Here is a 56,504-nt window from a genome sequence, read left to right as displayed (position 1 = left end):
TCCATCGGCGATTATCGCCCCGACAGAGGCAGCCGGGGCGTCTTTTCGGCGCACATCAAGGCAGTGGCATGACAGAGCCCGGCGCGTTGCTGCAGGGCTCATAGCCGCACCGGGTAGCCGATCTCGATGGTGCGCGGCCGCGGCAGGCCGAAACGGTCGACCGAGCGCTCGGCGTTGCGCGCGAGGAAGGCGAAGATATGGGCCAGCACGTCGCGCACCGAGCGGATCTCGTCCGGCGGCACGATGCGCTCATGGCCGATCAGATAGACCGACTCGTCGGGGTCGACGCCCTGCGCGTGCAGCGCCGGATCGAGCACGGCCGGCACGTCGATCTGCTGCATATAGCCGAAGCGCAGGTCGACGCGGACGTGGTTCGGGTCGAGCGCGGTGACGCGCACGCGGTCGTCGACCGACACGCGCGGGCGCGAGGCGATCCACACCGAGACGATCACCACCTTGTCGAAGCTGACATTGAGCAGGCTGGACAGGCGCCCGAGCGCCACCGGCGTCATCGCGCCGGCGCGCGACAGGAAGATCGCGGTGCGCGGGCTGGTGGCGCAGCCGGCCGGCTTGCCGCGGGCGATGAACTCGTCGAGCGGCTCGGTGAAGCGGCGCTGCTGGACGACCAGCGCCTCGAGGCCGCGTCGCCAGCTCACCATCACCACCAGCACGACGCCGGCGATGATGACCGGCAGCCAGCCGCCGTCGTGCAGCTTGGTGAGGTTGGCGGCGGCGAAGGAGAAGTCGATGACGGCGAGGCCGCCGGCGAGGCCGATCAGCGCCGGCAGGGGCCAGTTCCAACTCCGCCGCACATAGGCGACGAACAGGATGGTGGTCGCCACCATCGCCATGGCGACCGCGATGCCATAGGCCGAGGCCAGCCGGTCGGACGAGCCGAAGGAGATGACGACGCCGATACAGGTGAGCGCCAGCAGCCAGTTCAGGCGGCCGATATAGATGTGCTGGTCGTTGTGTTCGCTGGTGTAGCGGATACGCATCGGCGGCAGATAGCCGAGCTCCACCGCCTGCTTGGCCAGCGAGAACACGCCGGTGATGATCGCCTGCGAGGCGATGATCGTCGCCGCCGCCGCGAGGAACAGCAGCGGCACGTCGATGATGTCGGGCGAGAGGTCGTAGAAGGGGTTGCGCACCGCCGTGCGGTCCACCAGCACGATGGCGCCCTGGCCGTAATAGTTCAGCAGCAGGCACGGCATCGCCACGAACAGCCAGGCGCGGGTGATCACCGGCCGGCCGAAATGGCCGAGATCGGCATAGAGCGCCTCGCCGCCGGTGATGGCGAGGAAGGTGGCGCCGAGCACCGCGCCGGCCAGCCAGGGATGGTCGATCAGCAGCATGGCGCCGTGCCGCGGGTCGACTGCCACCAGTACCTCCGGCGCGCGGATGATGCCGTGGATGCCGATCGCGCCGAGCGTGACGAACCAGAGCAGCATGATCGGCCCGTAGAAGGCGCCGATCTTCTCGGTGCCGGCCTGCTGCGACAGGAACACGCCGATGATGACCAGCACTGTCACCGCGACGATCCAGTGGTCGAGCGCCGGCGCCACCACTTCGAGGCCCTCGATGGCGGAGAGCACCGAGATTGCCGGGGTGAGCACGCCGTCGCCGATCAGCATGGCGGCGCCGACGAGGCCGGCGATCAGCAGCAGCAGCCGCTTGCCGACGGCGCTGCGCTGCAGGTCGAGCAGCGTGACCAGAGCAAGGATGCCGCCTTCGCCGTCGTTATCCGCGCGAAGTACCAGCATCACATATTTGATGGTGACGGAGAGGATGATCGCCCAGGTGACGAGCGAGAGCAGGCCGAGCACGTCGAAGGTCGTGAAATTGGCCTCGCCGCCCACCGCCAACAGCCCCTGCCGGAAGGCGTAGAGCGGGCTGGTGCCGATGTCGCCGAACACCACCCCCAGCGCCGCCAGCTCGGCGGTGAAGGGAAGCTTCCCGGCCTTTTTCTGCGGCGTGCGCACCGACATCACGATCCCGATGCCAGCCCGGCCATATGCCGGACGGGACGGGGGGTGGCTTGGGTGCGTGGCGCCGGCAGGTCCGCGCGGATGCGGACGGCGGCGGGTGAATCAAGAGTGAGCATGGGGCGCCCGGCGAACGACGGATGTTCCCGGACGTCGGAAACTCCTCGCGGCGCACAAATAGCCTTCCCGCGCCGCGCCGCCAAGGGGCGCCCGGTGGCGGCGGTGCCGCCATGCGCCCTGATCATGCGCCGCCATGCATTGGCGGCAGAGCAGACGGCGTCGGAAGGAAGTGAGGGAGGAGAGCTGGGGGGCGGAATAGCTCCCCTCCCTCGAACCAATCGGGCGGAAGCGGTGGAAGGTTTGCGGGAACCTTCCGATCCGACCGAGCGGTTGTCTTTGATTAGAATCTTCTCGCCTGACGTTCAAGATCAAACCGAACGGTTCAGTCAAAAAAATGTGTGTGCGTACCATCTCCCTCTGCGTCACCGGTGGGCTAAATGAAAACAATCAGCCATTCTCCGCGTTATGCGCCTGTCCGCCACCTCCTGCACCGAATGAGCCCGCTTCCCATGGCCGTGCCGCCCACCCCCGCGTTCTCCTGCCCATCCGGAGCGCCCGAATCCCAGTCTGTCCAGGATTCCGAAAAGAGCCGCCAGATTCTTAGTGGCGCTCGCGAGGTTTTCCTGACGCAGGGCTTCGACGGCGCCAGCATGGGCGAGATCGCCCGCGTGGCTGGGGTCTCCAAGGGCACGCTCTATTTCTATTTCGCCTCCAAGCAGGCGCTGTTCGAGGCGCTGGTGCACGAGGAATGCACGCAGACCGCCGAGCGCGTCGTCGTGTTCGACAATGATGAGCCCGACCTGCGCGCCGCCCTCATGAACACCGGCCGCAGCTATGTACAGGCGATGACGCGTCCGGAGCATATCGCCACCGTGCGCACGGTGATCGCCATCGGCGAGAAGTTCCCGGAGATCGGCCGCACCTACCTCTCCTCGGGTCTGCAGACCGGCGTGGCGCGGCTCTCCGCCTGGTTCAGCGCGAAGATCGCGCGCGGCGAGCTCCGCATGGACAATCCCGAGCTGGCGGCCTGGCAGTTCCTGGTAAGCTGCCACGCGCCGATCGTCATGCCGGTGCTGTTCGGTGGTGAGGCGATGCCGCATGAGCGGTGCGTGGATGACGTGGTCGCCCATGTGGTAGACATGTTCCTGCGCGCCTTTCAGCCTGGAAGGCAGGGCGGCTAGGGCTATCCCGCTCCCCCTTTCCGGTGTCGGTGCGTGCGCCACTCTCCGGGAAGCCGTCCTTGTCCTCGCTGCTCGCCGATCTCGGCACCATCCTCGCCTCGGGCTGCTTCGCGCATGGTGACTATGCGCGGCTTTATCTCGACAAGGGCTATGCCCGCCCGGTCGCGCTGCTGCATTACCTGCTGCGCGGCGAGCGGCAGGGCTACCGGCCCTGCGCCTTCTTCGACCCGGCGCATTACCGACGCACGCTGCGGACCGCGCCCGCGGAGGGCAACCTCTTCGCCGCCTTCCTGCGCTCCCGCGAGGTCGGCTCGCCCTGCGCCGAGTTCGACGCCGGCTTCTATGCCACCCGGGCGCCCGAGCTCGCGGCGAGCGGCCTCACCGCCTGGCGGCACCTGCTGCTGCACGGCATGACGGAGCTCTACGATCCCGCGCCGGATGTCTCGCTCGGCTTCGTGTCGGAGGCCTATGGCGTGCGGCCCGACCGGCTCCACCGCATGCTGATGAGCCTGTTCCGCGACCGGGTCGGGCCGGACGCCGCCGCCTTCCCGCTGAACCGCCATGACTTCGACGAGGCGCGCCGCCGCTTCCGCGAGGCGATCCGTCTCGATCTGCGCCGCGTGCTCGACGCACCGCGCCATCGCGATCTCGTCTTCGTGCAGACCGCCGGCCGACACGACGCGGCGATCGAGCACGGGCGCGCCTACGACCTGATGCTGAACTACTATGTGCCGCCGGCCGCCGAGCACGCGCGCGAGGCCGACTACCTCCTCGTCCAGCCGGGCACTAAGACCACCGCCATCGCCACGCTGCTGCGCGAGGCGCCCGACCTGTTGCTGCGCTACGACTACGTGCTGTTCCTCGACGACGACGTCGAGATCGGCGCGGGCGCGATCGCCCGCCTGTTCGACACCATGCGCGCCGAGGGGCTCGACTGCGCGCAGCCGGCGCTCACCGCCGATTCCCACTCCCGCTATCCCGAGCTGTTGGCACGGGACGGAGGCGGCGTGCGGCGCCTGACGGCCCTCGAGATCATGATGCCGGCGCTGTCCCGCCGGGCGCTCGCCGAATGCGGCTGGGTGTTCGGCGAGGGGATCAGCGGCTACGGCGTCGACCTGCTGCTCGGCGAGGACGTGCGCCGCCGCTTCGGCGAGACGGTCGCGGTGGTCGACGGCGTACTCGCCCGCCACACGGCGACGCCCGATCTTCAGGGCGGCAGCTTCTACCGCTTCCTCGCCAGCCGGGGAATCAACCCGCTGGTCGAGCTCAGCCTGCTGCGCGCCGCCCAGGACCTGCCCCTGACCATCTCGCCGGCTCCCGAGCCCTGAGGCGCCAAGGCCCCCAGAACTGCGCCGTATGCGCCGGGATGGACATTGCGCGCCGGGCGAAGGTAGAGGTACGCCCGTCGTTGCTGGTCGGAACGCGCTATGAACGTCGAAGTCTTCCCCCTGGGGCCGGTGCTGCTGACGCCGAAGAAGTTCGGGGACGCCCGCGGCTTCTTCTCGGAGGTCTACAACGCCGCAACCTTCGCGCCGCATATCGGCGCCCAGGACTTCGTGCAGGACAATCATTCGCTGTCCGCCACGGTGGGCACCATACGCGGCCTGCACTTCCAGACCGCGCCGTTCGCCCAGGGCAAGCTGGTGCGCGTGGTGCGCGGCGCCATCCTCGACGTCGCGGTCGACATCCGCCACGGCTCGCCGACCTTCGGCCGGCATGTGGCGGTGGAGCTCAGCGCCGCCAACTGGTCGCAGCTCTGGGTGCCGGTCGGCTTCGCGCACGGCTTCTGCACGCTCGAGCCGGACACCGAGGTGGTCTACAAGGTGACGGCGCCCTACGGGCCGCAGAACGATTTCGGCCTTGCCTTCGACGATCCCGCGCTCGGCATCGCCTGGCCGGTGCCGCCGGAGGAGGCGGTGCTGTCCGACAAGGACCGGCGTCACCCCAAACTTGCCGAATTGCCGCGCTTCTTCGAATACGAGTGAGCGGGGAGAGGAAAGCGACATCATGCGCATTCTGGTCACCGGCGGCGCCGGCTTCATCGGTTCGGCGGTGGTGCGCCACCTGATCCGCGACATCGGCGCGGATGTGCTGGTCGTCGACAAGCTCACCTATGCCGGCAACCTCGCCTCGCTGCGCGAGGTCGACAACAGCCCGCATTACGGGTTCCTGAAAGCTGACATCTGCGACCGTGCGGCGATGCGCGCCGCCTTCGCCGATTTCCGGCCCGACACGGTGATGCACCTCGCCGCCGAGAGCCACGTCGACCGCTCGATCACCGGTTCCGGGGCCTTCGTCGAGACCAACATCCTCGGCACCTATGTGCTGCTGGAGGCGGCCCGCGAGCACTGGGCCAACCTCGACGCGGCAGGGCGCGACGCGTTCCGCTTCCTGCACGTGTCGACCGACGAGGTCTATGGCTCGCTCGGAGAGGACGGGCTGTTCGAGGAGACGACGCCTTACGATCCCTCCTCGCCCTATTCCGCCTCCAAGGCGGCGGCCGACCACCTCGCGCTCGCCTGGCACCGCACCTACGGCCTGCCCGTGGTGTGCTCGAACTGCTCGAACAATTACGGGCCCTACCACTTCCCCGAGAAGCTGATCCCGCTGGTCATCCTCAACGCGTTGCACGGGCGCGAGCTGCCAGTCTACGGCGCCGGCACCAATGTGCGCGACTGGCTCTATGTCGAGGACCATGCGCGGGCGCTGCATCTCATCGCGACGCGCGGCCGGCTGGGCGAGAAGTACAATGTCGGCGGGCGCAATGAGCGGCGCAACATCGACATCGTGCGCGGCATCTGCGCGCTGCTCGACGCGCACAGCCCGAAAGCGCGCCCGCATGCCGAGCTGATCCGCCATGTGGCGGACCGGCCGGGCCACGACCAGCGCTACGCCATCGACGCCACCAAGCTGGAGCGCGAGCTCGGCTGGAAGGCGCAGGAGACCTTCGACACCGGCATCGTCAAGACGGTGCGCTGGTATCTCGAAAACGAGTGGTGGTGGCGTCCCCTGCGCGAGCAGGTCTATGCCGGAGAGCGGCTCGGCCTCGTCGCCGAAGCACCGGCGGCGGGCGGCTGATCGCGATGCGCCTCCTCGTCACCGGGACGGAAGGTCAGGTCGCCCGCGCGCTCGCCGAGCGGGCGGGAGCTGATCTCGATGTCATCCGCCTCGGCCGGCCGGAACTCGACCTTGCCGCGCCAAGCGACTTCGCGACCCTCTTCGCCGCCCATGCGCCGGATGTGGTGGTCAGCGCCGCCGCCTATACCGCCGTCGACAAGGCCGAGAGCGAGCCTGAGCTCGCCTTCGCGGTGAATGCGGACGGGGCCGGCGCGGTGGCCGCGGCGGCCGCGGCGCTCGGCGTGCCGGTGATCCATCTGTCGACCGACTACGTGTTCGACGGCGCGACGCCCCGCGCGCTCACCGAGGACGACCCGACCGGCCCGGTCGGCGTCTACGGCGCGAGCAAGCTCGCCGGCGAGGAGAAGGTCGCGGCGGCCAATCCGCGCCACGTCATCTTGCGCACGGCGTGGGTCTATGCGCCGTTCGGTGCCAATTTCCTGCGCACCATGCTGCGCCTCGCCTCGACCCGCGACGAGGTTCGGGTGGTGGCCGACCAGCACGGCACGCCGACCTCGGCGCTCGACATCGCCGCGGGTGTCGAGCAGGTGGCGCGGAACCTCCTCGCCCGGCCGCAGGAGACGCGGCTCGCCGGCATCTTCCACCTTACCGCGCAGGGCGGCCCGACCGACTGGGCGGCCTTCGCCACCGAGGTGTTCCGCGCCGCGTCCGCCCATGGCGGGCCCGGAGCGCGCGTCGTCCCCATCACCACCGCCGACTACCCGACCCCGGCGAAGCGGCCGGCATGGTCGTGGCTCGACGGCGGCAGGCTCAGCGAAATCCACGGCGTCACGCTCCCCGACTGGCGGTCGGGCGTCGAACAGGTTGTCGGGCGTCTCGCCCGCGAAGGACAATGGACATGAAGGGCATCATCCTCGCCGGCGGCAGCGGCACCCGGCTCCATCCCATGACGCTCGGCGTGTCCAAGCAGATGCTGCCGGTCTACGACAAGCCGATGATCTATTACCCGCTCAGCGTGCTGATGCTGGCGGGCATCCGCGAGATCCTCATCATCTCGACGCCGCGCGACCTGCCGATGTTCCGCGAGCTGCTGGGCGACGGCGCGCGCTGGGGGCTCGAGCTCAGCTACATCGTGCAGCCGAGCCCGGACGGCCTCGCCCAGGCCTATCTGCTCGGCGAGGAGTTCGTCGGCGGCGACAATTCGGCGCTGATCCTCGGCGATAACATCTTCTACGGCCACGGCCTCGTTGATCTGTGCCGGCGCGCCGCCACCCGCGAAAGCGGCGCCACCATCTTCGCCTGCCAGGTGCAGGACCCCGAGCGCTACGGCATCGTCGAGTTCGACGCAGCGGGCAACGCTATCTCGATCGAGGAGAAGCCCGCCCGGCCGAAATCCAAGTTCGCCGTGACCGGCCTCTATTTCTACGACGGCGAAGCGTCGTCCATCGCCCGCACGCTCAAGCCTTCGGCGCGCGGCGAGCTGGAGATCACCGACCTGAACCGCGTCTATCTGGAGCGCGGCACGCTCGGCGTCGAGCTGCTGGGGCGCGGCTTCGCCTGGCTCGACACCGGCACGCCGGAATCGCTCGTCGACGCCGCCACCTTCGTGCGCGCGCTCGAGAAGCGGCAGGGCGTGCGCATCGCCTGCCCGGAGGAGATCGCCTTCCGCAACGGCTTCATCGACCGCGAGCAGCTCCTGAAGCTGGCCGCGCCGCTGCTGAAGAACGATTATGGCCGGTATCTCGTCGAGATCGCCGAGGAGGTCGTCCCGACACCGGCGGCGTGAGCCCTAAGGCCTCGCCGCCGGGAGGGTTGTTGCGCCGTCAGCCGATCGGCAGGGGCGTCGCATAGGCCCCGTCGTCGAGCACGAACAGCTCGACGCCGGTCACATAGAGCGTCTGGTCACTGAAGTAGATGCTGTAGAGGCCCTGATCGGCGTCGTAGGTGACGAAGGCGTCCGATGCCGAGCGGCCCGGCAGGTAGAGCGTGTCGTAGCCGTCATCGCCGCTGATCGAGTGCGTCGCGGTCGCACCGGGCATGATGCCGAAGATATCGTCGCCCGCGCCGCCATAGAGCGAGGTGGTGCCGGTCGCGTCCGGGCCGCTGTAGGAGACCAGCGTGTCGTTGCCCTGGCCGCCATAGAGCTGGTTGCTGCCGCTGCCGCTGACCATGCTGTCATTGCCGTAGCCGCCATACATGATGGCATTGGCTTCGGCCGACATGGAGTCGTTGCCGGCATTGCCGGCCAGCAGATTGTAGTCCGAGCCCGACGAGATCACGTCGTCGCCGAAGCCGCCGAACAAGCTGGCCGCGCCTTCCGCGACGAGGGAATCCCCTCCCTGCCCGCCGATGCCGACGACCGCCGCGCCGCCGGCGAGCGAGGTGATGCTGTCCGCGCCGAAGCCGCCGATGAAGTAGTCGTAGAAGATCGTGTCGCCCTCGCTGTAGACCTTGGAGCCTTCCATCACATCGGCCCCGCATCCGGCGAAGAGCACGTTGCCGCCCAGCTCGGAGGCGGGGAAATAGTCGTCGCCCTTGCCGGAGAAGAAGAGTGTGTCGCCGACCGTCGTGCTGAGGACGTCGTCGCCATAGCCGCTCAGAAGCATGGCGCCGCTGGCATGGTTGACCAGCGTGTCGTCACCGTGCCCGGTGGCGACGATGGCGCCATGACCGGAGCCGCCGCTGTCGTGGATGTTCAGGTCGAGGTTGGTATCGGTCTTGAAGACCAGGGCGTCGACGCCGCCGGCATCGACATCAGCGCCCGGAAGTACGAAGGCCGAGCGGATGTCGATCAGCGCCGTGGATATCGGCGTCGTGTAGACGCCGGCTTCCTCCAGCGCCGCGATCATAAGCGCCTGCTGGCCGGGAGCGATCTGCGGGGTAGTGAAGGCGATAAGCTGGTCACGGTCCAACTCGAACTGCATCGAAGTCTTCCCTGTGTTGACGTTTTTGTGGTCGCCGCGCGAGGAGTTTCGGCTACGTCACGTGAAACGCAAGGGGTGCGGGATGCAGGCCGTCAAAAAATGTCCGTATCCGTTCGGCAGCAAATTAATACCATCGAGGAGCGGGCGAATATTTGGTGCCGCACAGTAGACCCGGCTTCCCCGCGCTCCGCTTGAGCCGCTTCGCGGTAGGGCGCGGAGTTCGACCGCGCCGAGGCGTGCTCGCCGGTTCGCCGGAATGGGCACGCAATGCCTCCCGCCTGGCTTCGGGGCCGGTGACGGCCCGTCGGCCTGTGTGCCCGCGCGGAGACCGGCGGCACAGATGGACCGCGACCGTCACGACAAATGAAAACGGCGGGCCATCGCCCGCCGTGCATTCGTCTTGATGAAGAAAACCGTGTGCCGTCAGTGCCCGGCGCCGTAGGCGACCCAGACATTCGGCTCCTCATAGAGCCCGATGCCCTGCGCGGCATCCACCGCGACCGGCACCAGCCCGCCCTCCAGGGTGAACTCGTCCGTGGTCTCGATGCGGCGCCCGGTCCAGGTCTCCCAGAAGCCGAGCCGCTCGCGGACCACCATGGAGCGCTCGCAGGGGCGCACCACGCGCCCGCCCTCGCAAGTGTGGGCGCGCAGCCAGGGGTCGAACAGCCGGCCCCGCTCGTCGGTCCAGGTGATGTAGTCGTGGATCGAGACGCGCTGGTGGCGGTCCTTCAGGGTCGGGCGCACCGGCGCGATGACGCCGTTATAGCCCTGCCGGTCGGCCAGATCGCGCAGCGCGCGGATCATGGTGCGGGCATAGCCCTTGCCGCGATGGATCGACGGCACCGAGATGGCGAGCGCGCCGAGCATGTTGGCGCCGGCGCCGCGCTGCTCGAAGCCGCGTTCCACCAGCCAGTCCCATCCTTCCGGCGGGAGTTCGTCGGGGCCGGAACACCGTACCGGCACGCAGGAGGCGACGGCGACCGGATAATCGGCCTCCTCGTCCACCAGGCAGAGCTGGAAATCCGCGAAATGTTCCAACAGCTCATCATAATAGGCATGATGGGCGGCGGTATAATTCAAGAAGCCGATGGGGCTCCAGGTCGCGTGTTCAATGGCAACTGCCGCACGATTAAGTTGCGGGCTGTCTGCCCGAGAACGAAGTGAAAGATTGCTGCCCATGTCAATGCCGCAGACTCTGAAACGCAACCAAGCGTTAAGGATTTTAAGTGCAATTTTAATAAAACATTAACTATTTGTTTGCAATAGCCGGAGATCGCCGCGGCGTATAAAATTTGCGTTCCGGCGCAATGCGGGGTTTCAATGCAGGATGTTGTTCAGTTTTTGGGGGTAGAGTCGCCGTAGTTCTGCGTATTCCGCCCGTGCGGGCGGGTTTCGGAAAGCCGCCGGGGGGCGGTGCGAGTTGGTGGGAATGGCAAACGAGGCACACTCAAAGGCGGTCGGCGGAAACCTGCGCTCCCTGACCACAGCCATCGGGTCCGCGATCGCCTTCTTCGGGCTCGTGTTGATCTGCACCATCGGCTATGCCGGCTGGTCCTCGAACCGCTCGGCGATCGAAAGCGAGCGCACGCTCGTCTCCAACGCCGTCAACCAGAGCATCGCGCGCGTCCTGAGCGAGCAGAAGAGCGTCGCCTGGTGGGACGACTCGGTCCAGCAGATCGACAAGGAGCTGAACCCCGACTGGGTCGACGAGAACATCGGGCTGTTCCTGGTCGAGACCTACGGGCAGGACGAGCTCTACATCGTCGGCAGCGACGGCACGATCCGCTACGGCTATCGCTCCGAAGGGCGCATGGACCCGCCCGACCAGTTCAACCGCAAGCCGGAGATCCAGGCTCTGCTCGACGAGGTGCTCCGTCAGGCTCCCGCCCGGCTCATCGAGCGGCCCGATGCATTCGGTGCCGGCCAGAACAGCTACGCCGTGCTGCGCGGTGCCCGCGACAGCGCCCGCTGGGCCGGGCACGTGCTCTCCATCGACGGCAAGCCGGCCATCGTCACCGCCATTACCATCCGCGCCAATGTCACGCCGGACCTTGACGTCGCCGAGCCGTCCTATCTCCTGAGCGTGGTCTTCATCGATGACGAGTTCATCCAGGGGTTGGGCCGCCTGCTGCTGCTCCCGGACCTGACGCTTTCACAGGAGCGCCCGACCGACGCCAGCCTCGTCACCGAGGCCTTCGTCTCGGACGAGGGGCGCACCGCCGGCTATCTGAGCTGGACGCCGCGCCGCCCGGGCCAGGTGCTGCTTGCCGTCATCCTGCCTCTGGTGGTCCTCGGCCTGCTCGGCGCCGGCGTGCTCACCGCCACCATGCTGCGCCGGCTGAGCCGCGCCTCCACCGAGCTCGCCAACCGCGAGGCCGAGGCGGTGCACCTCGCCAAGCACGATTCCCTCTCCGGCCTGCCGAACCGGCATTTCTTCGCTGAGCGCATCTCCGGCGCCATCCACCGCCTGCGGCCCGACGACAAGCGGCGCATCGTCATCGCCTATCTCGACATCGACCGCTTCAAGGACATCAACGACACGCTCGGCCATCAGGCCGGCGATGAGTTGATCCGCGCCGTCGGCCAGCGGCTGCGCCAGCATGTGGGCAGCGCGGATTTCCTCGCCCGTTTCGGCGGCGACGAATTCGCCGTGCTCTCGACGACCGACAGCGATTCCGGGGTCAGCCGCCTCGCCGGCCGCCTGATGGAGGCTTTCCAGGAGCCGTTCCCCGTCGGCGGCCAGAGCGTGCACATCACCGCCTCGGTCGGCCTCAGCTCGGCGCCCGACCACGGCATGAGCGGCGACACGCTGATGCAGAGCGCCGACATCGCCCTCTATGCCGCCAAGGGCGCCGGCCGCAACCAGACCATGGTGTTCTCCGACGAGATGGCGCAGGACGTGCAGCGCCGCCGTACCGTCGAGACCGACCTGCAGGCGGCGATCCGCGGCAACGAGCTCACGCTGCACTACCAACCGGTGATCTCCTGCGCCTCCAACCGCATCACCGGCGTGGAGGCGCTGCTGCGCTGGAACCACCCGACGCAGGGCTCGATACCGCCCTCGGTCTTCATTCCGGTGGCCGAGGAGGCCGGGCTCATGCCGGCGCTCGGCGCCTGGGTGCTGGAGCGCGCCTTCGCCGACTACGCCCGGCTGCCGAACATCGACGTCTGCATCAACCTGTCGCCCGCCCAATTGCGCAGCGGCAGCATTCGCAACCATCTGACCGAGCTCGCCCGCCGCCATGGCGTGCTGACCCACCGCATCGTCTTCGAGATCACCGAGACGGCGCTGATGAATTCGTCCTCCGCCACCCGCGAGACGATGAACTTCATCCGCGCCATGGGCTTCCAGCTCGCGCTCGACGATTTCGGCACCGGCTATTCGAGCCTGCGCTATCTGTGCGACTACAAGTTCGACCGGCTGAAGATCGACCGTTCCTTCGTCAGCGAGATCAACGACACCGGCAACGCGCTCGCCATCGTGCAGTCGGCGGTGCAGCTCGGGCGCAATCTCGGCATCGACGTGGTGGCGGAGGGCGTGGAGAGCGAGGCGGAGGCCGCCGCCATGCGCTTCCTCGGCTGCACGGCGATGCAGGGCTATTATTTCGGCCGGCCGGTGCCGCTCGACGTGCTCAAATCGACCATGCTCGAGGCGCAGGCCAGCCAGCCGCCGGTCAATGCCCGCTCGGCGCAGGCCGGGTAGGGTTCTTTTCCGTTCGGGCGGAACCCGCCGTCATCCGTGCACATCCCGCCGCGGGCGATTCCCTCCTGGCCCAAAGGCCATTAGGATGCGCCCCGCCACCTGGAGCCTTTCCCGCGAAAGTTGATCGGCTTTCGCGATCGGGAAATGCTCCGGCCTGTTGAATCAAGAGCACTTTCCTGTCGATCAGGTGATTTCACCTGATCGATAAGGGCTCTAACGCGGAGGATGCACGTGTCGTCAGGAAACGCGGATCTCGACGAGGAAGCCTGGGCCGAGTTCGATTCCGAGGCTTACTTCCTGCATTATTACGAGGATCCGCACCCGGACGACGATCTCGTCGTGCGCATGACCTGCGAGGCGATCAAGCGCATCGAGGCCGACCGGCCGCTCGACGCCATCGACGTCGGCACCGGCCCGAACCTCTATCCGATGTTCTGCGCGCTGCCGCGCGCTCGCTCGCTCACCGCCTTCGAATATTCGCGCAGCAACGTCGCCTGGCTGAAGGCCGAGCTGGAGAAGACCGAGGTGCGCCCGCAATGGACGCATTTCTGGAAGGTCGTGCGCGACGCCTACGGGCCGGGCTGGGAGCTGCCGGACGATCCGGTCGCCGCCGTGCGCGAGAAGGCCACCATCAGCCAGGGCTCGATCTACGACCTGCCCGAGCGCCAGTGGGACGTGGCGACGATGTTCTTCTGCGCCGAGGCGGTGACCAACGTGCAGGCGGAGTTCGACCGCGCCTGCGCCTGCTTCGCCCGCGCCGTGCGGCCCGGCGGCACGCTGATCGCGGCGTTCCTGTTGAAATCGGAGGCCTATATCGTCGCCGGCCGGCAATATCCGGTCATGACGCTCACGGTGGAGTCGCTGTTCAACACCTTCTCGGCGGTCGCCACCGACATCGTCACCGAGAAGATCGGCATCGTCGAGCACGAGGTGCGCAGCGGCTACACCGGCATGGTGTTCCTGACCGCCAAGGCGAAGTGAGCTTCCAGGACGGCCCTCAGTCCCGCGCGAAGAGCTCGCATTCGCCGCGATGCACGGCTTGGCCGGTGAGCGGCCGGCCGGCGGCCCGCCGCCGGTAGACGGTGGGGCGGCGCCCCTTGAGCGCCCCGCGCCGGCGCCGGCGCGGCTTGTCCTCGGCCACCGTCAGGCGTCCGAGCATCGGGTAGGCGGGTTCGAGCCGCCCGTCGGCATGCGTCATGAGCATGGGGCGGCCCAGCTCGGCGCTCCAGCGCCGCCACTGCGCCACGACGTCGTCGGCATGGCCGGCCGAATAGAGCGTCACCGTCAGGGCCGGATCCTCGTGCTCCAGCACGAGCGAGACGCCCTCGTCATCGCCATAGGGATCGAGCAGGCGAACCGCGATGCCGGCATAGTCGGCGAGCGGCAGCTCCAGCCGCATCGGCGTGCCCGCCACGCGCCGGCGCATCACCAGCCGGTCGTGGTGGAGCTCGACGCTGCGGATATGTTCGTCGGCGCCGCCATCCGTGTCGACCAGTTGCAGCGGCCATGCGATGCCGTGCGCGAGAAGGTCGGTCTCGACATAGGCGGGCCATTGGGCGGGAAGGCTCCCGCCCACTCCGATATGACGCCTCATAAGCACTCCCCTGCCGGTCTATATGGCTCTGTGGCCCCGGTCATGAGGCGAGACTAGCGGGCGATCCTCCCGTCGGCCTTAAGGGAAATGGTTGATCCTTTCTTTGTGGGCCGATTCAGGGCTCGAAGCCGATCTATGCTTGACGGAATCTTGCCATGCCGGCGGCCGTCGGGCTGCGGCAAATGAAGATGCGGCCGGTGCGCGGCTTGCATACGCTCGCCTGCACGCCTAATCCCCTCACATGGCCGAAGCCTCCACACCGCCCGCATCCGGCGAGGATCTGCTCGCCGATCCGTCGCTTGCCGCCCGGCATCTGTCCGATGCCGTCGCGGCGGCCGGCGCGGTGGCGCTCGCCATGTTCCGTACCGGGGTGAAGTCCTGGTCGAAGGCTAACGACTCTCCGGTCACGGAAGCCGACATCGCGGTCGATTCCATGCTGCGCGAGCAGCTCACCGCGCTGGCGCCGGATTACGGATGGCTCTCCGAAGAGACCGTCGACGATCCCGCCCGGCTGGCGCGGTCGCGGCTGTGGATCGTCGATCCGATCGACGGCACCCGCGCCTATATGGCCGGCCGCCCCGACTGGGCGGTCGCCGCCGCGCTGGTCGAGGCAGGCCGTCCGGTCGCCGCGGCGCTGTTCGCCCCTGTGACCGACGAGCTTTTTGTCGCGGTCGCCGGCGCCGGCGCCACCCGCAACGGCCAGCCGATCCGCGTCTCCGGGCTCGGCCAGGTCGCCGGCGCGCGGATCGACGGACCCGCACCGCTGCTCGACCGCCTCCGTTTCGATGAGCCGGTCGAGCGGGTGCCGCGCATCCGCTCGCTGGCGTTGCGCATCGCGCGGGTGGCAACCGGCGAGCTCGACGCGGCCTTCGCCTCGCCCAATGGACACGATTGGGACCTTGCCGCCGCTGACCTTTTGGTGCACGAAGCGGGGGGGCGTCTAACCACCATGGACGGGGTCCCGCTCGCCTACAACGCAGCCGTGCCGCGCCACGGTGCTCTGGTTTCGGCCGGCGCCGCGCTGTACCCGTACATGGCGCGCGCGGCCCGCTGACCGGGCTCGACACGCATTCCTTGGACGATCGGCATGACAGAGACTTCGCAGGAGCCCCAACTGCTCCATCTGGTGTTCGGCGGCGAGCTTGAATCGCTCGAGGGGGTGCGGTTCAAGGACCTCGCCGATCTCGACATCGTCGGCATCTACCCGAACTACGCGACCGCCCGCGCCGCCTGGAAGGCGAAGGCGCAGCAGACGGTCGACAACGCGCATATGCGCTACTTCATCGTGCATCTGCACCGCCTTCTGGACCCGGAGACCGGCCTCTCGCCGCCGACCGGCACCGGCGGCTAGGCATCCACAGAGCCGATGTGGCGTAGGCTGCGTACCTCGCGGAGCGTCCGTACCGTGCTCGGCAAGAGCATGGCGGGCTATCTGAGCTTCGTCTGGCGGACCCAGCGCGTGGTGCTGGAGCCGCCCAATCTCTATGATCTCGTCGAGCTTCAGCTACCGCTGATCCTCACCTTCTGGCACGGACAGCATTTCCTCACCCCCTTCTTGGTCAAGCCGCACCATCGCGCCCGTGTAATGATCTCGCGCAGCCCCGACGCCGACGTGAATGCGATCGCCGCCGAGACGCTCGGCATCGCGGCGGTGCGCGGCTCGGGCGCGCAGGGGCGCGACTTCCGCCTCAAGGGCGGCTTCAACGCGACGCTGGAGATGATCCGGCACCTGTCCGAGGGCACCAATGTCGCGATGACCGCCGACGTGCCGAAGATCGCCCGCGTCGTCGGGCTTGGTGTCATCACCATCGCCAAGCATTCCGGGCGGCCGATCTACCCGGTCGCCGTTGCCACGCAGAACCGCATCCTCGCCAGGAGCTGGGACCGCGCGGCGATCCATCTGCCCTTCGGGCGCACCGCCGTGGTGGCCGGCGACGGCGTGCGGGTTCCCCCCGATGCCGACGCGGCGATGCTGGAGGCCAAGCGCCAGGAGCTGCAGCGTCAGCTCGAAGAGATCACCGCCCGCGCCGAGGAACTCGTCGGCCGTCCGCCGGCGAAGAGCGACGTTCCGGGGAAGGCTGGTGGCTAAGCCGCGCACCACCCTGCCGATCCGGCTCTACCGGATGGCCACACGCCTGGCGACGCCCTTCGTGCGGCTGATGCTCGCTGGCCGCCTGCGCCGCGGCAAGGAGGACCCCGCGCGGCTCGGCGAGCGCTTCGGCATCGCCAGCGCTCCGCGCCCCAAGGGGCCGCTGATCTGGGTGCACGGCGCCAGCGTCGGCGAGATGATCGCGGTGATGCCGCTGATGGACCGGCTGCGGGCGCGCGGCTTCCGCGTGCTGCTGACCTCCGGCACCGTGACCTCGGCGCGGCTCGCCGCCGACCGGCTGCCGCCCGACATCGTGCACCAGTTCGTGCCGCTCGATTCGCCGCGCTTCCTGCGCCGCTTCCTCAAGCACTGGCGGCCCGACCTCGTGCTTCTGGTCGAATCCGAGCTGTGGCCGAACCTCATCATGGAGGTGAATGCGCGCGGCACCCCGCTGATGCTGGTGAACGCCCGCATGTCGCCGCGCTCCTTCGCCAAGTGGCTGCGGCTGAAGCGCAGTGTCGCGGCGCTGCTGGCGCGCGTCGACATGTGCCTCGTCCAGGGGCGCGGCGACGGCGACCGGCTGGCCAGCCTCGGCGCCACCCGCGTCTCCGTCACCGGCAACCTCAAATTCGACTCGCCGCCGCCGCCCGTCGACCTCGTAGCCTTCGATGCCCTGCGCAAGGCGACGCAGGGCCGCCAGATGCTCGTCGCCGCCTCGACCCATCCGGGCGAGGAGGAGATCATCATCGCCGCCCACGCCATGCTGCGTCCCTCGCTGCCGCGGCTCCTCACCATCATCGCCCCGCGCCATCCTGAGCGCGGCCTCGACGTGGTGCGGGCGGCGCAGGACCTCCAGATGCCGGCGGTGCTACGCAGCGACGGCTTCCTTCCCGATCGCGGCACGCAGATCTATGTCGCCGACACCATCGGCGAGCTCGGTCTGTTCTACCGGCTCTGTCCGGTCGCCTTCCTCGGGGGCTCGCTGATCCGTCATGGCGGCCAGAACCCGATCGAGCCGATCCGGCTGGAGGCGGCGATCCTGCACGGCCCGACGGTGACGAATTTCGAGGAACTCTACGCCCGGCTCGACGAGAACGCCGGCGCCGAGCAGGTGACGGACGCCAATACGCTCGCCGACGCGGCCTATGCGCTGATGACCGACGAGACGCATCGCCGCCGCATGGTCGGGGCGGCGCAGGCGACTATCGATTCCTTCAGCGGCGCGCTTGAACGCACGCTTGCCGCGATCGACCCCTATCTGGTGCAGATCCGTCTCGAAAGGCGCTGACATGCGCGCGCCCGGCTTCTGGTGGCGGCCGGATCGAACCCTGCTCGCCACGCTGCTCTCGCCGCTCGGTGCCGTCTCCGGCGCCCGTGCGGCCGCGCGCCTCGCCCGGCCGGGCTTCAATCCCGGCGTTCCGGTGATCTGCGTCGGCAATCCGACGGTGGGCGGCGCCGGCAAGACCCCGACCGCGCTCTACCTCGCCCGCCACCTGATTGCCGCCGGCCGGCGCCCGCTGTTCCTGACGCGCGGCTATGGCGGCGCCGAGCGCGGGCCGCTGCTCGTCGACCCGCCGGCGCATTTCGCCGCCCATGTCGGCGACGAGGCGCTGCTGCTGGCGCGCGCCGCCCCGACCGTGCTGGCACGGGACCGCGTGGCCGGCGCGAGGCTCGCGGTCGAGGAGGGTGCCGACGTCATCGTGATGGATGACGGCTTCCAGAATCCGGCGCTCGCCAAGGCGCTGTCACTCCTCGTAGTGGACGCCGCCGTCGGCGTCGGCAACGGGCTGTGCCTGCCGGCCGGGCCGCTGCGCGCGCCGCTGGAGCCGCAGCTCGCGCGGGCCGCGGCGATGCTGCTGATCGGCGAGGGCGAGGCGGGGGAGGCGCTCGCCCTGCGTGCCGCGGACGCCGGGGCCGCCGTGCTGCGCGGGCGCCTCGCGCCGGATGCCCGCGTCGCCTCGCTGCTGTTCGGGAGGCGCGTGCTCGCCTTTGCCGGCATCGGCCGGCCGGCCAAGTTCTTCGAGACGCTGCGTGTCATCGGCGCCAATCCGGTGGCGGAGCACGCCTTCGGCGATCACCAGCCGCTCGGGCCGGCCGACGCCGCGCGGCTGATCGGCGAGGCGCAGGCCAAGGATCTCCTGATCGTCACCACCGAGAAGGATGCGGCGCGGCTCGCCGGCACCGAGGCGGGGCGCCTGCTCTCCGGGTTGTTCGACGTGCTGCCGGTGCGCCTCGTGCCGGACGCCGACAGCGCCCGCCGGCTCGATGCGCTGATGGCGGAGGCGCTCGCCGGACGGCCTGGCTAGGAGCCGGAAGGGCGGCGCAGGCGGTTCGGATGCAGCCGCGTGAGCACGGCTTCCGGCGAGGCATAGGCCTCCTGCAGATCGACGTTCCAGTAGCGCAGCTCGTCGAGCGGGATCGGCTGGCCGGTCACCGCGCAGCGCACGAAGGTGCCGGGCCGCACCACGCGGAAATCGCCGTCGAGATAGCGCACCTCGGCCTCGCCGGATGCAGGAGGAAAGCGTTCGAAGCGGTTCATGGCCGCTGGTGATCCTTCACGTCGATGCCGCGCCACCATAAAGGCGCCCGGCGGGCGCCGACAAGCACGGAGCCCGCGGGCGATGGATGAATGCCGCCGGCGGGCCGTTCAACTGTCGAACAAAGTGGGCTGTTCGATGGCCGGCTTCAAGCCCTTGCGCTGCCTGGGTTTGCTTTCCCCGGATTGCCGTTCGCCGGTTTTGCGGTCCTCCGCGCGGCGTTCCGGCGCGGCCTCGCCCGCTCGGCCTCCGCTGCCGGCGACGCCCGGCGCGTCGCCCGCCACCGCCGGCAGGTGGCCGTCGGCGAATTCGATGTCGAGCACGGTGCCGGCGGCGACCGCGCTGGCGCTGCGCAGTGGCCGGCCGTCCGCGTCGCGGACGAGGGCGAACCCCCGTGCGAGCACCCCTTTGTAGGAGAGCGCGCCCATGAGCTTGCCGATGCCGTCGAGCCGGCGCGCCCGTTCGTCGAGCGCGCGGCGGATCGAGGGCCGGAGCCGCCCGGCGAGGCTCCCCAGCCGGTCGCGCCCGCGCAGCAGGCGGGTGCGGTGCGCCTCGGCATTGACCCTGAAGGCGAGGTCGAGCCGCCGCCCGACTTGGGTGAAGCGCTCGCGCCGCCGCTCGACCAGCGCCGCGAGCCGAGAGGGCGAGAGCCGCGCCTCGACGCGGGCGAGCCGCACGCGATGCGCCGCCGCGTTCGCCTTGAGCGCTCGCGGCAGGCGTTGGCCGGCGACGTCCAGCCGCTGGCGCGGAATGGCGAGCAGTTCGTCGCGGCCCGGCAGCAGTCGGGCGAGCGCCCGCAATTCGGCGCGCCGCTGTTCGCCGGCGCGCGCGAGCGCCGCCCGGCGGCGAGCGTCGACGGACTGCACCTGCGCGATCAGCTCGCCGCGCACCGGCACCGCCATCTCGGCGGCGGCGGTCGGCGTCGGCGCGCGCACATCCGCCGCGAAGTCGATCAGCGTCACGTCGGTCTCGTGGCCGACCGCGGAGATCAGCGGGATGGCGCTTTCCGCCGCCGCCCGCACCACGGCCTCCTCAGAGAAGCCGAGCAGATCCTCCAGCGAGCCGCCGCCGCGCGCGACGATCAGCACGTCCGGGCGCGGGATCGGGCTGCCGGGCTCCAGCGCCAAGCCCCCGGCAGGGATGGAATTGAAGCCGCGGATGGCGGCCGCCACCTCGGCGCCGGAGGTCTCGCCCTGTACACGCACCGGCCAGACGATGACCCGCCGCGGGAAGCGGTCCGACAGGCGGTGCAGGATGTCGCGGATCACCGCGCCGGTCGGCGAGGTGACGACGCCGATGACGCGCGGCAGATAGGGCGGGCGGCGCTTGCGCTCCGCCGCGAACAGGCCCTCGGCGGCGAGCCGGCGCTTGCGCTCCTCCAGCATCGCCATGATGGCGCCGGCGCCAGCGAACTCGATCTGGTCGATGACGATCTGGTAGGACGACTTGCCGGGGAAGGTTGTGATGCGCCCGATGGCGACCACTTCCAGCCCTTCCTCGGGGCGCACCTTCAGCCGCGACATGGTGCCCCGCCACACCACGGCGTCGAGCCGGGCATTGGCGTCCTTCAGGCTGAAATAGGCGTGGCCGGAGGAGTGCGGCCCGCGATAGCCGGAGATCTCGCCGCGCACCCGCACATGGCCGAAGGCGTCTTCCACCGTGCGCTTCAGCGCGCCGGAGAGCTCCGAGACGGTCCAGTCGGGTGCGTTGGAGGGCGGCGATTCGCCGGCAATGTCGACCATGGCGTCTTCATAGATGGTTTCGGCGGCGGGCGGAATTGCGGCGCCCCGACCGCTGGTCCTCCCGGACAGCCGCAGGCATCGCCAGCCTCTGCCTCGCCTCTCCTCTGCCTTCGCCGCCACCCCTGCCCCTCGTCATCCTGAGGTGCTCGACTACAGGTCGAGCCTCGAAGGACGCAAACGGCCGATGCAGGGCACGGGCCTTGGCTCGTGGCACCAGCCTGCATGCTTCGAGGCCGGCCTGACGGCCGGCACCTCAGCATGACGGAGGCCTGTTCCGGGCGGGCGGAGACGGCGACGCGGTGGCCCGCTCCCGCCAGCGCCTCTCCCCCAGCACCAATCGCCCCGCGCCCTGACCGGGCCGGGGGTGTGAATGAGGCACCTTGCGTCCTTCGGGGATGAAGGGCGCGCGGGGCACCGGGCCGGACCGCTCCGGCCGATCGCCTGCACCGGGTGATGAAAGGTGGTGCAAGCATTCAGTCAATCGTCCGATGTGCCGGTTGCCGGCGCCCCGCACGCGGTGTTTGTGAGGCTTGCTCCGCACGGCCCCCGGAGGACTGACCTTGCTATCCTCCGCTCCGGGGCGGCGCCGGTCGCCCGATGGCGATCCCTCACGGGTCCGCCTGTCGCAGCACCAGCCCCCCGCCCACCGTTGGCCGTGGTTACCCGGCCCGGGAACGTACGGCTTGGGCCGCCTCATCGCGTGGTGCGTTACTCCGCACGATAAGGCCACCGCACCCCGCCCCATCGGCCGCTCCGGTTGCGCCCCTTCAGGAAGGACGAGGTGGGGAAAGCATGGCAGCGTCGCACATAAAGAGCAAGGAAATAATTCCTAGGATCGAGTGATATCGGTGCTATTTTGCCATTCCATGCCGGCTCCGCCGTGATGGCCGGGCATGACGGCGCGTGGGGTGGGACGGAGCGGCGTGGGAGGATGGTCGAGCAGAAGGACGGGGGCGAGCGGGAGCCCGCGCCGCACCCGCCTGATGCCGCCCGCCGATCTCCGCCTTGATTGCCGCCCCCGCGCGGCATAGGTTGCGCCGCCTTCCGCAACCGCCGGCCGCCATCCATGATCGATCCCACTTTGCCGCCCCATATGCGACCCGACCGGTCGTTCCAGGGGCTCATCCTCGCGCTGCAGCGCTTCTGGGCGGACAAGGGCTGCGTGATCCTCCAGCCCTACGACATGGAGGTCGGCGCCGGCACCTTCCATCCCGCCACCACGCTGCGCGCGCTGGGGCCGCTGCCGTGGAAGGCCGCCTATGTGCAGCCCTCGCGCCGGCCGAAGGACGGGCGCTATGGCGAGAACCCCAACCGGCTGCAGCATTATTACCAGTATCAGGTGATCCTGAAGCCCTCGCCGCCGGACCTGCAGGACCTCTATCTCGCCTCGCTCGACGCCATCGGCATCGATCTGAAGCTGCACGACGTGCGCTTCGTCGAGGACGACTGGGAGAGCCCGACGCTGGGCGCCTGGGGCCTCGGCTGGGAATGCTGGTGCGACGGCATGGAGGTCTCGCAGTTCACTTACTTCCAGCAGGTCGCCGGCTTCGAATGCGCGCCGGTCTCGGGCGAGCTGACCTATGGGCTGGAACGCCTCGCCATGTATGTGCAGGGCGTCGAGAACGTCTACGATCTCAACTTCAACGGCCGCGAGGGGGCTGAGAAGGTCACCTATGGCGACGTCTTCCTGCAGGCCGAGCAGGAATATTCGCGGCACAATTTCGAGCATGCCGACACGGCGATGCTGCTGGAGCAGTTCCGTATGGCGGAAAGCGCGGCGGCGAAATATCTCGAGGCCGGCTGGCAGGACGGGTCGAAGACCCGCCATCTGATGGCGCAGCCCGCCTATGACCAGTGCATCAAGGCGAGCCACGTCTTCAATCTGCTCGACGCGCGCGGCGTGATTTCGGTCACCGAGCGGCAGAGCTACATCCTGCGGGTGCGCGAGCTCGCCAAGGCCTGCGGCGCCGCCTGGCTCGCGACCAGAGCGGGCGGCGCGCCGGCGTGAGGGCAATGAGGGCGTGACGGCGGCTTACGGCCGTGCCGCGGCGGCGGCCGCCGCGCCGTCGAAGATCTCCGTCCACTCCACCGCCTTGCCGTTCTCGAAGCGCCACAGATGCGCGATGGCGACGGTGGCCGTCTTGCCGGTGGCGTTGTAGGTCCAGCTCGCCTGTCCGAACATCGCCACCAGCTCGCCCTCGGCGACGAACGCCTCCGGCTGGAAATGCCGCATGGTCCAGGCGCCGCGCAGCGTGTCGAGATAGGCGGCGAGCCGCTCGCGCCCCTTGCCCGGCTGGGTGAATTCGAGGCCGGTTTCGGTGCCGCCGATCGGGTTGAGGCGAATATCGTCGTCGACCAGCGCGTGCCACATGCTGCAATCGCCGCCCTTGCAGGCGTCCCACGCCTGATAGGCGCGCTTCAGCCGCGCGAGGTTGTCATCCCCGGCATCGCCCATTCTCGCCTCCCCATGGCTCCCCTGACGCGACGGCCGGAACTATTGCGCCGGCGGCGCGCGCCGTCCAATGAAACCGGCGTTGCGCCGCAGGAATCCGCGCGAGGAATCCGCGCCGGCCTTGACGCGGCTGCCAAGCTGGGCGATTTCCGCCGCACCTTCCGGGCACCCGTTCCGGGACAGCGAACATGACTGGCGGCCGCGCATGCCCGATCTCCTGCTCGAACTCTTCTGCGAGGAAATCCCCGCCCGCATGCAGGCGCAGGCGGCGGAAAACCTCAGGAAGCTCGTCACCGACGCCCTGGTCGAGCGCGGCCTCGTCTATGAGGGCGCCAAGGCCTTCGTGACGCCGCGCCGCCTCGCGCTCGCCGTGCACGGCCTGCCGGCCCACCAGCCGGACACCCATGAGGAGCGCAAGGGCCCGCGCGTCGGCGCGCCGGAGGCCGCGCTGCAGGGCTTCCTGAAAGCCGCCGGGCTCGCCTCCATCGACGAGGCGACGATCGAGAGCGACCCGAAGAAGGGCGAGTTCTACGTCGCGCGCATCCACAAGCACGGGCGCCCGACGCCGGAGGTGATCGCGGCGATCGTGCCTGCAATCGTGCGCGACTTCCCCTGGCCGAAGTCGATGCGCTGGGGCGCCGCCTCGGCGAGCCCCGGCTCATTGCGCTGGGTGCGCCCGCTGCAGTCGATCCTGTGCACCTTCGGCCCGGAGACCGAGGAGCCGGAGGTGGTGCGTTTCGACGTCGACGGCATCGCGTCCGGCGACGTGACGCGCGGCCACCGCTTCATGAGCGAAGGCACGATCAGGGTGCGCCGGCTCGACGACTGGCTCACCAAGCTGGAGGCGGCCAAGGTGGTCGCCGACCGCGAGCGGCGGAAAGACATCATCCTCGCCGACGCCAAGGACCTCGCGCTGGCGCAGGGCCTCGAGCTGGTCGAGGACGCCGGGCTGCTGGACGAGATCTCCGGCCTCGTCGAATGGCCGGTGGTGCTGATCGGCGCCTTCGACGAGAGCTTCCTCGACGTGCCGGACGAGGTGATCCGCGCCACCATCCGCGCCAACCAGAAATGCTTCGTGCTGAAGGACCCGAAGACCGGCCGCCTCGCCAACCGCTTCGTGCTGGTGGCCAATCTCGCGGCAAGCGACGGCGGAACAGCCATCGTCGCCGGCAATGAGCGCGTCATCCGCGCCCGGCTCTCGGATGCCAAGTTCTTCTGGGAGACCGACCAGAAGACCAACGCGACGGTTCCGCTGGAGGAGCGTCTCGGCAAGTTCGCGAACGTCACCTTCCACGAAAAGCTCGGCTCGCAATATGAGCGCATCCAGCGCATCGCCGCGTTGGCCAAGGCGCTGGCGCCGGCGGTCGGCGCCGACCCGGAGCTGGCCGAGCAGGCCGCGCTCTATGCCAAGAGCGACCTGCGCACGGAAGTCGTCGGCGAGTTCCCCGAGGTGCAGGGCCTGATGGGCAAATATTATGCCCGCATCGAGGGCCTGCCCGAGGAAATCGCGCTGGCCGCCGAGGAGCACTACAAGCCGCAGGGACCAAGCGACCGCGTGCCGACCGCGCCGGTCTCGATCGCCGTGGCGCTGGCCGACAAGATCGACACGCTGGTCGGCTTCTGGGCCATCGACGAGAAGCCGACGGGCAGCAAGGACCCCTACGCGCTGCGCCGCGCGGCGTTGGGTGTGGTGCGGATCGTGCTGGAGAACGAGCTGCGGCTCAATCTTCGGGCATTGCTTAAGGAACTCAATCTTCAGCTATTTCCGATCGAACTGCGCGCGCACGTCTTGTATCTCATTGAACGTATCAGCCCGGTTCGATCGATTGTCGAAGAAGTAGCGCTAACGAAGTTGCTTCGAGATACGGATCCCAATTCCCCGCCGGCCATCTTTAATGATCTTTATGCCTTCATCGCCGATCGTCTAAAGGTCCACCTCCGCGAACAGGGCGCTCGCCACGACCTTGTGGACGCTGTGTTCGCGCTTCCGGGGCAGGACGACCTGCTGCTCATCGTCCGGCGCGTCGAGGCGCTGGGGCGGTTCCTCGCGACCGAGGACGGCAGGAACCTGCTCGCCGGCTACAAGCGCGCGGCGAACATCCTGCGCATCGAGGAGAAGAAGGACGGCGTCGCCTATGACGGCGGCGTCGATCTCGGCAAGCTCGACCAGCCCGAGGAGGTCGCGCTCGCTGACGCCATCCGCGAGGCCGACCCGCGCATCGAGGCGGCGCTCGTGGCCGAGGATTTCGAGGGCGCGATGGCGATCATGGCGAGCCTGCGCGCGCCGGTCGATGCCTTCTTCGAGCAGGTGACGGTGAACGCCGCCGATCCCGAGCTGCGCGCCAATCGTCTCGCTTTGCTTGGCGACATCCGTGCCATCACCCGCCGGGTGGCGGATTTCGACCGCATCGAGGGGTAGGGGCCTGCGCGCGAGGCCCGGCGCCGTCCGTGACGAGATGAGAAGGGAAGGCGGCGGAAGGGCCTTTCCCTAGGTCCCGGATCGGCGTTCCGGCTTCGCCGTCACCTGTCCGGGACACGCATCGCCCGGTTTCCCGGACAAGCTGCGCGTAGCGCAGCGCCGATCCGGGACCCAGCGGAAACGCTTTGGCCAAACCGTCCTGCCGTAGTCCTGCGCCGCGCCGCGTGACCCTCCCCATCGCCGCCCGCCGACGCATCCTTTATCATCCGGCAGCGGAGACCAGCCGATGCGCGACATCCTGTTCTATCTCGCGGGCGTCAACGCCGCCGCCTTCGGCCTGTTCGTCTGGGACAAGTTCTGCGCCGGGCGCGAGCTGAGGCGCGTGCCGGAGCGCACCCTGCTCGCGATCTCCGCGCTCGGTGGCTCGCCGGGGGCGTTCCTCGCCCAGCGGCTCGTCCGCCACAAGACGTCGAAGCAGCCTTTCCAGAAGCTGTTCCGGGCGATCGTCGCGCTGCAGGTGCTCGCCGTCGTCGGGCTGGCCGCGCTCGTGCTGAGCATCGACGGAAGTTCCGGCTTCTGACCGGCGCCGCACCGGCAGGCTCGCGGGGGAAGCGACGCGTCGGGCGGAACCTCGCGGGCCGCCGGCGATTATACCGTCGCCGCCGGCCTTGCCGCAGTGCGGCAGACCTGACCTCAGCCCGCCGGAGCCGCCTCATGCAGATCGACGTCATCACCCTGCAGCCCCTCGTCGCGCTGATCGCTGGAATCCTCATCCTGATCATGCCGCGGCTGCTCAACTACATCGTCGCGATCTATCTGATCTTCATCGGCATTTCCGGCCTGATGGGCAAATTCTGATCGCTGCCGCCGCAAACGCCAATGGCCGGGACGAGCCCGGCCATTGATGATTTTCCGACCGGCCGACCGGCCGGAATGCTCAGCCCTTGCGGGCGGCGTCGACGCTCCACGGGCCGGGGCCCGCGAAGAACAGGAACAGGAAGACGAAGCTGTAGAGCGCCGCCAGCTCGCCGCCATTGATGATCGGGAAGAAGTTCTGCGGCGCGTGGACCAGGAAATAGGCGACCGCGGTCATGCCCGAGAGGATGAAGGCGGCGGGGCGCGAGAACAGGCCGATGAGCAGCAGCGCGCCGCCGATGAGCTCGATCAGGCCGGCGATGCCCGGCAGCGCGGTCAAGCTCACGCCGGTCATCTGCGTCACCGGGAAGCCCAGGACCTTGGTGGTGCCGTGCTGGAGCACGAGCGCGGCGGCGGCGATGCGCAGGACGCTCAATATGCGCGGCGTCCAGCTCGCAAGAGTTTCGTTCATGGGTGAATACCTCAAAGATTCGCTTCGCCATCCCGGCGTCGCAGAAGGTGCCGGAACGGCAGCGCCCGCGCAATCGGCCGGCGGATGCGGCCGCGCCAATTTGGAATTGCTTCACTGCACTGCAAAAGGACGGATTGAACACGGCGGTGTGAGCGGCTAGACCATCGGCGTGGAAAAGCCTGCCCGGACCTCTCGTCGGGACCGGGCTCGAAAGGTTGATCTCACGTGCGTTCCGGGCGGGGGAGGATTTTCCATTCGCCTGGCGGCGCACACCCCACCGGCGCCCAGCAACGGGACTTTCACGACATGACGAAATGGGTCTACACCTTCGGCGACGGCACCGCGGAAGGTGCGGCGGATATGCGCAACCTGCTCGGCGGCAAGGGCGCGAACCTGGCCGAAATGTCCAACCTCGGCCTGCCGGTACCGCCCGGCTTCACCATCACCACCGAGGTGTGCACCTCCTTCTACGCCAACGGTAATGTCTATCCGTCGGAACTGAAGGGCCAGGTCGAGGACGCGCTCGCCTATGTCGGCAAGCTGACCGGCCGCCGCTTCGGCGATCCGGCGAACCCGCTGCTCGTCTCCGTGCGTTCCGGCGCCCGCGCCTCCATGCCGGGCATGATGGACACCGTGCTCAATCTCGGCCTCAACGACGAGACCGTCGAGGCGGTGGCGAAGGATTCCGGCGACGCCCGTTTCGCCTATGACAGCTATCGCCGCTTCATCCAGATGTACTCGAACGTGGTGCTCGACTTCCCGCACCATCATTTCGAGGAGGTGCTGGACGGCTTCAAGGACGCCAATTCCTACAATCTCGACACCGACCTTTCCGCGCAGGACTGGAAGGAGATCGTCGGCAAGTACAAGGCGCTGGTCGAGCACGAGCTCGGCAGGCCCTTCCCGCAGGACCCGCAGGACCAGCTCTGGGGCGCCATCGGCGCCGTGTTCGGCTCCTGGATGAACCAGCGCGCCATCGTCTATCGCCGCCTGCACTCCATCCCCGAGAGCTGGGGCACGGCGGTGAACGTGCAGGCCATGGTGTTCGGCAATATGGGCGACACCTCGGCGACCGGCGTCGCCTTCACCCGCAATCCCTCGACCGGCGAGAACGCGCTCTATGGCGAGTTCCTGATCAACGCCCAGGGCGAGGACGTGGTGGCGGGCATTCGCACCCCGCAGAACATCACCGAGACCGCGCGCATCGAGGCGGGTTCCGACAAGCCCTCCATGGAGAAGGCGCTGCCGGAGGTGTTCACCGAGTTCACCCGCATCGCCGGCGTGCTCGAGGGCCACTACCGCGACATGCAGGACCTCGAATTCACCGTCGAGCGCGGCAAGCTGTGGATGCTGCAGACGCGTTCCGGCAAGCGCACCGCCAAGGCGGCGCTGCGCATCGCGGTCGAGCTGGCCAATGACGGCGTGATCACCCGCGAGGAGGCGATCGCCCGCGTCGATCCGGCGGCGCTCGACCAGTTGCTGCACCCGATGCTCGACCCCAAGGCCGACAAGACGGTGATCGGCGCCGGCCTGCCGGCCTCGCCGGGCGCGGCTTCCGGCGAGATCGTGTTCTCCGCGGACGATGCCGAGCTCCTGAAGACCCAGGGGCGCAAGGTCATCCTGGTGCGCATCGAGACCTCGCCGGAGGACATCCACGGCATGCACGCGGCCGAAGGCATCCTCACCACCCGCGGCGGCATGACCTCGCACGCGGCGGTGGTGGCGCGCGGCATGGGCAAGCCCTGCGTCTGCGGCGCCGGCACCATCCGCGTCGACTATGCCGCCGGCACGCTCTCCTCGGGCGGGGTAACGCTGAAGAAGGGCGACATCCTCACCATCGACGGCGGTACCGGGCAGGTGATCGCCGGCGCCGTGCCGACCCTCCAGCCGGAACTGTCGGGCGAGTTCGCCACGCTGATGGGCTGGGCCGACGGCGTGCGGCGCCTGAAGGTGCGCGCCAATGCCGAGACCCCGCTCGACGCCCGCACCGCCAAGAACTTCGGCGCCGAGGGCATCGGCCTGTCGCGCACCGAGCACATGTTCTTCGACCAGGGCCGCATCAAGGCGGTGCGCGAGATGATCCTCGCCGACGACGAGAAGGGTCGGCGCGCCGCGCTCGCCAAGCTGCTCGCCGCCCAGCGTTCCGATTTCCAGGAGCTGTTCGAGATCATGGACGGGCTGCCGGTCACCATCCGCCTGCTCGATCCGCCGCTGCACGAGTTTCTGCCGCACACCGACGCGGAGATCGCCGAGGTGGCAGAAGGCCTCGGCGTGAGCCCGGCCAAGCTTGCCGCCCGCAAGAAGGAGTTCGACGAGTTCAACCCGATGCTCGGCTTCCGCGGCTGCCGTCTCGCCATCGCCTTCCCGGAGATCGCCGAGATGCAGGCGCGCGCCATCTTCGAGGCGGCGGTGGCGGCTGAGAAGTCGACCGGCAAGCCGGTGGTGCCGGAGATCATGGTGCCGCTGATCACCGGCAAAAAGGAGTTCGACCTCGTCAAGCACGACATCGACACGGTGGCGAAGAAGGTCGAGGCCGAGACCGGCACGAAGCTGGAGTATCAGGTCGGCACCATGATCGAGCTGCCGCGCGCGGCGCTGAAAGCCGGCGAGATCGCCGAGACGGCGGAGTTCTTCTCCTACGGCACCAACGACCTGACGCAGACCACCTACGGCATCAGCCGAGACGACGCCGGCACCTTCCTCGGCACCTACATCCAGAAGGGCATCTTCGAGGTCGACCCGTTCGTGTCGATCGATGTCGACGGCGTCGGGGAGCTGGTGAAGATCGCGACCGAGCGCGGGCGCGCGGTGCGTCCCAAGCTCAAGCTCGGCATCTGCGGCGAGCATGGCGGCGACCCCGCCTCGGTCGCCTTCTGCGAGGAGGTCGGGCTCGACTATGTGTCGTGCTCGCCCTTCCGCGTGCCGATCGCCCGCCTCGCCGCCGCCCAGGCCGCGCTGAAGACGCAGGCCGCCAGCCAGGCGTGATCGGCATCGTAAGTGCATGAGACGACGGCCGGGGCGAAAGTCCCGGCCGTTTGCTTTCTCGCAGCCCGATCATGGTCGGCCAACGACCATCCGGGGGCTTTCGCGGGTTCAGGGGTCCGTTCCCGGGCAATAAGGCCGCCTGCAAGCAGGCGATCCGCGACGGCATGATCGCCGCGTCGAACAAGAAACCCTTGCTCGACAATGCCCGCACGCCGGCGGCTCCGCGCCCGGAATCAAAATAGAACACCGGCAGGCTTGCGGGATTTCTCAAATATCCCTATGTTGCAAACATCGATCTTGCAAGTTGAACTTTGTTTTTGCGCCTGACGCGCTGTGGCGAGCTTCCTCTCAAATCGATGGCAACACGCCGTTTGCTGACTGGCAAGCGAGCGATTTTCTATGTCAAACGAAAGGAATTCGTCATGGTGACGGGTACGGTAAAGTGGTTCAACAGCCAGAAGGGCTATGGTTTCGTTCAGCCGGATAATGGCGGGTCGGATGTGTTCGTTCACATCTCCGCTGTAGAGCGGGCCGGCATGACCTCGCTCAGCGACGGGCAGAAGATCTCGTTCGAGATCGAGTCCGATCGCCGGACGGGCAAGCAGAGCGCCGGCAACCTGCAGGCTGCGTGACGATGCCAACGCCTTCTGACCACGGATGTACTGGCAGGGGCGGTTGAGTATCGGGGAAGGCCGGGGCTATCCCGGCCTTTTTCATTTTGGAGGACCCGCAATGGCCAACAGTCCCCGTGACGACGTCTTCAAGCCCAACCTGTCGCGCACCGAGAGCAAGGCAGAGAGCGTGTCGCGCGTCGCCAAGACGGCGATCCGGCAGGAGATCGCATCGCGCGACGCCAAGACGGCCCGACTTCGCGCGGCCCGCCTCGCGCGCGACGCCGCCGCACCCGCGCCCGAGCCGGTCGCTCCGCGCCGTTCGCGCGCGAAGAAGGCTTCGACGGCCGCCGGCGCGTAGTCCCTCCATCGACACCGGCCCAAAGCCTTGGGGTATCAAGGCCCGGCCACCAAGGCCCGGCCACCACGCCTGCGCTACCCGCCCCGCGCCGCCGCCTTCAGCTTGTACAGCGCCTCCAGCGCCTCGCGCGGGGTCATCTCGTCGGGGTCGAGCCCGGCCAACGCCGCCTTCACCGCTTCCGCCGCCGGATCGGCTTTCACCGCCGGCGCGGCGGGGGCGGGCGCGCGGTTGAGCGCGGCGAAGAGCGGCAAATCGTCAAGGATGCGCTGCGCCGGAGCGGCGCGGTCCGCCTTCTCCAGCTCGGTGAGCACCGCCCGCGCCCGCTCCACCACGGCGGCCGGCAGGCCGGCGAGCTTCGCGACCTGGATGCCGTAGGAACGGTCCGCCGCGCCGGGCACCACCTCGTGCAGGAAGACGACCTCGCCCTCCCATTCCTTCACCTTCACGGTGGCGTTGGCGAGGCGGCCGAGCCGCTGCGCAAGCGCGGTCAGCTCATGGAAATGGGTGGCGAACAGGCCGCGGCAGCGGTTCACCTCGTGCAGGTGCTCGAGGCTCGCCCAGGCGATGGACAGGCCGTCGAAGGTCGCGGTGCCGCGCCCGATCTCGTCGAGGATGACCAGCGAGCGCGCCGTCGCCTGATTGAGGATGGCGGCGGTCTCGACCATCTCGACCATGAAGGTGGAGCGCCCGCGCGCGAGGTCGTCGGCCGCGCCCACGCGGGAGAACAGCCGGTCGACCACGCCGATATGCGCCGCGCGCGCCGGCACGAAGGCGCCCGCCTGCGCGAGGATGGCGATCAGCGCGTTCTGGCGGAGAAACGTCGACTTGCCGGCCATGTTCGGGCCGGTGACGAGGAAGATGCGCCCCGCCGCCGGCCCCTTGACACCCTCGGGCGGGGACAGGTCGCAATCATTGGCGACGAACGGCCCGCCGGAAGCGCCCCGATCCTGCCGCAGCGCCTGCTCGACCACCGGATGCCGGCCGCCTTGAATCGCGAAATCGAGCCCGTCGTCGATCTCGGGGCGCACATGGTTCTCGTCCACCGCGAGCTGCGCGAGCCCGCTCGCGACGTCGACATTCGCCAGCGCCTGCGCGGCGGCGCGGATCGCGTCGGCGGAGGCCAGCACCTCGCCGGAGAGCCGCTCGAAGATCGTCTGTTCGAGGGCGAGCGCGCGTTCGCCGGCGCTGGCGATCTTGGCTTCCAGCTCGCCGAGCTCGACGGAGGTGAAGCGCACCGCCCCCGCCATGGTCTGGCGGTGCACGAAAATGCCGCTGAACGGCGGCTCGCGCAGCCGGTCCGCATTCTGCGCGCTGACCTCGACATAATAGCCGAGCACCGCATTGTGCCGGATCTTCAGGGCGCGGATGCCGGTTTCCTCGGCATAGCGCCGCTCCAGGCTGGCGACGACACGCCGGCTCTCGTCGCGCAGCGCGCGGGTGGCGTCGAGCTCGGGCTCGAAGCCGGCGCGCACGAAGCCGCCGTCGCGCCGATAGGCGGGCAGCTCGTCGGCGAGCGCGGAAGCGAGCAGCGGCGCGAGGCCGGCATCGGGCGCCTGCAGGGCGCGGGCGGCCTCGGCCAGTTCGGCGGGGGCGTCCCCGGCGCCGATCAGCCGGGCGATCGCCGCGCCCTCGTCGAGCCCGCGCCCGATGGCGGCAAGGTCGCGCGGCCCGGCACGGCCGAGCGCGAGGCGGGCGAGCGCGCGGGCGAGGTCCGGCGCGCCGGCGAGCCGCTCGCGGAGCTGCGCGCGCAAATGCGGGGCGTCGACCAGATGCTCCACCGCGTCGAGCCGAGCGGATATGCGTGCCGGCTCGGTCAGCGGCTCGGCGAGCCGGCGGGCCAGCGCCCGCGCGCCGGCCGAGGTCACGGTGCGGTCGACGGCCGCGATCAGGCTGCCCGCCCGCTCGCCCGTGGTGGTGCGCAGGATCTCGAGATTGGCCCGCGTCGCCGGGTCGATCACCATCGCCTCGCCGCCGCCCTCGCGCACCGGGGCGGCGAGCGGCGGGCGGGCGCCGAGCTGGGTGCGCTCGATATAGGCGACCACCGCCCCGGCGGCGGCGAGCTCGGCGCGCGAGAAGGCGCCGAAGGCGTCGAGCGTGGCGACGCCGAAAAACTGGGCGATACGCCGTTCGGCGCCGGCGCCGTCGAAGCTCTCCTTTGGCAGCGGCGTGACCGAGGGCAGCGCGCGCCAGAGCTCACGCAGCTCCGCCTCGTCATAGAGCGGATCGGGCACCAGCAGCTCGGCCGGCTCGATGCGCGCGAGGTCGGCGGCGAGGCGCGACAGCCCGGTCGGCGCGACGCGGAAGCTACCCGTCGAGATGTCGGCGAAGGCGATGGCGTAGACATAGCCGTCGTCCGAGGTGCCCTCGCCGCCGCGCACGCGGGCGAGCGCCGCCAGCACGTTCTCGCGCCGCGCGTCGAGCAGCGCGTCCTCGGTCAGCGTGCCGGGCGTGACCAGGCGGGTGACGTCGCGGCGCACCACGCTCTTGCCGCCGCGCTTCCTCGCCTCGGCGGGGTCCTCGGTCTGCTCGCACACGGCGACGCGATGGCCGCTCGCGATCAGCTTGTGGAGATATTCCTCCGCCCGCTCGACCGGCACGCCGCACATGGGGATGTCATCGCCCATATGCTTGCCGCGCTTGGTCAGCACGATGCCGAGCGTGCGCGAGGCGGCCTCGGCGTCGGCGAAGAACAGCTCGTAGAAATCACCCATCCGGTAGAACAGCAGGCTGTCCGGATAGGCGGTCTTGATCTCGATATATTGCGCCATCATCGGCGTCACCCGCTCGCCCTCGGCGGGCGGGGTGGCGGGGTGTTTGGCGTGTGCGTCCATGGCGCGACGCTGGCGAAGCGCGGCGCCCGGCGCAAGGCCGTCGCGGGGTTTTCCCCATTAGAGGGCTGGCCGGGCAGCATGCCCGGCGCCTTGCGAGGCCGGGCCGGCGTTGCTACGGCAGGCGATGAGGAGCCGATGCCGATGCTGCTGAGCTACCAGACGGTCGATGTCTTCACGCGGACGCGTTTCGGCGGCAATCCGCTCGCGGTCGTGCTGGACGCCGACGGCCTGACGACCGAGCAGATGCAGGCGGTGGCGCGGGAGTTCAACTATTCCGAGACGAGCTTCGTGCTGCGCTCCGTCGATCCCCGTCACACCGCGCAGATACGCATCTTCACGCCGACGACGGAGGTGCCTTTCGCGGGCCATCCGAATGTCGGCACCGCTTTCGTGCTGGCGAGCCTGGAGGGAGCCAGTGGGGCGGAGGAATTCGTCTTCGAGGAGAAGGCCGGGCTCGTCCGCGCGCGCATCCTCCGTGATGCCGGGCGCGTCGGCGAGGTCCGCCTGACCGCCCCGCAGGCGCTCCGCGTCGGCCGCACATTTGATCCGGCCGCGGTTGCCGCCTGCCTGTCACTGGCGCCCGGCGACATCGCGACCGGTGTCCACCAGCCCAGCATCGCCTCCGTCGGCCTGCCCTTCCTCGTGGTCGAGATCGCCTCCCGGGACGCGCTGGCGCGGGCGGTGGCGCAGCCGGCCGCATTCTCCGATATCCTGCCATCCGACGGCGCCGATGCGATCTACCTCTATTGCCGCGCGACGGCCGAGCGCGACGGCGCGGTGGATTTCACCGCCCGGATGTTCGCACCCTTCGACGGGCTGCCGGAGGACCCGGCGACCGGAAGCGCGACGGCGGCCACCTGCGCCCTGCTGGCGTCGATGGAGAAAACCGCGATTCGCCGCTTCGAGGTCGCGCAGGGCATCGACATGGGACGCCCGAGCCTCATCTCCATCGATGTCGCTGGAACCGATCCGGTGGAGATCGGCGGCTCCTGTGTGCCGGTGATGTCGGGGACGCTGGTTGTGTAGCCGGCGCCGCCGCCGTGCCTGCCCGGCGCGGGCCGCCTCGCCTCACAGGTCGATGCCGCGCATCGCCTCGGGGTCCATCAGCGCGATCATCCGCCCCGCCGCGGCGCGGGCGAGGCGCAGCGTCATGGCGCGGCGCGTCGCCGCCGGCATCGGGTGGTGCGGGGCGGCGCGCATCAGCGCGGCGCCGAAAGCGTCGGCGGTGAGGATGCCGGTGTCCTCGGGCAGGATGTCGAGCGGGAAGTCCGGCGCCACCGCGAAGAACAGCCGGTCGCAGAACAGCCGGTACTCGTGCCATTTGTGGTCGGTGCGGAAATCGATCACCGACGACTTGATCTCGACGATCCAGATCTCGCCGCGCGGGTCGAGCGCGGTGATGTCGGCGCGCCGGCCGGAGGCGAGCGGCAGCTCCGGCACGCCGGTGAGGCCGGAGGCCACCAGATAGCGCAGCGCGCCGCGCTGGATGGCGCGCGCCATGTCGGACTGCCGGCCGTCGAGCGGCACCACGAGAGGGGATTCGATCATGCCGCCAGTCTAGCGGGCAAGGCGGCGAAGCGGAATTCGGTCCTTAACGGCAGCGCTGCCGGTATGGAAGGGCGGGTGTCGACAATTCCCGCGGAAAGACGGCCTTCGGCGCGTGAAATGTCTTCCTTTTTCGCCCGGGACTCATCTATAGCGGGGCCACGTTTCGTGCAGTTCCCTCCCGTGCATCTCCGCCCCGCGTCCCGTCCGGTCGCGTTTCCGGCCGGATGCCCGCCAGCCAGCCGACACGAGCCCGATGCCGCGTGATCCAGAGCCAGCCCCGGATGCGCCCGCCCGTCGGAGCGATCCGGGCGGCCATGAGACAAGCGGCCATGAGACAAGCGGCCATGAGCGCGCGGGCCTGGCGCCGCCGCCCTCGCTCGCCGCGCTGTTTCTCGGCTTCCTCGGCATCGGCGTGATCGCCTTCGGCGGCGTGCTGCCGATCGCCCGCCGCGCGCTGGTCGAGAAGCACCGCTGGATCACCAACGAGGAATTCACCGAGCTGCTCGGCCTCTCGCAATTCCTGCCCGGCCCCAACATCCTGAACTTCACCATCGTGCTCGGCTCGCGCTTCCACGGCATTCCGGGCGCGGCGTCGGCTTTTCTCGGCCTGTCGCTGGTGCCGATGGTGATCGTCATCACGCTCGGCTGGCTGTTCGACCGCTATGCCGATATCGGCGCGGTCTCCAACGCCATGGCCGGCGTCGCGGCGGCGGCGGCCGGTCTCGTGCTCGCCATGGCCGGCCACATCGCCGCGCCGCTCTGGCGCAACCCGACGCTGCGCGCCAGTGCCATAGCGGTCGCGACCTTCCTCGCCATCGGCGTGTTCGGCGTCCGCCTGCCGGTGGTGATGCTGATCGTGGCGCCGCTGTCGGTCGCGCTCGCCTGGCGGGCGCTGCCATGAGGTGCGGCGGGTTCGGCGACGTGGTGAGGGAAGGCTGATGCAGGACGACAACCCGCTCGGCGCGCTGGCGCTGAACTTCCTCATCCTGTCGCTGCTGGCGGTGGGCGGCGCCACCGCGGTGCTGCCGGAGATGCACCGCCAGGTGGTCGAGACCGCCGGCTGGATGACCGATGCCGAGTTCGCCCGCGCTTTTGCCGTGGCGCAGGCGGCGCCGGGGCCGAACATCCTCGTGGTGACGCTGATCGGCTGGCACGTAGCCGGCGTGACCGGCGCGCTGGTCGCCACCTTCGCCATGTGCGCTCCGGCGAGCATCCTCGCCTATGTCGTCGGCGGCGTCTGGCACCGCTTCCGCCACGCCAAATGGCGGCGTGCCATTCAGGTCGGGCTGATGCCGATGACGGTGGGTCTCGTGGCGGCTGGCGGCTTCCTGCTCGCCGAGGCGACGGCACGCAGCTATGGCGCGGTCGCCCTCACTTTGTCGTCGATGGCGATATTGCTGTTCACCCGCATCAGCCCGCTATGGATGCTGGCGGCGGGCGCCGCCGCCGGCATGCTTGGGCTGGCGTGAGCGTGGGCTAGAGCCCTTACCGATCAGGTACATGCTCTGGCCGCGCCGGCCGCCGCCTCAGCGGCGATTATTGGTGAACTGGTCGAAAATGTCCTGGAACGGCTGAAGCCGCGGGTCGCCCGTGCCGTCGCTTCCACCCGGAGAGGCGCGCCCGGAACCGGCGCCGCCCGCGGCGCCGCCGCCGAACATGCCGCCAAGGATGCTGCCGAGCAGATCGCCCATCGGGTCGCTGCCAGGCTGCGTCCGGCGGGTGGGCTCGGCCGGCTGGGTGTCGTCCAGCGAATCGTCGCGCCCGGCGGGGGAGGCCCGTCCGCCGCCCAGCATGCCGCCGAGTATGTCCTCCAGCGGATTGCCGGAGCCCGAACCGGAGCCGCCCTGCGGCGCCGCGCGCCCGCCCCCGAGCATGCCGCCCAGAATGTCCTCGAGCGGATTGCCCGATCCCTGCTGGCCGGAAGCCCCGCCACCTGTCGCGCCACCTGCCGCGCCACCGCCGAACATGCCGCCGAGAATGTCGTTGAGCGGATTGCCGGAGCCCGCATTGGCGTTGGCATTGCCCTGCGGGGCGCTGCGTCCGCCGCCCAGCATGCCGCCGAGCAGGTCGCCGAGGCTGCCGCCGCCGCTCTTCATCATGCCGCCCAGCACCAGCGCCGCGATCGCCGGCAGCATCTGCTTGAGCAGTGCCGAGCTGAGCCCGGTGGTGGCCGCCGCCTGCGCCGCCACGGCGCGGCTGACGTCGGGCGAGCCGAACATGGCGGCGAGCGCCTCGGTGCCGGCCGGCTTCAGGTCCGCGCCGGCGCCGAAGGCCGGGTTGTCGAAAGCCTGCGCATAGGGGTTGCGGGCCATGGTGCCGAACAGGTCGGCGAGGCCCTGCGGCGTCTGCATGTTGCGCTGCAGGCCCACCGCGAAGGCGGGAAGCATCGCTTCCACCGCCTGCTGGGCCTGGCTGTTGGAGATGCCGTAGCTGCGCGCGAGATTGTCGATGAACTGACCCTGCTGCGCCTGGGCGAGCAGATCCTGAAGCTGGTACATGGTTCCCTCCCGGACACGCCGGTTTCATTTGTGAGCTTAGAGCAATAGGCCGGAAGCGTCACCGTCCCGTGGCGAGGAATGCCGGCCGTCGCGATCGTGACCGCATCCCGGCATGCTGCTGTCGCAAAGGCCGTTCAACTTTCACGGAACATGCTCTAGAAGGTCTGGCCCGCCGGCCGATCACGGATTCCCCTCGATGAGTGCTTCCACGCTTCCCGCTTCCGCGCCTTCCGCCGCCAGCGAGGCGCCGCTCGGCGACGCTCATGCCCAGGCGCGCGTCCTCGTGCAGGCGCTGCCGCACATGCAGCATTACGACGACGCCATCGTGGTGGTGAAATATGGCGGCCACGCCATGGGCGACGAGCAGGTGGCGCGCGACTTCGCGCAGGACATCGTCCTGCTTGAGCAGTCCGGCGTGAACCCGGTGGTGGTGCATGGCGGCGGCCCGCAGATCGGCGCCATGCTGGCCAAGCTCGGCATCAAGTCGGAATTCGCCGCCGGGCTGCGCATCACCGACAAGGCCACCGTCGAGATCGTCGAGATGGTGCTGGCCGGCTCCATCAACAAGTCGCTGGTCGGCTTCATCAACGGGGCCGGCGGCAAGGCGCTCGGGCTCACCGGCAAGGACGGCAACATGGTTGTCGCCACCAAGGTCACGCGCAGCGTCATGGACCCGGATTCGAACGTCGAAAAGGTGGTCGATCTCGGCTTCGTCGGCGAGCCTTCGAGCGTCGACACGACGGTGCTCGACCAGATCCTCGGCCGCGAGCTGATCCCGGTGCTGGCGCCGATCGCGGCGGGCGAGGACGGCGGCACCTTCAACGTCAACGCCGACACCTTCGCCGGCGCCATCGCCGGGGCGCTCGGCGCCAAGCGGCTGCTGCTGCTCACCGACGTGCCGGGCGTGCTCGACGCCGACAAGCAGCTCATCAAGGAACTGAGCATCACCGAGGCGCGGCGGCTGATCGCCGACGGCACCATCTCGGGCGGCATGATCCCCAAGGTCGAGACCTGCATCTATGCGCTGGAGCAGGGCGTCGAGGGGGTCGTCATCCTCGACGGCAAGGTGCCGCATGCGGTGCTGCTGGAGCTGCTCACCGACCATGGCGCCGGCACGCTCATCCGCCGTTGAACTGATGCGGCTCGGCCTCGCCGCGCTGGCGGGGCTGCTGCTCGGGGCGGGCGTCTCGTCCGCCCGGGCCGACCTCTCCATCTGCAACCGCACCTCCTATGTCGCCGAAGCGGCTCTCGGCATCGAGCAGGGCGGCACGCGGGTAACGCGCGGCTGGTTCCGCGTCGAGCCCGGCGCCTGCCGCATGGTGCTGCGCGGCGAGGTGGTGGCCGAGCGCCTCTATCTCCATGCCCGCGCGCTGCCGCTCTACGGCACGGTGACGATGACCGCGCGGGGCACCGACCTGTGCACCGGCCTCGGCGATTTCCTCATCAGCCCGGCGGATGCGTGCACCGGCATCGGCCAGGCCATGCTGCCCTTCGCCGAGGTCCGCCCGACCGCGAGCGGCGAGGGGCTGGCGCTGAATCTCGCCGAGGCCAACGACTATGACGGCGAGCAGGCCCGGCTCGCCGCCCTCCAGCGCCTGCTCGACCTGCTCGGTTACGATCCCGGCCCGATCGACGGCACCTCCGGCGCGCGCACGGACGCCGCGCTGGCCGCCTTCCTCGACGACCGCAAGCTGCCCGCCGCTGCCGCCGCCGATCCCGATCTCATCCAGCGCATGCTGCAGGCGGTGCGCGCCGGCGAGGGCACCGGCCTCGTCTGGTGCAACGACACCGGCACCCCGGTCATGGCGGCGCTGGCCCGCGAGGAGAAGGGCGGCATCCTCGCCAGCGGCTGGTGGCGGATCGAGCCCGGCCGCTGTCTGCGCCCGGAGCAGGCGGACGGCGCCCCGATGCCGCTCTACAGCTATGGCGTGACGGCGGAGGGCGAGGGCGCGCCGCGCGTCTGGGGTGGCGACAAGGTGCTCTGCACGCGTGCGGCCAAATTCGAGATCCGCGAGCATTCCGACTGCCGCGCGCGCGGCCTCGACGCGACCGGCTTCGCGCCGGTGGCGCTCTCGCCCCGCGGCGCAGCGACCGTGCGCTTCGGGCGGTGACGGCTCGCGAAACCTTGCCTCGCCGTCGTCGGCACGTTGCGCTAGAAGGTCCCCATGTCCGACATCGACCTCCCCAACGCCGACCTGCCCAATAGCCTGCGCCCGTCCGCCGCCGTGGACTTCGCCCACGTCGAGACCTGGGTGTTCGACCTCGACAACACGCTCTATCCGCCGGGCCTTGACCTGTGGCGGCAGATCGACCTCAGGATGCGTTCCTACATCGCCGGTTTCCTCGGCCTGTCGCTCGACGATGCCTTCGCACTGCAGAAGGACTATTACCGGCGCTACGGCACCTCGCTGCGCGGGCTGATGATCGAGCACGGCATGGACCCGGACCCGTTCCTCGCCAACGCGCATGACATCGACCTGTCGACGCTCGCCCCGGCGCCGGAGCTGGGCGAGGTGCTCGGCGCCCTGCCGGGGCGCAAGCTGGTCTACACCAACGGCTCGCGCGGCCATGCCGAGAACGTCCTGGCCAAGCTCGGCATCTCCGACCGCTTCGCTGGCGTGCACGACATCGTCGCCGCCGAGTTCCATCCCAAGCCGCAGGAGGCCGCCTATCGCCGCTTCCTCGCCGCCCACGACGTGGCGCCGGAGCGTGCCGCCATGTTCGAGGACCTCGCCCGCAACCTCGAAGTGCCGGCCCAGCTCGGCATGCGCACGGTGCTGGTGGTGCCGCGCGGCCTCGCGGTGAGCCCGGCCGATCGCGAGGCCTGGGAGCACGAGGGGCGCGACGGCGCCCATATCGACCACGTCACCGACGATTTGACGGCGTTCCTCGCCGGTCTTCTTCCCGCGGCGGGCCAGCCGGGGCGTTGACAGACGCCGCGCGCGACCGGACAAGTCGCGCCGAAAAGGAGAGCGTCATGTCGCGTGACTCGCAAAGCCAATTGCAGACCATCGTCGATCAGGCCTTCGAGGACAGGGCTGAGATCAATTTCGAGACCGGCGGCGAGATCCGCCACGCCGTGAACGAGGCCCTCGCGCTGCTCGACGCCGGCAAGGCGCGCGTCGCCGAGCAGGGCGCCGACGGCACCTGGACCGTCAACCAGTGGCTCAAGAAGGCGGTGCTGCTCTCCTTCCGCCTCAACGACATGGCCCCGATCGACGGCGGCCCGGGCGGCGCCCACTGGTGGGACAAGGTGCCCTCCAAGTTCGCCGGCTGGGGCGAGAGCGACTTCCGCAGCGCCGGCTTCCGCGCCGTGCCGGGCGCCATCGTGCGCCGCTCGGCCTATATCGCGCCGAACGTCGTGCTGATGCCCTCCTTCGTCAATCTCGGCGCCCATGTGGGCGAGGCGACCATGGTCGACACCTGGGCGACGGTGGGAAGCTGCGCGCAGATCGGCGCGCGTGTGCATCTGTCCGGCGGCGTCGGCATCGGCGGCGTGCTGGAGCCGCTGCAGGCCGGCCCGGTGATCATCGAGGACGACTGCTTCATCGGCGCCCGCTCGGAGGTCGTCGAGGGGGTGATCGTGCGCAAGGGCTCGGTGCTCTCGATGGGCGTGTTCATCTCGGCGACCACCAAGATCGTCGACCGCACGACCGGCGAGGTGTTCGTCGGCGAGGTGCCGGCCTATTCGGTGGTGGTTCCCGGCTCGCTGCCCGGCAAGTCGCTGCCCGACGGCACGCCCGGCCCGTCGCTCTACTGCGCGGTGATCGTGAAGCGCGTCGACGCGCAGACCCGCTCCAAGACCTCGATTAACGACCTGCTCAGGGATTGAGCGACTTCGGGCGTTGACCGTCATCCCGGCCGAAGCGCAGCGTAGAGCCGGGATCGCTCTCCAGTTCTGACGCAATCCCGGATCGGCCTTGCGGCCGTCCGGGATGACGATGATGGGAAAGATCGCATGACAAAGTCGGCACTGCCCGCGGCAGACCCCGTCGCGATCGCCCGCGCGCTCATACGCTGCCCGTCGGTGACGCCGGAAGAGGCGGGGGCGCTCGACTATCTGGCGGGCCTGCTGGGCGACCACGGCTTCGCCGTGCACCGCGTGCGGCTCACCGCGCCGGATACGCCGGATGTCGAGAACCTCTATGCGCGCTTCGGCACCAAGGGGCCAAATCTCTGCTTCGCCGGCCATACCGACGTGGTGCCGCCGGGCGACGAGGTGCATTGGCGCTTCCCGCCCTTCGAGGCGGCGATCCATGGCGGCATGCTCTACGGGCGCGGCGCGGTCGATATGAAGGGCGGCGTGGCGGCGAGCGTGGCGGCGGCGCTCGACTACATCGCCGCCCAGGACGGCGCGATCCCCGGTTCGATCTCCTTCCTCATCACCGGCGATGAGGAAGGCCCGGCGATCAACGGCACCGAGAAGCTGCTGCGCTGGATGGCCGACCGCGACGAGCGCATCGACCATTGCGTGCTCGGCGAGCCCTCCAGCCGCGCTGCGCTCGGCGACATGGTGAAGATCGGCCGGCGCGGCTCGCTCTCCGGCACCATCACGGTGCACGGCCGGCAGGGCCATGTCGGCTATCCGCACCTCGCCGAGAATCCGGTTCCCGGCATGGTGCGGCTGCTCGCCGGCCTTTCCGCCGAGCCGCTCGACCGCGGCAGCGAGCATTTCCAGGCCTCGAACCTCGAGGTCGTCTCGGTGGATGTCGGCAATCCGGCCTTCAACGTCATCCCGGCCGAGGCGCGAGCGCGCTTCAACGTGCGCTTCAACGATCTGTGGATGCCCGGCACGCTGCGCGCCGAGATCGAGCGGCGCCTCACCGCGGCGGCCGGCAACGAGGTGCGCTGGTCGGTCGATTTCGTCGAGCGCTCCAGCGACAGCTTCCTCACCGCGCCGGGCGAGTTCGTCGATCTGGTGGTCGCGGCGATCGAGGCGGCGACCGGGCGCCGGCCCGAGCTCTCCACCACCGGCGGCACCTCGGACGCCCGTTTCATCAAAGACTATTGCCCGGTCATCGAGTTCGGCGCGGTGGGCACCAGCATGCACGCCGTCGACGAGGCGACTCCGGTCGACGAGCTCGCCGCGCTGGCGCGCGCCTATCACGGCATCATCGCGCGCTATTTCGAGACCTTCGGCCGCTGAACGGGCCGAAGGCCGCCCGTCGTCGCTTCACTGCGACCGGAGCGAAGAGCCCCACGTGTTGCTGCCGGCGCCGGTGAAGCCGTATTTCTGGGTATAGGCGTCGCTTCTCGCATAGCCGCCGACCTTGATGCAGGTCGACGAGCCGGGCGAGCGCACGAAGCCGGGGCCGTAGGCCGCGCACGCACGGTCCTGCGTGCTGCTATTCATGCCGATGTCCTTGTTCACCTGGGCCGCCGCCGGCCCGGACGCGGCCAGGAGTAGCGCCCCGATCGCCGCCCCGAGACACCCCACTCCCGTCACGCCCCGAAATTTCCGCTGCATGCGGACCTCCCCAGTGATTCCATCGGCGAGCTTCAGGCCCGATTATGGCGCGATCCCGGCACCGCCGGTCCTTGGCCACGCTATCCCCAGGAAGTTGCAGATGCGCCACCCTGCCGTGCGTCCCGTTCTAGCGGTCTCGACCGCTGTGTTTCGCGAGGGAAGGGTGCTGCTGGCGCGGCGCGGCGCCGCGCTCGGCCGCGGCCTCTGGTCGCTGCCCGGCGGCAAGGTCGAGCCGGGCGAGACGCTGGCCGAGGCGGCCGCCCGCGAGCTCGCCGAGGAGGTGGGGGTGGCCGGCGCCATCATCGGCGTCGCCGGCGCACTGGACATCATCCGCCGCGACCCGGCCGGGGCGCTGGAGGCGCATTACGTCGTGGTCTGCCACGCCGCGCATTGGCGGAGCGGGGAGGCCTCGGTCGGGCCGGAGGCAGCGGAGACCGGCTGGTTCGCGCCGCACACGCTGCCCGACCCCCGCACCATGACCGACGGCCTTGCCGGCATGATCGCCGCGGCCGCCGCACTGGCTGGGGCGAGCGGCGATGGCGCTTGACCGCATCGGCGCCGAGGCGCAGGAACGGGCCATGCGCGTGCTCGTCTGTGCTGTCCTCCTGCTGGCGTCCCTGCTGCCCGCCGCCGCCCAGCAGACCGAGGGCGCCCCGCCGCCCTATGAGGCGGACCTCATGCATCTCGCCGAGATACTCGGCGCGCTCCACTATCTGCGCCCGCTCTGCGGTGCCCCCGAGGGCACGCGCTGGCGCGACGAGATGCAGGCGCTGATCGACGCCGAGCAGCCCTCCGACAGGCGCCGCGGCCAGATCATCGCCAGCTTCAACCGCGGCTATTCGAGCTATGGTGAAGTCTACCGCGCCTGCACCGATTCGGCGGCGATGGCGAGCCGGCGCTATCTCGACGAAGGCGCCCGCCTCTCGCGCGACATCGCGGCCCGCTACGGCAGCAATTGACGAAAACACACATCGAGTTTTTGTCGAATGCGCCCGTGCGCATTAACCTTCTCTCAAAACTTGGCCCGGCCGGCGGCGTGGGCATGCTATGTTTTGATTCGGGCGCGCGGGGAGCGCGCGGAGGTCAAGCATTTGTCGAACGTCCCCGATCTGCTACTTCGCCAAGGCGAAACCGACCAGGCGGTGGAAGACGAGCGCCATGCCGCCCTCGCCTATCTGGACGAGGCTTGGAACGAGGCGGTCTATGACGGCCTCGACGAGGACTGCCTCGCCCAAGCGGCGCTGTTCACCGCCATCCGCTCGCTGGTCGCCACCTATGGCGAGGAAGCCGCCGCCGGCTTCGCCAGCCGTCTCGCGGACCGGATCCGCGCCGGCGAATACACGGTGCCGCTGAACCGGCAGTAGCAGCCCGCGTCCCGCGCAAGGCATCGCGCAGGCGCGCGTGTACGCTCAGCGGCGCGGCGCGTAGGTCAGCGGAATCTCGGTGGTGTTCTTGAGCTCCTCCATGGCAAACATGGATGTGACTTCCGTCAGTTCGACCTTGCTGATCAACTGCTTGTACAGAGCGTCATAGGCCGCGATGTCCGGCACCACCGCCTTGATCAGGTAGTCGATGCCGCCGGCCAGCCGGTAGAACTCCAGCGCTTCCGGAATGTCGTTCAGCGCCTTGTGGAACTGCTCGAACCATTCCAGTCCGTGCCGGCTCGTGCGGACGGCGATGAAGACCGTCACCCCGACATTCAGCGCCTTGCGGTCGAGCAGCGCCACGCGTCGGCTGATGACGCCCTGCTCCTCGAGCCGCTGAATACGGCGCCAGCACGGGGTCGACGACAGGCCGACCCGATCGGCGATGTCGGCCGTCGAAAGCGATGCGTCCTGCTGCAAGATGGCGAGGATGCGCCTGTCGTGGTCGTCGATCACTGCCATGATGAGATAATTATCGCGCAAAATAGCGCCGGATTGGAATGGATTTCCCATTCAAAGCCAAAACTCAGGGACATTTGCAACAACATTTCTGCGGATGGGGGTAAATTATATCCAGTTGGCCGGAGCGCGGACGCGCTCCTTTCGCTTCGGAGGACATCATGGCGCCATCACCCCGATTCGCCGGCGAGGCACATGCGTTCAACAATGAGGGCCCGATGCTTCCCGAGCTTGCATTCCGCGAGCTGAGCCGGGTGACGAGCGCGCTCGGCAACGCCTATCTCGATCATGCCCGCGCGACGCTCAACACCATCATCGCCCGTCCGGATCTCCTCGAGGGCGTCGCGCTGGAGCGCAATGGCCAGCGTTATACGCGCACCCTGCTGTTCGGCGACAGCCAGATGAGCGTCTGGGCGATCCTCTGGCCGCCGGGCGCAAAGACCTCGATCCACGACCATCACTGCTCGTGCTGCTTCGGCGTGGTGCGGGGCACACTCAGCGAACTGTGGTTCCGGCCGGTCGATGCCCGGCAGGTGGCCGTCGAGGCGATCGCCCGCCGCGAGAAGGGCTTCGTCGCCGCCATGCTGCCGTCAGGCCCGAACATCCACCAGATGGTCAATGAAGGGACCGAGGACGCGCTGTCGGTTCACATCTACGGCTTCGACCACACCCGGCACGAATCCTCGATCCATGTCGAGTACGAACTGGCGGCGCAATAGCCCTCGCCGGGTCGCAGCCGCAGGAGTACGCGCCCTAACGGGCGCATCCTGACCAGTCGTGTTTCATTTTCGCTTCGGTCGCCGGGCGACAACCCAGCACGGCGGCCGGACGCCGGCCCAAGCTCCAGGCTCGTCAAACGACAAAAGCGCGGCCGGAGGGCTCCGCCGCGCTGTTCGTCTCATATGCCGGCGGCCCCGTTCGAGGCCGTCCGTCGGGCGTGCCGTGTCTCAGCCGCGGCCGGGGGTGGTCGGCTTCGGCTTGGACGGCAGCAGGCCTTCGCGCTGGGCGCGCTTGCGGGCCAGCTTGCGGGCGCGGCGCACGGCCTCGGCCTGCTCGCGGGCGCGCTTCTCGGACGGCTTCTCGTAATGGCCGCGCAACTTCATCTCGCGGAAGATGCCTTCGCGCTGCATCTTCTTCTTGAGCGCCTTCAGCGCCTGATCGACATTGTTGTCCCGGACGAGAACCTGCACGTGTGTTCCTCTTCGAGGCCTTCGCCTGCCGCCTCCGCGCCAGAGCGAAAGATGATGATGAATGCGTTGCGACCGCGCCGGCGGGCCCGAGGCCCGGAGGCTGAACGATCAAGGTGTGGCGACTTAGCAGAATGGCCCCCGCTTGTCCACCATGCGCCGCGCAAACGGGCGCGCCCCGCGCGAACGGATCTGCCGGCGCGTAGGCGGACCTGCCGGCGGCGTGCAGACAAACCGCCGGCGGCGCGCAAGCAGGCTTGCTGGCAGCGCATTAACCGACCGGCGGCGGCACACGGACAAACCGCCGGCGGTGCGCGAGCACGCTGTTGCCGCCGCCGGGCGGTTCGACTATGAAGAGCCGGCGTGTTTCCACGCCACGGTTGCACCCGTAGCTCAGCTGGATAGAGCGTTGCCCTCCGAAGGCAAAGGTCGCACGTTCGAATCGTGCCGGGTGCGCCACTTCGGTACAAAACTGCGAACGCCGTTCGCCGCCGCTCCTACGCTTGATGCGGCAGTCAGCGTGCGCAGAAGGTCCGACTTGTTCCCCATCAACCGAATCTCCGACTTGCTCACCACCTCGACGCGTTGAGCGAGCGCACGAAGGTGATCGCGGTGATATTCACCGGGTTCCGTCCGCAGCTTGGCCCGAGCAACCTCGGCAAAGCGCTTGAGGCTGTCAGCTGTGACCTTCGGGCCGATCCGCTCGACCGCCGCTTGCGCGCGCTCGGCGTCGGCCTGGGCCTGGTCGCGAATCGCGGTCAGCTCGGCGATGCGGTCCTTCAATGAGAGATCGGCCATGTTGATGAGGCCGTTTTCGATCGCCTCATAAAGGCGCTTCAACTTAGCCTCGGACTCCGTCGCCCGCTTGTTGAGCTCGGCGATGTGGTTGCGCCGCCGCTCGACCCATTCCTCGCGCCGATCAAGAAGCTGTTCCAGAAGGACAGACAGGCGTTCGGGATCAAGGATGCGCCGCTCCAGATGGTCGATGACGGCCCGATCGAGCCGATCCATGCGGACAGCAAGGCCCTTGCAACCGGTCTTGCCCATGCGCGCCGTGGTCGAGCAGGCATAGTAGCGATACATGCCGCCGGAGCTGCCCTTGCCGGTCCGCAGCGTCATGGCGCCGCCGCAGCTAGCGCAGAAGCAGATGCCAGTCAGAAGCGTCGGGCCGCTCACCTCGCGTGGCGGCGTCCATTGCGGGCTTCGCGCCTTAAGGTTCGCCTGCACGGCACGGAACTCTGCCTCGGTGATGATCGCAGGGACCTGGGCGATCGCATGCTCGGCTTCCGGTTTGGGGGCTCGGGTCTTGTGGTCCCGCGTGTTGAACCGATGCTCCCCGATATAGGTGGTTCGGGTCAGGATCTGATGGACGGAAGCGATCCCCCAGCGCCCGCCATCGCGGGTGCGGATGTTGCGCTCATTGAGGTAAGCGGTGATCGATTTGATCCCCATCGGGCTGCCGTTGCGCTGCGGATCACCCGTCAGGGCCAGCCTGTAGATCAGCCGCACCGTGTCGGCATGGATCGGATCGATCTCCAGCTTCTTCTTGACCTTGGAGCCGCGTTGACCGGCGATCACGATGCGGTAGCCGATGGGAGGGCGTGAGCCGTTCCAATAGCCCTGACGGGCATTCTCCTTCATCGCCCGCAGGGTGTGCTTCGCATTCTCCTTGGACTGGTACTCATCAAACAGCGTCATGATCTGGCGCATCATGACGCTCATGGGATCATCGCCGAGATCCTGGGTGATGGAGATCAGCCGCACGCCGTTCTTGGCAAGCTTGCGGACATAGAACTCGAACTGGAACTGATCGCGGAAGAAGCGCGAGAAGCTGTGAACGATGATGACGCCGAAGGTAGCGGGCTTGGTCAGCGCGGCGTCGATCATAGCCTGAAAGGCGGGGCGTCGGTCATCGGTGGCGGTATTGCCGGGTTCGACGAACTCCGCGACCCGCTCCCAGCCCTTCGCCTGGCAGTAGTTCTCGATCTGCCGGCGCTGGTCAGGAATGGAGAGATCGCTATCAGCCTGTCGCCCGGTCGAAACCCGCAGATACAGTGCGGCCCGTTCCGCGACGCCGGTTGTAGCTCCTACATTCCGCTCTGCTGCATGTTTGGCCACGTCCAGCGTCTCCTCTCACGGAAGAGGGCCGAACAGCTCGTCGAGCACCTCTGCGAAGTGGGCTTCAATGACCCGCAGCTCGGCTTCCGTTATCGGCAGCACCTCGGGCCAGTCATCGGTTACGTGGATTCTAGCACGCGCGGATTCGATGGGGCTCGGATTATCAGCAGGCCGTGGCGTCTCTCTCGCGTAGGCGTAAAGGTCCCGCGGCAATGTGCCGGGTATCGCACGGACGCGTGAACATCGACCTCGGATTCGACATTTGGGCATCTCGCCAGTCTGGATGGCTGACGGGCTTCACGAAATAGCCGTTACGCACGCTACAGCATTCTGCATCCGCCGGGCGAATGAGCCGTGTCGGCTAGATCGGCCTCGCCGACCATTCTCCGCTGTCCATGGGTCAGCCGTGCGCACGAAGCCTGACTGAGGGGTAGATTTCAGGACGTTTTCGCCTCAGGGTTGCCCTTGAGGGGCGGGGCTATGGATCGACTGACTAAACTCGAAATCCAACGCGCGCTACTTGGCGGGCGAGAGGTCGGCTGGAAGAACGGTGCAGGCAAGCGCGAAGCCATAGAACTCAAGAGCGCGGGGCAGCGTCGACTGTTCCAGTATCTGCTGCAGGCCAAGGTTCGGCAGGCCAAAGATATTCCCGACGAGTTTGTCTCAGGCCTCGCGGAGGCCTTTGCTGCCGAAAGCGACCCGGCTGAAAACGAGGCGGCTACGGCTCCAACTGCGCCTACCGGTCCTTGGCGGATGCACAAGATCGAGACTGAGGGGTTCGGGGGGCTGAACACGTCCAACGGCCCGCCCTTCGTTCAGGAGATCGATGGCGAGAGTTTGATCCTGCAGGGGCCGAACGGCAGCGGTAAATCCTCGCTAGTCGGCGCGATCCTTTGGGCGTTGACGGGCGAACGGCCGCGCGATCACTCCGATGCTAATCCTTCGGAGCGCGCAGAGGTGTATGGTGATGATGACCGCCAGATTGGAACCTGGCCGCCACTTGCCTGCTATCCCAACACACCCGCAGGTTTGTCGGCCGACCCGTTTGTCAGCGTCGCATTAACGTTCAAGGATAACGCGGGAGTGACGGCGCACGTCCGCCGTCAGCTTAAAGACGGAGTTGTCACGTCTTCCATCAGCCCAGCCCTGGCGGTGCCGGACGTTCTCATCGAGACCGGTCTGCTGATGCCTACCCGAATGCCGCAGATCAGGTTCGCCAAGGGGCCGACGCAACTCACCAAAGCGGTACAGTCGCTCACCGGCCTCGATGAGCTCGTCGAGCTGGGCGCATTTGTTGATGGTCTTTGCAACAAGGGGCGCGAGTACCTCTCGACGAACTCCAAGCTGCACGCCGCCCAAAAGCAAGTGTTTGACGCGGCAATAGCGGACGTTTTGCGGGTCCTTAAACCCACCGGCGAAACCGTGCCGGCTTTCCAGCCCAAAGCGACGGACGACAAGGATGGGGACTTCGCTAAGCTCGGGGCCCGGCTGAAGGAACGGGCGGCTGAGCTAACAAAGGTCATCAGCGAGGACCTGGTCTCTGGCCTCGATCTGGCTAAGCAACAAACACAACTCGACGTCGCCGGAGCCATCTCCGGCGCGCGCGAGGACATAACCGGAGGCCTTGCCGAGCTCAGCACGTGGAAGACGCTGTCGCAGATTGCTACGGCGTTCAACGATGATACCAGCGCGATTTTACAGACGACGGTTCGTGAAGCCGAGGATGCTCTGGCCGATGCGCTGAAGCTTCATGACCGGAGTCAGCAAGACACACGGCTGCAATTGAAGGCCCTCGGAGCGCAATGGCACCAATCGCACAGGGGAGCGGCTGAACTCACGGACTGTCCCCTTTGCGACGAGCCGCTGCGCGAGGCGACGCTAAAGGCGGAACTGGACGAACTACGCCGCGCCGGCGAATCGGCGACCCGGCAGTTGTCCGACAATCTCAACGCTATTCTGGCCAAATTGGATGAGGCGGTGCCTCCAGCCCTTGCCGGCAAGCTGGTCAACGTCGCCTCTCTGACACCTCGCCAAGCGCTGCTTGCCGACCTTAGAACGAGGTTCGTCGAACGGCCGCGCTTCAAAAATACCTTAGCCACGTTCACGCAACTTGTGACGGACGTATTGGCACAGGCGCCGGCGAACGAATTGGAGCTGTTGGCGACCGCCACGGAGAACACGGACCCGGCGCGCGTTCTTCGAGCCCGCATTTCGGCCGTCCGCCGTCTTGAGGAAGTGCGACGGTGGCGAGCGGAGAACGCACCTCTTTGGGAGGCCTGGTGGCTGGACGCGGTAGGATCAGCACAGACGGAGACTGAGCGGGAGGCGGAAGCCGAAAGGACGCCGCCACGCCCGGAGACCTTCTCCGAACACCTCACACGGTTGTCCAATGCTGTCAGTGAAACCGAGCCGTATCGAGCCGCCGCTGAGGCTTTAGGGCGCGCCTGGACGAGTGGCCGTAAGGCTCGAACCTACGAAAAGGAGCAGGAGAAGCGCCAGGCCATCGCTGACAACCTAGCTCCGCTCAAGGCCTTAGGCGCACTGTCGGAGGCGCAGACACGGCTGGCGATCGACTCCCTGTCGGGGGACATCGCGGAAATCCTCAAGCGACTGCACCTGACGGAAACGCTCGGCTTCAAGGGTGCCAACCTTGAACGCAAAGCAGGGCTGCAGGTGCGCGGGGGCTTTGTCGAGGACTTCAAGATTGATGCGACGTTGGTGGCGAACACTTCGTGGCTTCGGTCTGTCTTGTGGGCATTCCTGTTCGCTTTGCGCCAAGAGGCTGTCAAACAACTCGGCGGCGACTCTCTGCCTTTGCTGGCTCTGGACGATCCCCAAGCCACCTTCGATGTCGAGCACCGTCATCGTTGGGCGCAAGAGATTCTCCGCCTGCAGAAGTCAACGCCGTCGGCTCAGATCATTCTCGTCACCCACGACGAGATATTTTTGGAGCTTATTCGCGTCGACGGCGTCGAAGGGCGTGAGGGCATCATCGTTTCGGCGGGGCCAGAGCTGAAGCAAGTTGGCATTTTCGAGGGCGCTTCGCTGGACCGGAGATGGGCGAGATGCCAAGCGGAAAAAACGTCAATCGCCGCGCAAGACTATATTGGTGCGGTACGCATCTACGTCGAGGGCCTGTTGCGCTTGATGCTGAGGGGCCATGCCGCCGACGTGAGCTGGGCAACCCATGGATTTGTCATGGGTGCGGCGCGCGACAAAATTCGCGAGTTGCATTCCAACAAACTCGCCCCCTGGGACAAAACCGAGTTCAAGCGTCTCATAGGACAGCTCGACATCGGCATTCCGGCGATCAAGTACATGGAAATGGCGCACCACTCCGGCCGGGTAAACCTTCACATGGGTGAGGCTGAGACGGTTGAGGTGCACTGGCGTAAGGAACTCGCGCAAGCCCTCAGGCGAGCCTTCCAGCTCGCGCGCGACCACCAACTGATCCACGGCGGGCTGCGAGCGCTCCACGCCGCCGAACCTGACTGCGCTCTGCCTGAGGGCTACAGCGCCAAGGTTAAGAGCCTGCGGCTCCACATGCTCGGCCGAGCCGCGGCCCTGACGGGCGGGCGCGTCGCTGATGGACGATTCGAACTAGACATGAGCGCAGGCGTGCAGAACCCATTGGTGCTCGGTCGACATCTCGCCTTCCGACTCAACGCACCGACGCTGGAGCCCGTCGCGCGCAAGGGCGACGTCCTCCTGGTCAAACAGGTGGGCGAGCCGTCGGAGCGGTCCTTGGTCATCGCCCGGTGCGAGGACCGGGTTGTCGCGCGCCGCTTCGAAGTAGCGGACAATCACAGTGATCTCGCGGTGCTCACGGCCCAGTCGGTGAGCCCTCGTCAGATCGCCTCACCCATCGTCGTCAAGAGGGCAACTTTGGAGCTGCACAAGGTTGTTGGGGTGCTGTTCGACTTTGGACCATCCAATCCTGGCCAGGAGGGGGAGGTCTGCGACTGCGGTGGAGAGTCGGTGATCGGTCGCTACGCCGCCGAGATCAAAGGTCTCGTTGAGGTGATGGGCGATAGCGCCGAACCCATCGCGCTCGACGGACAGATGCTCATGATCGGTACGCCCGTATCTGCCAGCGACGCCCTCGCGCAGCTCGATGGCCGGCCGGTTATCGCCAGCAACATGGCCGGGGAGCGCTACTTCAAGCGCCTGCGTCGCGCCGAGAATGACACGGTTGTCCTCGAAAGCCTCGAGATCAGCGGGGACTTCGCCCCAGTGGTCCTCACCCACAACACGGGTGCAGCGACCGACTTGAAGGAGGTCTGGCCTGTCCACGGAGTGCTCTTTGAACGGCCATAGCAAGAGGGCTTCGGAGGCTTAGCCTTCGTTTCGCCTTACGCGATGGCCAACCTCTGCCGGTCCACCGCCGCTGGGTCAAGGCCGTAGCCGCGTGAGCGGTGGCGCGAAGCGCCGGCCTTGATGCGGCTGCGGCGGACCGGCCTACTGGTTCTTCGCGAAAGTTATTTTCTGTGAATGGCCTTGGTCGGCTGGCGGGAGATGTCATCGATCAGCGATAGATTGCGGGCTTCCATTTACATTGCTCGCATATCCGCATGATTGCCCATATCACCCGCCGCGAGATGTACGATCTCGTTTGGGCCGAGCCGCTTGACGCCGTCGCCGGCAAGCTCGGCCTTTCGCATTGGCGACTGCGGGACTTATGCGTCCAGCATCGCGTGCCGCTGCCGACGGCGGCCTATTGGCGAGACAAGGCGGCCGGCAAGAACCCGAGGCAGACGATCTTTGCCTCCTCGGCCGATCCTGCTGTCGAACTCATCAGCCTCGATCCGACGAGCCCGTCAGATCCCGTCATCGAGGAGCGCCTCGAACGGGGGCGCAAGGCAGCGATCGCACCGCGCCGGCTGATGAAGCCACGAGAGCCGAACACACGGACGATCGAGTGGAGCCGGATCGACAAACCCCACACGGCCGTATCGCTGACCGCCCATACGCTGCGCCGGGCCAAGCCGGATCATGACGGCATCATCGCGATTAGCGGGGAAGGCCTGCTGTCTATGCGACTGGGAGCCGGTTCGGTCGAGAGGGCGATCTTCATTCTCGACAGCATCGCGCGCGGGATGGAGGCGCGGGAAATTTCCTGCACCCTCGCGGGCAAGCACGTCGAAGTTCGCCGGGGCGTCGACAAGGTGCCCTTCATCCTGGCGGAGACGATAAAGCGCCGAAAGCACGATCCGACGGTCAATGAGTTGAAGGCAGAGGAGCGCTATCGGCGCTCGGCTCGCTACCGTGATTGGGATTTCACCTACGAACGCCAATATCCCGAGTTCGATTATATCCCGACCGGTGAGCTGACGATCTCCATTGAAGCCTGGAGCATGGACCAGCGCCGACGCAACTGGCGGGACAACAGCCGTGCGACCCTGGAAGCCCAACTCGACTCTATCATCGAGGAACTCCATGGCTGGATCGATTACCGGCGTGATGACCGCCTCAAAGATGAGCGCAACGCACGCCTCCGCCGCCGCGCGGAGGAAAACCGGACGCGGACAGAGGCGCGCACGAAGCGCGAGGAGGAACGCGACGAACTGCTCGACGAGATCGTCGAGATGGGCCGCAAGGCCGAACAACTGCGCTCCTGGATCGCGTGGGCGGCGAATATCGAGGATGCCGAGACGCGGCGCATGCTGAGTTGGGCGCGCCAGCGCCTTAGCGAACTGGAGCGTGCGCTCGATCCCGCCTCGTTTGGCGATTGGCTGCGCGAGCGCACGCTGTTCCCGGAAGTCGATAAGTTCGCGCCTCTGCCGGCCGATCCCGATCTGGAGACGCCACCGCCGCAGGTTAGCCCGACTTAAAGCCCCAGCCCTCGATTACGGCCGAGGCTCCACTCGACCCCGCCATCGCGGGAGACGCCGGAGATGTGCCGGCCGATCTGCCTCTCCAGCACGGGCTGCCACGGCACGAGCTGGAATCCGAGACCGTCGTCGATCATGGCGAAGCGCCCGCTGACCAGATTGACTGAGCCGGCGAGCCGGCCGGACACATACTCGCCCGGTTGGCTCGGGGTGTAGGCAAGGCCGCGCTCCGCCGCCATGGCCCGGCCAACGCGCTCCACCTCGACCGCTTCAAGTCGGACGAGGATGTCGCGCGGCGCACGGACGTTGCCGTTCTCCAGCCGCACGGCATGGCCCTGGTCGACGAGGCTCTGGCGGCGGCGCTCCAAGGCGTCGCTCACCTCACGGCCAAAGCCGACGTCGGATAGCTCGGTGCGCTGGCGGGAGGCTAGTTCCCGATCGAGCCAAGTGGCGCCATCACTGGCGACCTGCTGGTCAAGATCGAAGGTGGAGAGCGTGCGGACCGCGAAGTCCTTCCGCCCGGTTCGCGCATCGTGGGCGATGCCGCGCTCGGGGAGATCGTCCGGGATCTTCCAGCGATCCGCGTCGATGCGCTCGACATGGCCGGCGCGGCGCAGGGCTTCCAGCCGGCGTACATGGGCGCGGATGAACGCGTCCGGATCGCCGCGCTGCTGCTCGATCGTCGGGCGTGCGAGTTCCAAATGCTCGCTCGGCCGATAGATGCCGCCGCTCCTCTCACCCATGGTGGCGATGTTGAGGTCCGCCGGGCGTGGATCGGACTTTGTCGGCAGCGGGTCGAGCGCGACGATATGGCCGCGCTTTATGTCCTCCAGTCGGGAGGCGTCGCTGGTCTCGACATGATGGGTGCGTCCGTCCACGCCATCGATGACCAGATAGAACCGCTCGCCCATCTCATCGCCCGCCAATCCCTTGTCGAGCACGCGGCCGATGAGGGCATGCGAGATGCGGCTGCCATGAGTGACGTATTGCGCGGCGCCGCGCTTCTCCGCGAGCCCGTGATCGGCCAGTGCGCGATGCATGGTGCGCAGGATGTCCTCGCGCTCGCCCATCGCGCGGAGCGTGCTTTCGGCCCGCTCCGCGATGCTCCAGCGTCCCGGCTCGATCTCCTCGGCGATGCCGAAGCTCTCCAGCCTCTTCACCCGGTCGATGAGCACATGTCGGTTGGTCCGCACGAGATAACTCTCGCCAGCGTCCGGCCGGAGATCGAGGATGCCGTGTTCACGCTGCTCGGCGATCATCATCCGGTCAAGCCGAGTGAGACGGTCGGCGTCCACCTCGTGGCGCAGCTTGTTCTGCAGCTCGACCTCGGTCTGCGGGCCGAGCTCCAGCGTCATCAGCTCGCTCGCCCGGTGGCGGATGCCATGGGCGATGTAGTCACCGGCGATGTTGAGGATGCGGCCATCATTGAGCACGCCGCGCACGAGAACATGGCTGTGCGGGTGGCCGGTGTTGTGATGATCGACGGCGATCCAGTCGAGCTTGGTCCCGAGGTCATTCTCCATGTGCTGCATCAGGTCACGGGTGAAGCGCTTCAGGTCGCCGAGCTCGGCGGCATCCTCCGGCGCGACGATGAAGCGGAACTGGTGACGATCCTCACCACTCCGCTCGACGAAGGCCCTGGTGTCGACCTCGTCACCAAGCGCCGAGTAGGCGCGCCCCTTCTCGCCGTCGCGGGTCACACCGTCGCGTTCGAGATAGCGCAGATGAGCCCCTACCGCGCCAACCGAGACCGCGCCGCGCATCTTCGGGCCGCGCGCGCTCTTCCCCTTCCCGGCAAGCTTCACCACCCGCGCCTTGACCACGACGCGGCGGGAGCGGAACCGGCCTGAGGAACCCGACTGCCACCCACCACTGTCACGCGGCAGCGACGCCATCACCTTGGCGCCACGTCCCCGCGCATTGAACCGACCGCTGCCGCGTCCTTCACGGGCGAAGACACCACCCGACCGAGCGCCGCCACTGGCCTGGCGCGCGGCGATCAGCGCCTGCTGGACGAAGGGCAGCTCGTGGGTCTTCAGCCGCGTCCCCCGGCTTCGCGGCCGGCCCGGCTTGATGCGGAAATCATCCTCGTC

Annotated in this window: 51 protein-coding genes, 1 tRNA gene and 1 pseudogene; 36 read left to right on the top strand and 17 right to left on the bottom strand. The window is 68.3% G+C overall.

Annotated elements, in window-relative coordinates:
* Positions 1-98: 98 nt before the first annotated feature.
* Complete coding sequence (locus U742_RS0106930; protein ID WP_029351394.1) at positions 99-1,988, bottom strand: potassium transporter Kup; 1,890 nt, start codon at positions 1,986-1,988, stop codon at positions 99-101.
* Positions 1,989-2,554: 566 nt separating this feature from the next.
* On the opposite strand from U742_RS0106930, the gene U742_RS0106925 reads away from it, so the two are divergent.
* From U742_RS0106925 to rfbA, 6 genes are all read left to right on the top strand, one after another.
* Positions 2,555-3,226: a TetR/AcrR family transcriptional regulator gene (locus tag U742_RS0106925; RefSeq protein WP_051660927.1), complete on the top strand. Its 672-nt coding sequence runs from the start codon at positions 2,555-2,557 to the stop codon at positions 3,224-3,226.
* Between the two features lie 59 nt (positions 3,227-3,285).
* Positions 3,286-4,554, top strand: a complete 1,269-nt coding sequence (locus tag U742_RS0106920; RefSeq protein ID WP_029351391.1) for a DUF707 domain-containing protein — start codon at positions 3,286-3,288, stop codon at positions 4,552-4,554.
* Positions 4,555-4,653: 99 nt separating this feature from the next.
* The gene (rfbC, locus tag U742_RS0106915; RefSeq protein WP_029351389.1) at positions 4,654-5,211 is read left to right on the top strand and encodes a dTDP-4-dehydrorhamnose 3,5-epimerase; all 558 of its coding nucleotides are present in this window, start codon (positions 4,654-4,656) and stop codon (positions 5,209-5,211) included.
* A 22-nt stretch (positions 5,212-5,233) separates the two neighbouring features.
* Positions 5,234-6,304, top strand: coding sequence for a dTDP-glucose 4,6-dehydratase (rfbB, locus tag U742_RS0106910; protein WP_029351387.1), 1,071 nt, complete (start codon positions 5,234-5,236; stop codon positions 6,302-6,304).
* Positions 6,305-6,309: 5 nt separating this feature from the next.
* Positions 6,310-7,206, top strand: coding sequence for a dTDP-4-dehydrorhamnose reductase (gene rfbD / locus U742_RS0106905; RefSeq protein ID WP_029351385.1), 897 nt, complete (start codon positions 6,310-6,312; stop codon positions 7,204-7,206).
* Complete coding sequence (gene rfbA / locus U742_RS0106900) at positions 7,203-8,090, top strand: glucose-1-phosphate thymidylyltransferase RfbA (RefSeq protein ID WP_156034158.1); 888 nt, start codon at positions 7,203-7,205, stop codon at positions 8,088-8,090. Before rfbD ends, rfbA begins: the two co-directional genes overlap by 4 nt.
* 37 nt (positions 8,091-8,127) lie before the next feature.
* Here the strand turns inward: rfbA and U742_RS0106895 are convergent, their stop codons facing one another.
* Positions 8,128-9,228 (bottom strand): calcium-binding protein, encoded by a 1,101-nt coding sequence (locus U742_RS0106895; protein WP_029351380.1) that lies wholly within the window; start codon positions 9,226-9,228, stop codon positions 8,128-8,130.
* A 423-nt stretch (positions 9,229-9,651) separates the two neighbouring features.
* A complete protein-coding gene (locus tag U742_RS0106890; protein ID WP_081852873.1) occupies positions 9,652-10,308 on the bottom strand; it encodes a transferase in 657 nt (218 codons plus the stop codon).
* A 349-nt stretch (positions 10,309-10,657) separates the two neighbouring features.
* Between U742_RS0106890 and U742_RS0106885 the strand changes: the two genes are divergently transcribed.
* Together U742_RS0106885 and U742_RS0106880 are read left to right on the top strand one after the other, a co-directional pair.
* Positions 10,658-12,931 (top strand): bifunctional diguanylate cyclase/phosphodiesterase, encoded by a 2,274-nt coding sequence (locus tag U742_RS0106885; RefSeq protein WP_051660926.1) that lies wholly within the window; start codon positions 10,658-10,660, stop codon positions 12,929-12,931.
* A gap of 231 nt (positions 12,932-13,162) precedes the next feature.
* Complete coding sequence (locus U742_RS0106880; protein ID WP_248310292.1) at positions 13,163-13,912, top strand: NNMT/PNMT/TEMT family class I SAM-dependent methyltransferase; 750 nt, start codon at positions 13,163-13,165, stop codon at positions 13,910-13,912.
* A gap of 16 nt (positions 13,913-13,928) precedes the next feature.
* Here U742_RS0106880 and U742_RS0106875 read toward each other — a convergent pair whose 3' ends face one another.
* A complete protein-coding gene (locus U742_RS0106875; protein ID WP_248310291.1) occupies positions 13,929-14,525 on the bottom strand; it encodes a DUF6101 family protein in 597 nt (198 codons plus the stop codon).
* A 241-nt stretch (positions 14,526-14,766) separates the two neighbouring features.
* Here U742_RS0106875 and U742_RS0106870 point away from each other — a divergent pair, with 241 nt between their 5' ends.
* Genes U742_RS0106870 through lpxK form a run of 5 tightly spaced genes read left to right on the top strand, consistent with a single transcriptional unit; the run spans position 14,767 to position 18,920 of the window.
* Positions 14,767-15,579: a 3'(2'),5'-bisphosphate nucleotidase CysQ gene (locus U742_RS0106870; RefSeq protein WP_051660925.1), complete on the top strand. Its 813-nt coding sequence runs from the start codon at positions 14,767-14,769 to the stop codon at positions 15,577-15,579.
* Between the two features lie 33 nt (positions 15,580-15,612).
* The gene (locus tag U742_RS0106865; RefSeq protein WP_029351369.1) at positions 15,613-15,876 is read left to right on the top strand and encodes a DUF4170 domain-containing protein; all 264 of its coding nucleotides are present in this window, start codon (positions 15,613-15,615) and stop codon (positions 15,874-15,876) included.
* Positions 15,877-15,930: 54 nt separating this feature from the next.
* Positions 15,931-16,614, top strand: coding sequence for a lysophospholipid acyltransferase family protein (locus U742_RS0106860; protein WP_248310290.1), 684 nt, complete (start codon positions 15,931-15,933; stop codon positions 16,612-16,614).
* Complete coding sequence (locus U742_RS0106855) at positions 16,607-17,902, top strand: 3-deoxy-D-manno-octulosonic acid transferase (protein ID WP_029351365.1); 1,296 nt, start codon at positions 16,607-16,609, stop codon at positions 17,900-17,902. The genes U742_RS0106860 and U742_RS0106855 overlap by 8 nt, the downstream gene beginning before the upstream one ends.
* 1 nt (position 17,903) lies before the next feature.
* Complete coding sequence (lpxK, locus tag U742_RS0106850) at positions 17,904-18,920, top strand: tetraacyldisaccharide 4'-kinase (RefSeq protein ID WP_029351363.1); 1,017 nt, start codon at positions 17,904-17,906, stop codon at positions 18,918-18,920.
* On the opposite strand, the gene U742_RS0106845 is transcribed toward lpxK, so the two are convergent.
* Complete coding sequence (locus U742_RS0106845; protein ID WP_029351361.1) at positions 18,917-19,153, bottom strand: DUF2093 domain-containing protein; 237 nt, start codon at positions 19,151-19,153, stop codon at positions 18,917-18,919. The genes lpxK and U742_RS0106845 overlap by 4 nt on opposite strands.
* A gap of 108 nt (positions 19,154-19,261) precedes the next feature.
* Entirely contained in the window at positions 19,262-20,893 is a 1,632-nt protein-coding gene (gene xseA / locus U742_RS0106840) for an exodeoxyribonuclease VII large subunit (RefSeq protein ID WP_029351359.1), read from the bottom strand.
* Between the two features lie 1,066 nt (positions 20,894-21,959).
* Here xseA and U742_RS0106835 point away from each other — a divergent pair.
* Positions 21,960-22,901, top strand: coding sequence for a glycine--tRNA ligase subunit alpha (locus tag U742_RS0106835; RefSeq protein ID WP_029351357.1), 942 nt, complete (start codon positions 21,960-21,962; stop codon positions 22,899-22,901).
* Between the two features lie 24 nt (positions 22,902-22,925).
* On the opposite strand, the gene U742_RS21940 is transcribed toward U742_RS0106835, so the two are convergent.
* Positions 22,926-23,348: a nuclear transport factor 2 family protein gene (locus U742_RS21940; RefSeq protein ID WP_038360842.1), complete on the bottom strand. Its 423-nt coding sequence runs from the start codon at positions 23,346-23,348 to the stop codon at positions 22,926-22,928.
* Positions 23,349-23,387: 39 nt separating this feature from the next.
* The gene (locus U742_RS23140; RefSeq protein WP_156034157.1) at positions 23,388-23,552 is read right to left on the bottom strand and encodes a hypothetical protein; all 165 of its coding nucleotides are present in this window, start codon (positions 23,550-23,552) and stop codon (positions 23,388-23,390) included.
* Between U742_RS23140 and glyS the strand changes: the two genes are divergently transcribed.
* The 3 genes from glyS to U742_RS22850 all read left to right on the top strand — a co-directional run bounded on the left by glyS (position 23,551) and on the right by U742_RS22850 (position 26,622).
* Complete coding sequence (gene glyS / locus U742_RS0106825) at positions 23,551-25,764, top strand: glycine--tRNA ligase subunit beta (RefSeq protein ID WP_029351354.1); 2,214 nt, start codon at positions 23,551-23,553, stop codon at positions 25,762-25,764. The genes U742_RS23140 and glyS overlap by 2 nt on opposite strands.
* Positions 25,765-26,050: 286 nt before the next feature.
* The gene (locus U742_RS0106820) at positions 26,051-26,344 is read left to right on the top strand and encodes a DUF1294 domain-containing protein (RefSeq protein ID WP_029351352.1); all 294 of its coding nucleotides are present in this window, start codon (positions 26,051-26,053) and stop codon (positions 26,342-26,344) included.
* 134 nt (positions 26,345-26,478) lie between these two features.
* Positions 26,479-26,622 carry a DUF3096 domain-containing protein gene (locus tag U742_RS22850; RefSeq protein ID WP_081852872.1) on the top strand — a complete coding sequence of 48 codons (144 nt, stop codon included), beginning with the start codon at positions 26,479-26,481 and terminating at the stop codon, positions 26,620-26,622.
* 79 nt (positions 26,623-26,701) lie between these two features.
* On the opposite strand, the gene U742_RS0106810 is transcribed toward U742_RS22850, so the two are convergent.
* Positions 26,702-27,091 (bottom strand): DoxX family protein, encoded by a 390-nt coding sequence (locus tag U742_RS0106810; RefSeq protein ID WP_029351350.1) that lies wholly within the window; start codon positions 27,089-27,091, stop codon positions 26,702-26,704.
* Between the two features lie 306 nt (positions 27,092-27,397).
* Here U742_RS0106810 and ppdK point away from each other — a divergent pair, with 306 nt between their 5' ends.
* The 3 genes from ppdK to U742_RS0106795 all read left to right on the top strand — a co-directional run bounded on the left by ppdK (position 27,398) and on the right by U742_RS0106795 (position 31,048).
* Positions 27,398-30,076: a pyruvate, phosphate dikinase gene (gene ppdK / locus U742_RS0106805; protein ID WP_029351348.1), complete on the top strand. Its 2,679-nt coding sequence runs from the start codon at positions 27,398-27,400 to the stop codon at positions 30,074-30,076.
* A 422-nt stretch (positions 30,077-30,498) separates the two neighbouring features.
* Positions 30,499-30,708 (top strand): cold-shock protein, encoded by a 210-nt coding sequence (locus U742_RS0106800; protein ID WP_029351346.1) that lies wholly within the window; start codon positions 30,499-30,501, stop codon positions 30,706-30,708.
* A gap of 100 nt (positions 30,709-30,808) precedes the next feature.
* Positions 30,809-31,048 (top strand): hypothetical protein, encoded by a 240-nt coding sequence (locus U742_RS0106795; RefSeq protein WP_029351344.1) that lies wholly within the window; start codon positions 30,809-30,811, stop codon positions 31,046-31,048.
* 74 nt (positions 31,049-31,122) lie between these two features.
* Here the strand turns inward: U742_RS0106795 and mutS are convergent, their stop codons facing one another.
* The gene (mutS, locus tag U742_RS0106790; protein ID WP_051660924.1) at positions 31,123-33,879 is read right to left on the bottom strand and encodes a DNA mismatch repair protein MutS; all 2,757 of its coding nucleotides are present in this window, start codon (positions 33,877-33,879) and stop codon (positions 31,123-31,125) included.
* Between the two features lie 135 nt (positions 33,880-34,014).
* Here mutS and U742_RS0106785 point away from each other — a divergent pair, with 135 nt between their 5' ends.
* Complete coding sequence (locus tag U742_RS0106785) at positions 34,015-34,905, top strand: PhzF family phenazine biosynthesis protein (RefSeq protein ID WP_248310289.1); 891 nt, start codon at positions 34,015-34,017, stop codon at positions 34,903-34,905.
* A gap of 42 nt (positions 34,906-34,947) precedes the next feature.
* Here the strand turns inward: U742_RS0106785 and U742_RS0106780 are convergent, their stop codons facing one another.
* A complete protein-coding gene (locus U742_RS0106780) occupies positions 34,948-35,427 on the bottom strand; it encodes an MmcB family DNA repair protein (protein WP_029351340.1) in 480 nt (159 codons plus the stop codon).
* 253 nt (positions 35,428-35,680) lie between these two features.
* Between U742_RS0106780 and U742_RS0106775 the strand changes: the two genes are divergently transcribed.
* Together U742_RS0106775 and U742_RS0106770 are read left to right on the top strand one after the other, a co-directional pair.
* Positions 35,681-36,328, top strand: coding sequence for a chromate transporter (locus U742_RS0106775; protein WP_081852871.1), 648 nt, complete (start codon positions 35,681-35,683; stop codon positions 36,326-36,328).
* 37 nt (positions 36,329-36,365) lie between these two features.
* Positions 36,366-36,896 (top strand): chromate transporter, encoded by a 531-nt coding sequence (locus U742_RS0106770; RefSeq protein WP_029351337.1) that lies wholly within the window; start codon positions 36,366-36,368, stop codon positions 36,894-36,896.
* Between the two features lie 57 nt (positions 36,897-36,953).
* Here U742_RS0106770 and U742_RS22460 read toward each other — a convergent pair whose 3' ends face one another.
* The gene (locus tag U742_RS22460) at positions 36,954-37,925 is read right to left on the bottom strand and encodes a DUF937 domain-containing protein (protein ID WP_051660923.1); all 972 of its coding nucleotides are present in this window, start codon (positions 37,923-37,925) and stop codon (positions 36,954-36,956) included.
* A gap of 196 nt (positions 37,926-38,121) precedes the next feature.
* Here U742_RS22460 and argB point away from each other — a divergent pair, with 196 nt between their 5' ends.
* From argB to dapE, 5 genes are all read left to right on the top strand, one after another.
* Positions 38,122-39,057, top strand: coding sequence for an acetylglutamate kinase (gene argB, locus U742_RS0106760; protein WP_029351333.1), 936 nt, complete (start codon positions 38,122-38,124; stop codon positions 39,055-39,057).
* Positions 39,029-40,036 (top strand): DUF1036 domain-containing protein, encoded by a 1,008-nt coding sequence (locus U742_RS0106755; protein ID WP_029351331.1) that lies wholly within the window; start codon positions 39,029-39,031, stop codon positions 40,034-40,036. Before argB ends, U742_RS0106755 begins: the two co-directional genes overlap by 29 nt.
* A gap of 54 nt (positions 40,037-40,090) precedes the next feature.
* Positions 40,091-40,855: a pyrimidine 5'-nucleotidase gene (locus U742_RS0106750; protein ID WP_051660922.1), complete on the top strand. Its 765-nt coding sequence runs from the start codon at positions 40,091-40,093 to the stop codon at positions 40,853-40,855.
* 47 nt (positions 40,856-40,902) lie between these two features.
* Positions 40,903-41,757, top strand: coding sequence for a 2,3,4,5-tetrahydropyridine-2,6-dicarboxylate N-succinyltransferase (gene dapD, locus U742_RS0106745; RefSeq protein ID WP_029351327.1), 855 nt, complete (start codon positions 40,903-40,905; stop codon positions 41,755-41,757).
* A gap of 126 nt (positions 41,758-41,883) precedes the next feature.
* Positions 41,884-43,071, top strand: coding sequence for a succinyl-diaminopimelate desuccinylase (dapE, locus tag U742_RS0106740; protein WP_029351325.1), 1,188 nt, complete (start codon positions 41,884-41,886; stop codon positions 43,069-43,071).
* A gap of 27 nt (positions 43,072-43,098) precedes the next feature.
* Here the strand turns inward: dapE and U742_RS23515 are convergent, their stop codons facing one another.
* Positions 43,099-43,392 carry a porin gene (locus U742_RS23515; RefSeq protein ID WP_156034156.1) on the bottom strand — a complete coding sequence of 98 codons (294 nt, stop codon included), beginning with the start codon at positions 43,390-43,392 and terminating at the stop codon, positions 43,099-43,101.
* 100 nt (positions 43,393-43,492) lie between these two features.
* On the opposite strand from U742_RS23515, the gene U742_RS0106730 reads away from it, so the two are divergent.
* From U742_RS0106730 to U742_RS0106720, 3 genes are all read left to right on the top strand, one after another.
* Complete coding sequence (locus U742_RS0106730) at positions 43,493-43,939, top strand: NUDIX domain-containing protein (protein WP_029351319.1); 447 nt, start codon at positions 43,493-43,495, stop codon at positions 43,937-43,939.
* Positions 43,929-44,351, top strand: a complete 423-nt coding sequence (locus U742_RS0106725; protein WP_248310288.1) for a TIGR02301 family protein — start codon at positions 43,929-43,931, stop codon at positions 44,349-44,351. The genes U742_RS0106730 and U742_RS0106725 overlap by 11 nt, the downstream gene beginning before the upstream one ends.
* Before the next feature lie 132 nt (positions 44,352-44,483).
* The gene (locus tag U742_RS0106720; RefSeq protein WP_029351315.1) at positions 44,484-44,756 is read left to right on the top strand and encodes a hypothetical protein; all 273 of its coding nucleotides are present in this window, start codon (positions 44,484-44,486) and stop codon (positions 44,754-44,756) included.
* A 45-nt stretch (positions 44,757-44,801) separates the two neighbouring features.
* Here U742_RS0106720 and U742_RS0106715 read toward each other — a convergent pair whose 3' ends face one another.
* Positions 44,802-45,269 carry an Lrp/AsnC family transcriptional regulator gene (locus tag U742_RS0106715; protein ID WP_029351313.1) on the bottom strand — a complete coding sequence of 156 codons (468 nt, stop codon included), beginning with the start codon at positions 45,267-45,269 and terminating at the stop codon, positions 44,802-44,804.
* Positions 45,270-45,436: 167 nt separating this feature from the next.
* On the opposite strand from U742_RS0106715, the gene U742_RS0106710 reads away from it, so the two are divergent.
* Positions 45,437-45,994 carry a cysteine dioxygenase gene (locus tag U742_RS0106710; RefSeq protein WP_051660921.1) on the top strand — a complete coding sequence of 186 codons (558 nt, stop codon included), beginning with the start codon at positions 45,437-45,439 and terminating at the stop codon, positions 45,992-45,994.
* A 228-nt stretch (positions 45,995-46,222) separates the two neighbouring features.
* Here U742_RS0106710 and rpsU read toward each other — a convergent pair whose 3' ends face one another.
* Entirely contained in the window at positions 46,223-46,465 is a 243-nt protein-coding gene (rpsU, locus tag U742_RS0106705) for a 30S ribosomal protein S21 (RefSeq protein WP_029351308.1), read from the bottom strand.
* A 379-nt stretch (positions 46,466-46,844) separates the two neighbouring features.
* Between rpsU and U742_RS0106700 the strand changes: the two genes are divergently transcribed.
* Together U742_RS0106700 and U742_RS23755 are read left to right on the top strand one after the other, a co-directional pair.
* Positions 46,845-46,921, top strand: a tRNA-Arg gene (locus U742_RS0106700).
* A 126-nt stretch (positions 46,922-47,047) separates the two neighbouring features.
* Positions 47,048-47,248, top strand: coding sequence for a hypothetical protein (locus tag U742_RS23755; protein ID WP_029351306.1), 201 nt, complete (start codon positions 47,048-47,050; stop codon positions 47,246-47,248).
* Positions 47,249-47,497: 249 nt separating this feature from the next.
* Here U742_RS23755 and U742_RS23750 read toward each other — a convergent pair.
* Positions 47,498-48,580: pseudogene (locus U742_RS23750) on the bottom strand (recombinase family protein); the annotation flags it as partial.
* Positions 48,581-49,060: 480 nt separating this feature from the next.
* Here U742_RS23750 and U742_RS0106680 point away from each other — a divergent pair.
* Positions 49,061-52,897, top strand: coding sequence for an AAA family ATPase (locus U742_RS0106680; protein WP_029351300.1), 3,837 nt, complete (start codon positions 49,061-49,063; stop codon positions 52,895-52,897).
* A gap of 254 nt (positions 52,898-53,151) precedes the next feature.
* Positions 53,152-54,411 (top strand): hypothetical protein, encoded by a 1,260-nt coding sequence (locus U742_RS0106675; protein WP_029351298.1) that lies wholly within the window; start codon positions 53,152-53,154, stop codon positions 54,409-54,411.
* Here U742_RS0106675 and U742_RS0106670 read toward each other — a convergent pair.
* Positions 54,408-56,504: DUF3363 domain-containing protein (locus U742_RS0106670; RefSeq protein ID WP_029351296.1), on the bottom strand; the 2,097-nt coding region annotated here is incomplete at its 5' end. The two genes, U742_RS0106675 and U742_RS0106670, sit on opposite strands and share 4 nt — an antisense overlap.

It is taken from the genome of Allobosea sp. 117, from assembly GCF_000702305.1.
In the GTDB taxonomy this organism is placed as follows: Bacteria; Pseudomonadota; Alphaproteobacteria; order Rhizobiales; family Xanthobacteraceae; genus Ancylobacter.
This window is presented reverse-complemented; position numbering and strand designations above follow the sequence as displayed.

Excerpts from the sequence above, each read along its gene's own strand:
- U742_RS0106930 (WP_029351394.1), bottom strand. The coding sequence starts at position 1,988 with ATGTCGGTGCGCACGCCGCAGAAAAAGGCCGGGAAGCTTCCCTTCACC.
- U742_RS0106925 (WP_051660927.1), top strand. The coding sequence starts at position 2,555 with ATGGCCGTGCCGCCCACCCCCGCGTTCTCCTGCCCATCCGGAGCGCCC.
- rfbC (WP_029351389.1), top strand. The coding sequence starts at position 4,654 with ATGAACGTCGAAGTCTTCCCCCTGGGGCCGGTGCTGCTGACGCCGAAG.
- rfbB (WP_029351387.1), top strand. The coding sequence starts at position 5,234 with ATGCGCATTCTGGTCACCGGCGGCGCCGGCTTCATCGGTTCGGCGGTG.
- rfbD (WP_029351385.1), top strand. The coding sequence starts at position 6,310 with ATGCGCCTCCTCGTCACCGGGACGGAAGGTCAGGTCGCCCGCGCGCTC.
- rfbA (WP_156034158.1), top strand. The coding sequence starts at position 7,203 with ATGAAGGGCATCATCCTCGCCGGCGGCAGCGGCACCCGGCTCCATCCC.
- U742_RS0106895 (WP_029351380.1), bottom strand. The coding sequence starts at position 9,228 with ATGCAGTTCGAGTTGGACCGTGACCAGCTTATCGCCTTCACTACCCCG.
- U742_RS0106885 (WP_051660926.1), top strand. The coding sequence starts at position 10,658 with ATGGCAAACGAGGCACACTCAAAGGCGGTCGGCGGAAACCTGCGCTCC.
- U742_RS0106875 (WP_248310291.1), bottom strand. The coding sequence starts at position 14,525 with ATGAGGCGTCATATCGGAGTGGGCGGGAGCCTTCCCGCCCAATGGCCC.
- U742_RS0106870 (WP_051660925.1), top strand. The coding sequence starts at position 14,767 with ATGGCCGAAGCCTCCACACCGCCCGCATCCGGCGAGGATCTGCTCGCC.
- U742_RS0106865 (WP_029351369.1), top strand. The coding sequence starts at position 15,613 with ATGACAGAGACTTCGCAGGAGCCCCAACTGCTCCATCTGGTGTTCGGC.
- lpxK (WP_029351363.1), top strand. The coding sequence starts at position 17,904 with ATGCGCGCGCCCGGCTTCTGGTGGCGGCCGGATCGAACCCTGCTCGCC.
- U742_RS0106845 (WP_029351361.1), bottom strand. The coding sequence starts at position 19,153 with ATGAACCGCTTCGAACGCTTTCCTCCTGCATCCGGCGAGGCCGAGGTG.
- xseA (WP_029351359.1), bottom strand. The coding sequence starts at position 20,893 with ATGGTCGACATTGCCGGCGAATCGCCGCCCTCCAACGCACCCGACTGG.
- U742_RS0106835 (WP_029351357.1), top strand. The coding sequence starts at position 21,960 with ATGATCGATCCCACTTTGCCGCCCCATATGCGACCCGACCGGTCGTTC.
- U742_RS21940 (WP_038360842.1), bottom strand. The coding sequence starts at position 23,348 with ATGGGCGATGCCGGGGATGACAACCTCGCGCGGCTGAAGCGCGCCTAT.
- glyS (WP_029351354.1), top strand. The coding sequence starts at position 23,551 with ATGCCCGATCTCCTGCTCGAACTCTTCTGCGAGGAAATCCCCGCCCGC.
- U742_RS23140 (WP_156034157.1), bottom strand. The coding sequence starts at position 23,552 with ATGCGCGGCCGCCAGTCATGTTCGCTGTCCCGGAACGGGTGCCCGGAA.
- U742_RS0106820 (WP_029351352.1), top strand. The coding sequence starts at position 26,051 with ATGCGCGACATCCTGTTCTATCTCGCGGGCGTCAACGCCGCCGCCTTC.
- U742_RS22850 (WP_081852872.1), top strand. The coding sequence starts at position 26,479 with ATGCAGATCGACGTCATCACCCTGCAGCCCCTCGTCGCGCTGATCGCT.
- U742_RS0106810 (WP_029351350.1), bottom strand. The coding sequence starts at position 27,091 with ATGAACGAAACTCTTGCGAGCTGGACGCCGCGCATATTGAGCGTCCTG.
- ppdK (WP_029351348.1), top strand. The coding sequence starts at position 27,398 with ATGACGAAATGGGTCTACACCTTCGGCGACGGCACCGCGGAAGGTGCG.
- U742_RS0106800 (WP_029351346.1), top strand. The coding sequence starts at position 30,499 with ATGGTGACGGGTACGGTAAAGTGGTTCAACAGCCAGAAGGGCTATGGT.
- U742_RS0106795 (WP_029351344.1), top strand. The coding sequence starts at position 30,809 with ATGGCCAACAGTCCCCGTGACGACGTCTTCAAGCCCAACCTGTCGCGC.
- mutS (WP_051660924.1), bottom strand. The coding sequence starts at position 33,879 with ATGGACGCACACGCCAAACACCCCGCCACCCCGCCCGCCGAGGGCGAG.
- U742_RS0106785 (WP_248310289.1), top strand. The coding sequence starts at position 34,015 with ATGCCGATGCTGCTGAGCTACCAGACGGTCGATGTCTTCACGCGGACG.
- U742_RS0106780 (WP_029351340.1), bottom strand. The coding sequence starts at position 35,427 with ATGATCGAATCCCCTCTCGTGGTGCCGCTCGACGGCCGGCAGTCCGAC.
- U742_RS0106775 (WP_081852871.1), top strand. The coding sequence starts at position 35,681 with ATGCCGCGTGATCCAGAGCCAGCCCCGGATGCGCCCGCCCGTCGGAGC.
- U742_RS0106770 (WP_029351337.1), top strand. The coding sequence starts at position 36,366 with ATGCAGGACGACAACCCGCTCGGCGCGCTGGCGCTGAACTTCCTCATC.
- U742_RS22460 (WP_051660923.1), bottom strand. The coding sequence starts at position 37,925 with ATGTACCAGCTTCAGGATCTGCTCGCCCAGGCGCAGCAGGGTCAGTTC.
- argB (WP_029351333.1), top strand. The coding sequence starts at position 38,122 with ATGAGTGCTTCCACGCTTCCCGCTTCCGCGCCTTCCGCCGCCAGCGAG.
- U742_RS0106755 (WP_029351331.1), top strand. The coding sequence starts at position 39,029 with ATGGCGCCGGCACGCTCATCCGCCGTTGAACTGATGCGGCTCGGCCTC.
- U742_RS0106750 (WP_051660922.1), top strand. The coding sequence starts at position 40,091 with ATGTCCGACATCGACCTCCCCAACGCCGACCTGCCCAATAGCCTGCGC.
- dapD (WP_029351327.1), top strand. The coding sequence starts at position 40,903 with ATGTCGCGTGACTCGCAAAGCCAATTGCAGACCATCGTCGATCAGGCC.
- dapE (WP_029351325.1), top strand. The coding sequence starts at position 41,884 with ATGACAAAGTCGGCACTGCCCGCGGCAGACCCCGTCGCGATCGCCCGC.
- U742_RS23515 (WP_156034156.1), bottom strand. The coding sequence starts at position 43,392 with ATGCAGCGGAAATTTCGGGGCGTGACGGGAGTGGGGTGTCTCGGGGCG.
- U742_RS0106730 (WP_029351319.1), top strand. The coding sequence starts at position 43,493 with ATGCGCCACCCTGCCGTGCGTCCCGTTCTAGCGGTCTCGACCGCTGTG.
- U742_RS0106725 (WP_248310288.1), top strand. The coding sequence starts at position 43,929 with ATGGCGCTTGACCGCATCGGCGCCGAGGCGCAGGAACGGGCCATGCGC.
- U742_RS0106710 (WP_051660921.1), top strand. The coding sequence starts at position 45,437 with ATGGCGCCATCACCCCGATTCGCCGGCGAGGCACATGCGTTCAACAAT.
- U742_RS0106680 (WP_029351300.1), top strand. The coding sequence starts at position 49,061 with ATGGATCGACTGACTAAACTCGAAATCCAACGCGCGCTACTTGGCGGG.
- U742_RS0106675 (WP_029351298.1), top strand. The coding sequence starts at position 53,152 with ATGATTGCCCATATCACCCGCCGCGAGATGTACGATCTCGTTTGGGCC.